The sequence below is a fragment of the Microbacterium barkeri genome, assembly GCF_027921765.1.
GTDB lineage: Bacteria > Actinomycetota > Actinomycetes > Actinomycetales > Microbacteriaceae > Microbacterium > Microbacterium barkeri.
In genome coordinates this window covers 115343-171655 of record NZ_BSEJ01000007.1, presented here as the reverse complement: position 1 = coordinate 171655, position 56313 = coordinate 115343, and the positions used below count along the sequence as shown (strand labels likewise).

Below are 56313 nucleotides of genomic sequence, written 5' to 3'. Positions count from 1 at the left end.
GATGGTTCCGGGCGCGTCTGCAGGCCGAGGACGGGCGCCACGCACGCGCCGTGCCGCTCGAGGAGAAGCATCGCGCGAAGACCCCGGAGCTCATCTGGACGCTCACGAAGGAGGAGTTCGCGGCGCTCGCGATGCTCGCGTTCGCCCCGAAGGCCCTTCCCCATGTCGGGCTGGACCACCTGCACGCGCCGCTCGTGTCCATCCGCGAGCAGGCCGCGATCGTCGTCACGCAGCTGCGCTCCCGCGAGAAGATGAGCTTCCGGGAGCTCGTCGCGGGGGTCGATCAGATCGGCGTCGTCGTGGCGCGGTTCCTCGCGGTCCTCGAGCTCTACCGGCATGCGGCCATCAGCTTCGAGCAGCTCGAGCCGCTCGGCGAGCTCACCCTCACCTGGACATCCGAGCAGTGGTCGGATGAGATGCTGGCGAGTCTGGGGGCCGACTATGACCGCTGAGCGCGGAGCAGGACGGAAGCGGATGGCCGAGGCAGGAGGGCGAGGATGAGCGACGAGCAGACGGAGACGGCGGAGCGCGTCGACGCGCCGGCGGGCGGCACCGTGACGCAGCGTCTCGAGGCCGTGCTGATGATCGCCGACGAGCCGCTCAGCGTCGTGAGCCTCGCGACGGCAGTGGGGGCGCCCGTGCCCGCCGTGCGCCAGGCGATCGAGACGCTCGTCGCGGACTACGACGGCGCAGCGGGCGGCCCTGTGCGCGGATTCGAGCTGCGCGAGGTCGGCGGCGGATGGCGGTTCTACGTGCGCGAGCAGTTCGACGACCTCGTCGCGGACTTCGTCGGAGGCCAGGCGCCGGCGAGGCTCTCCCAGGCCGCGCTCGAGACGCTCGCGGTGATCGCCTACAAGCAGCCCGTGACGCGCTCGCAGGTGGCGTCCATCCGTGCGGTGAACGTCGACTCCGTCGTGCGGACGCTGCTCGCGCGCGGGCTCATCACCGAGCTCTATGCCGACCCGGAGACGGGCGCGGTCAACTACGGCACGACCGACCTGCTGCTGCAGCAGCTCGGGATCAACTCGCTCGACGGGCTGCCGCCGATCTCGCCGCTGCTCGATGACGGCGCCGACGGGTTCGACGAGCTCACCGCATGAGGACGAACGGCCCGCCCCGTCGTCTGTCTCTTCTCCGGCCGGAGACGACACATGTCTCACTTCCCGCCGGAAACGCGGCATGATTCCAGCGGGAAGCGAGACACGGGGCGGCGCACGACGCACTGATGTCTCACGCGTCGCGGGAAAGGCCGGGGTATTTCCGCCGCGCGTGAGACATGCGAAGAGGAAGAAGAGGAACAGCGCATGACAGAGGCTGAGGGCATCCGCCTGCAGAAGGTGCTCGCGAACGCCGGTGTGGCATCCCGCCGTGTCTCGGAGCAGCTCATCGTCGAAGGGCGCGTGCGCGTCAACGGCACCGTCGTCACCGAGCTCGGCACGCGCATCGACCCCGAGAAGGACCTCGTCGACGTCGACGGGACGGCCGTTCAGCTCGACACGACGAAGCGGTACGTCATGCTCAACAAGCCCACGGGCGTCGTGAGCACCATGAAGGACGACCGCGGCCGCACCGACCTGCGCCGCTTCACGCGCGAGTGGGAGGAGCGCCTCTACAACGTCGGCCGGCTCGACGCCGACACGAGCGGCCTGCTCGTCCTGACCAACGACGGCGAGCTCGCCCACGTGCTCGCCCACCCGAGCTTCGGCGTCACGAAGGTCTACATCGCGAAGGTCGAGGGGCGGGTGACGCCGCAGACGATCGCGAAGCTCACGCGCGGCATCGAGCTCGAGGATGGCCCGATCGCCGCCGACAAGGCCCGCCTGCTCGACACCTCGGGCGACTCGAGCCTCGTCGAGCTCACCCTGCACTCGGGGCGCAACCGGATCGTGCGCCGCATGATGGCGGCGGTCGGCCATCCGGTTCTCGAGCTCGTGCGCCGCCAGTTCGGGCCCCTGCACCTGGGAACCCTCCCAGTGGGCCAGACCCGCGAGCTGACTAAAGTGGAGCGTGGCGCGCTGCTGACCCTGTCGCGCCGTGAGACGGATGCTCCGCCCGCCGATGGCGTCGAGAGTCCGGCATCGGAGGAGCAGGAGACCTCGTGAGCGAGAGCGGCATGCCGAGCGGCGTCGTGTCCGACGCCGCTCCGACGACCGTGAGCGGCCGGGCCGCGCGCGTCACGGGCACCGTCCGCGTCGTCGGATCCGGCCTCCTCGGCGCGAGCATCGGGCACGCGCTCACGCAGCACGGCGTCGACGTCGCGCTCGCCGACACCTCGCCGTCGCAGCTGCGGCTCGCGGTGGACTACGGGGCGGGTCGCCCCGCTGCGGATGACGACGACCCCGCGATCGTCGTCGTGTGCGTTCCGCCGGACGTCGTCGCCGACGTCGTCGCGTCGGAGCTCGCGCGCTTCCCGCGCGCGGTCGTCACGGATGTCGCATCGGTCAAGCTCGAGCCGCTGCGGTCCCTGCGCGCCCGCGGCGTCGACCTCACGCACTACATCGGCTCGCATCCCATGGCCGGTCGCGAGCGCGGCGGGGCGATCTCCGCGCGCGCCGACATCTTCACCGGGCGCCCGTGGGTGATCTGCCGCGACGGCGAGACGCCCGCGGCCGACCTCGCGCGCATCGAGGCCCTCGCGCTCGACCTCGGCGCCGTGCCGGTCGAGATGACGCCCGAGGAGCACGACCGCTCGGTGGCGCTCGTGTCGCACGTGCCCCAGGTCGTCGCGTCCCTGCTCGCGGCGCGCTTCGCGGACGCCCCCGACCTCTCGCTGAGCCTCGCCGGGCAGGGCGTGCGCGACACCACGCGCATCGCGCACTCGGCGCCCGAGCTGTGGGTGCAGATCCTCAGCGCGAACGCCGAGCCCGTCGTCGAGGCGCTCGACGCGCTCGCCGCGGATCTCGCGGCGGCCGCGGAGGCCCTCCGCGCCCCTGACGTCCCGGGCGCCCGTCGCGCGATCGCCGAGACCATCCGCCGCGGCAATGTCGGCGTGGAGCGCCTGCCGGGCAAGCACGGCCAGCGCCGACGCTTCGAGTCGCTCGTCGTCATGGTCGACGACGTGGCGGGCCAGCTCGGCCGGCTGTTCGGCGATCTCGGCGAACTCGGCGTGAACGTCGAGGACTTCCGACTCGAGCACTCTCCGGGGGCCCCGCTCGGCCTCGCGGAGATCGCGGTCGACCCGGCCATCCTGAGCGCCGCCGTGGAGGGCCTCGAGTCCCGCGGCTGGCGGATTGCGAGCACCAGTGACTGAACCCTTCTTCATCGGCATCGACGGCCCCGCGGGCGCGGGCAAGTCGAGCGTCTCCAAGGAGAGCGCCCGGCGTCTCGGCTACGGCTACCTCGACACCGGGTCGGTGTACCGCGCCCTCGCATGGCACGTGCTCGCCGCCGGCGCCTCGACCGACGACGCCGACGCGGTCCTCGCGGCGTTCGAGACCTTCGAGCCCGTGGTCTCCCTCGATCCCGATGTGCGGACCATCCGCGTGGGCGAGACCGACGTGACCCAGGCCATCCGCACGCCCGAGACCTCTGCCGCCGTGAGCGGTGTCGCGCGCGTGCTGCCGGTGCGGGAGAAGGTCAACGCGCTCTTCCGCGCGCTCGTGGCGGAGTCGGGGCTCCCAGGCGTCGTCGTCGAGGGGCGCGATATCACGACCGTCGTCGCGCCTGACGCGCCCGTGCGCATCCTGCTCACGGCCCACCCCGACGTGCGCGCGGCACGGAGGTCGGCCGAGCTCGGCGACCCCGACACCGCTGCCGTGGCGGAGGCGATGCGCAAGCGCGACGCGTCAGACAGCAAGGTCGTCGACTTCCTCCACGCCGCGCCCGGGGTGGACGTCGTCGACACGACCGACTTGGATTTCGACCAGAGCGTCGCCGCCGTGCTCGCGGTGATCGACGAGAAGACGGGAGGCCGGGATGGCCGCTGAGAACGAGTACGAGGGCGAGCCGGACCGGCTCGCCGAGAAGCTCGCGGAGCTCGACGAGGAGCTCGTCGAGCGCCGCGCGGAGACCCTGCGCGCGAGCCTCGAGGACTACGAGCTCGACGACGAGGACGCGGCGCTGCTCGCCGGCCTGTACGACGAGGGCGACGGGATCGAGTACCTTCCGGCGCTGCCGGTCATCGCGATCGTCGGCCGCCCGAACGTCGGCAAGTCGGCGCTCGTCAACCGGATCCTCGGCCGCCGCGAGGCCGTCGTCGAGGACACGCCGGGCGTCACGCGCGACCGCGTGACCTACAAGGCCGAATGGCTCGGCCGTCGGTTCTCGCTCGTCGACACGGGCGGATGGGAGCCCGACGCGAAGGGCATCGACCGGTCGGTCGCCCTGCAGTCGGAGGTCGCGATCGAGCTGGCCGACGTCATCCTCTTCGTCGTGGACGCGACGGTGGGCGCGACCTCGACCGACGAGCACGTCGTCCGCCTGCTGCGCAAGACGTCGAAGCCCGTCTTCCTCGTCGCGAACAAGGTCGACGACGCGCGCCACGAGCCCGAGGCCGCCGCCCTGTGGAACCTGGGCCTCGGCGAGCCGCACCCGGTCTCGGCCATCCACGGCCGGGGCGTCGCGGACCTGCTCGACGCCGTGCTCGCGAAGACGCCCGACGTGTCGGCCGTCGCCAAGCACGAGATCGGCGGGCCGCGTCGTGTGGCCATCCTCGGCCGCCCCAACGTCGGCAAGTCGTCGCTGCTCAACAAGGCGGCCGGCGAGGAGCGCGTGGTCGTCAACGACCTGGCGGGCACGACGCGCGACCCCGTGGACGAGGTCGTGGAGCTCGGCGGCAAGCTGTGGCGTCTCGTCGACACCGCGGGCATCCGCCGCCGGGTGCACATGCAGCAGGGCGCGGACTTCTACGCCTCGCTGCGCACCTCGGCCGCGCTCGAGAAGGCGGAGGTCGCGGTCGTCGTGCTCGACGTGACCCAGCCGATCAGCGAGCAGGACGTGCGCATCATCGACCTCGTGCTCGAGTCGGGGCGCGCGCTCGTGCTCGCGTTCAACAAGTGGGACATGCTCGACAGCCCCGAGATGATCAACCAGGATCGCCGCCGTTACCTCGAGCGCGAGATCGAGCAGGACCTCGCGCACGTCGCGTGGGCGCCGCGCGTGAACATCTCGGCGAAGACCGGCCGTCGTCTCGACAAGCTCGTGCCCGCCCTCGAGCAGGCGCTCGAGTCGTGGGACCAGCGCATCCCGACCGGCAAGTTCAACGCGTTCATCACGGAGCTCGTCGCGGAGCACCCGCACCCGCTCCGAGGCGGCAAGCAGCCGCGCATCCTGTTCGGCACGCAGGCGGGCACGCGTCCGCCGACCTTCGTGCTCTTCACGACCGGCTTCCTCGACCCGGGCTACCGCCGCTTCGTGCAGCGACGCCTGCGCGAGCTGTACGGCTTCGAGGGCACGCCGATCGTCATCAACATGCGCGTGCGCGAGAAGCGCCAGCGCCGATAGGCGCCGACCGTCGCAAGGGCGCCCCTCTTCGGAGGGGCGCCCTTCGTGCGTCTGCGGGGTGGCCCGCCGGGGCGGGGTGGGTCGCGGCGCCGGATGGCCGCGGCGCCGGTATGCGGTGTCCGGATTCGGATCGGTGGGGCTGGTGTGCGCGTGTCATGCTCACGGGGCGGCATGTGCACCGCCGGTCCGATTTCAGGAACGGCGGATGGCCGCGGCGCTGGCCGCGGGCGCGTCCGGATTCGGATCGGTCGGGCTGGTGTGCGCGTGTCGTGCTCAGGGGGCGACATGTGCACCGACGGTCCGATTCCAGGAACGGCGGATGGCTGCGGCTCTGGCAGGTGACGGCGGATGGCCGCGCACGCGCGTGATCCGGCTCGCGCGGGCATATGCGAGGCTGGAAGGGTGACGATCGAACCTCCCGCGCCCGGTGAGCCGCGACGGCCTGACGGCCCGCGCGACCCGGGTGACGCGTGGGTGGTCGCGGAGGACGGCACGCGCTACTGGGGCCGCTTCGGCGCTGCCGGGCTCCTCGCCGTCGATCCCGCGCGCGGCGTGCTCTTGCAGCACCGCGTCGGGTGGAGCCACTTCGGCGGAACCTGGGCGCTCCCGGGCGGCGCGCTGCACCAGGGCGAGAGCCCGCTGCGAGGCGCGGTCCGGGAGGCTCAGGAGGAGGCGGGCGTGCCGGATGGTGCGATCGTCCCGCGCTTCACGCATGTGTTCGATGCCCGCATCTGGCGGTACACGACCGTCGTCGCCGATGTCGCCGATCCGTTCGAGCCCGTGATCAGCGACCCTGAGAGCCTCGAGCTCGCGTGGGTGCCGCCCGCGATCGTCGATGCGCTGCCGCTTCATCCGGGGTTCGCTGCCGCGTGGCCCGATCTGCGTGCTCGTCTGGACATCCGCCCGGCGGTGCTCGTCGACGCGGCGAACGTCGTCGGCGCGGTGCCCGACGGATGGTGGCGCGACCGCCAGGGCGCCGCCACACGGCTGCGCGACCGCATCGCCCGCCTGGCCGAGCGCGGTATCGAGGCACCGACGCTGGGGCTCGAGGGCATGCGGTGGTTTCCGCTGTTCGCGATGGTGGTCGAAGGCGCTGCGCGCGGCGTCGAGGACGCGGATGGCGTGCGCGTGTTCTCCGCGGATGGCTCGGGCGATGACGAGATCGTCCGTCGTGCCCAGGCGATGGTCGCGTCGGGGCTGCGGCTCACTGTCGTCACGAGCGATCGAGAGCTGCGTCGGCGGCTGGACGAGGTCGGCGCGGCGGTCGAGGGGACGCGCTGGCTCCTCGAGCAGCTGGACTGATCTCGGTGCTCAGCCGCGTCCGAGCAGCTTGTCGATCTCTCGTCGCTCGCGCTTCGTCGGTCGGCCTGCGCCACGGTCACGTGTGACGATCGGCGCGACGAACTCACGAGGCGGTGGCGGGGGAGTGCGGTCCTCATACGCCTCTGCTGCGAGTGGCGCCGACACGCGCTTCTGGAGCATCCCGCGGACGCCGAGGATCCGATCGAAGCCGTTGATGCGCACGCGCACCTCGTCGCCGACCTTCACGGCGTAGGCCGCTTTCACGTGGTCGCCGTTGACCCGCACGTGTCCGCCGCGGATCGCCGTGGTCGCCGCGGACCGGGTCTTGTAGACGCGCACCGCCCACAGCCAGACGTCGATTCGAACGGACTCGCTCATGATCCGTCCATCGTACGGCGCGCTCGCCGCAGGGCGGTCAGAGGCGCAGAGCGACCACGGCTCGCGATGGGGTCGGGTGCGCGATGACCTCGAACCCCGCATTCGCGAACGTCGAGAGGGTCCCGACGTAGAGGTCGTTGGACCGCGTCTCGCGACGGGAGTCCGTGTCGATGGGGTACGCCTCGAGCACGCGCGCCCCGTTGCTTCGTGCATAGTCGACGGCCGCGTCGAGCAGCGCGCGCGTGATGCCCAGGCCGCGGTGCTCGCGGCGGATGGAGAAGCACGTGATGGCCCAGACGCCGTCGTCTTCCAGAGATTCCTGTGTTCCCGACTTCACGATGCGCGACCGCAGAACGCGCCGCTGCGCCGGTCGCGGGCCCACGCGCACCCAGCCGGCGGCCCGGCCATCCGCGTAGGCGACGAGGCCCGGGGGTGGACCGGCGTCGATCTCGTCGCGCAGCATGCGCTCGCGCTCGTCAACGGACGTGGTCTGCCACTCCTTGTTCGGAAGCACGGGCCACATGCACTGGCAGCTGCGGCCGTCGCCGCCCCCCGTGAGGGCGCTCTGCACGTCGTGCCACTGCGCTGTGGTGGCCGGCGCCGTCGTGATCTCAGCCATGCTCCGACGCTACCCCCGACGGCCGACACACGCGGCGGTCGTGTGGGTTCGCGGCACCTCGTTCGACCCGGTAGACTGTTCGAGTTGTCCGCGTTCACGCGGGCTACGGGCTGTGGCGCAGCTTGGTAGCGCACTTGACTGGGGGTCAAGGGGTCGCAGGTTCAAATCCTGTCAGCCCGACGTAAAAGCCCTGATGAGAGGCAACTTTCACCAGGGCTTTGTCGTTTCTGAACGTGGTCACTGGCTGGGGGTTATCGGCCAGAAAGAGTGGATGGGTCGGGTGTGTCATCCTCGTCCTGCCCAGCCGGATCGGGCCCAGAGGCCTTCGGTGGCGTCGAGGCCTTGCCCGTAGAGGGTGGGGGTGATCTGGTCGTCGTGGCGGGGTTCGGGTCGGGTTTCGGGAGTGATCGGCTGGGCGAGGTCGAGGGCTTGTTCGAGCGGGAGCTCTCGGGTCGCGAGGAACCACTCGACCGCGCGGCGGCGGTGTTCCTCGGTCATGCCGCGGTGGCGGCGCAGGAGATCGCGGATGCGGGCGTTGAGGCTTTCCAGCGCGGAGGTCGTGCGCGGGTTGCCGTAGGTGATGTGGGTGAACAGCACGTCGTTGCGGACGACGAGGCGCACCAGCAGCCAGGCTTTGCGGAGCCGGTCGTGGGTGAATCCGAATCGGCCGTTCTTGAGCAGGGTGCGTTCCCGGGTGAGGTGCCCGAAGGTCTGCCACCACTGCTCGAGCCGCAGCTGCCAGTTGATCGCGGCCTGTTCGTCGAGGATGTCGCTGAGGTCCATGACCAGGCGTCGTAGCGCTCGGCCGGCGTTCGTGCGCGGGTTGCGGGTGAGATGACGGGTGATGTTCATCTGGAGGTGGAACAGGCACCGCTGGTGCTTGGTCTCGGGCCAGGCCTGTCGCAGTGCCGAGGGGAGTCCGGAGCCGCCGTCGGAGACGAGGATCCCCGGGGCGGGGACCTGATCGAGCAGAGCGGTCCATGCGGCGGTGGTCTCGCGGGCGCACCACTGCCAGGCCAGGACGCGTCCGGTGTCGGAGAGCGCGATGAGCAGACACCAGGTGCCGATCCAGATGCCGTCGACGAGGACGGCGTGGTAGATCGTCTCGGCCGGGCCCAGTCGGGGAGACAGATCCCAGCACCAGGCGGTGCGGCGCCGGAACGATCGACCGGAGGCGGTGCCGTCGGCCTCGGCTTGGGTGGCCTTGCCGATCAGCCACGACACGAACTCGCGCAGCTGCTCCCGCCGGGTCACGTCGGGACGCCGACGGGTGCTGGACGCCCCGCAAGACGGACACCGCCAGCGTTGGGTGCCCGAGCGGTGACGGCCGTTCTTGACGAGCTTGATGCCGCATACCAGACAGGTGGTCGAGTTCGTCGCAAGGCCCACGACTAAGGGTCGCGGACCATAGCGATCCCCGTTCTACCGCGAGATTCCGCGGCTAGATCGAGAACCCATCCACTCCTTTTGGCCTATAACCCCTGGCTGGTCCACTCGCCCGATCCGCTCGAGCCGGCCGCCGCCGAAGTGGACCAAGCCCGTTCGCCCTCGACGCCCGTGAAGTGCACCAGAAGGTGCCCGTCGAGTGGACCAGATTCCGGGCAGGACCGTGCTCCAGCCTCCTCTGGGAAGGTCGGAGCGTGGGTCTGTAGGCGATCACAGGCGGGGTCCGTCGCGGCGGGTGGTGTCCATTCTGGTGGGGCTGCGGAGAGGAACTGGGTCGCCTGTCGGGCGGCTTCGGCGAGGTGTCGGTGGTCGAGGTGCAGGTAGCCCTTGGTGGTCTCGATCGACTGGTGTCCGAGGGTCTTTTGGAGGACGTGCAGGGCGATGCCGGCGTCGGCCATCCAGGTCGCTCCGGTGTGCCTCAGCTCGTGCCGGGTGAGATTGCCGAAGCCGAGCTTTGCCACGATGTCGTCCCAGTGGGTCGCGTCGCGGACGGTGGCGGTGGTGAGGACGCCGCCGCGGGGCCCGCGTAGGAGCGGCTCGTCGGGTTCCTTGCTGTCGGTGAGCGTTCGAGGACGGGTTCGAGCGCGTCGAGCATCGGGACGGGGCGGCCTCTGCGGCCCTTGGTCAGCTTGACGACGAGGCCGCCTCTGCCGGGGTAGTGCTGCCGTCTGATCCACACGATGCGGTTGTCCCATTCCACGTCTCCCGCGCGGAGCCCGGCTACTTCGGAGCCGCGGGCCGCGAGGAGGGCGGCGAGCATGACGTGATCGGAGTACGACTGGTGAACCGTCCCACACGCGCTCGCGAGCTTCTGCAACGTCCGAAGGTCGGGCGCGGTGCTTGGCGGGGTTGACGGAGATTTTGTCGTCGCGGACGGCTTCGTCGAGCACCCGAACGAGGGGTGCGATGTAGTTCTTGATCGTGGAGGCGGAGTGCTCGGCTTCCCAGGCGTCGATGGTGCGGTCGATCATCCCTGCGGTGATCTTCGCGACCCGGATGTGCCCGAGCGCGGGCAGAACACGGAGTCGTAGAGCTGAGGCCGCCTCGTCCTCCACTGTAGGACGGTGGCCTGACATCGGGAAGGGCACCGGGCTCACAGCGCGCGGCGGGCCGGCTCTCGTTGTGGACTACGTTGCATGCGAAGCGGCTCCTGCCCGCGACCCCTGAGCGTCCAGCATGTGCAAGATCGACCGGGCGACTGTCGGATGTTCATGTTCTAATGACGCCGTCGCAGACCGACGAGGTTGGGGCGATCGGAGCGGGCGTGGCACCCGAGTCGCCCGATGCGGGGCAGATAGACTCGACAAACAGCCTGCCGTACCGGTCAGGAGGACGCTCGCGTACTTGAAGGGAGGTCAGGCCATGGCGACGAACGACCAACTCAAAGCGTTGGTGAAGAGCCACGCGAACGGCGATGACCCTCAGTTCTACGCGGTCGCGATGCAGGTTGCCGCCAAGGCTGCCCGGACGGGGCAGTCCAAGTTCGCTCAGGATCTGCGCGACCTCGTGGACGAGTTGCGCAAGCGAGACACCGCACCCTCCCGTGTCGCGTCCATCGTCCCGGTCACTCAGCCGAGGGGCGAGCTCGGTTCTCTGCTGAGTGTCACCTACCCGAGTGCTCGTGTGGGTGACCTCGTTCTGTCTGACGAGCTCACAGCGCGACTTCAACATGTTCTGCTCGAACAGCGGCAACGAGACACACTCGCCCGGTACGGATTGCGTCCGGCCCGGCGACTGCTCCTGATCGGCCCTCCGGGCACGGGGAAGACATCAACCGCGCGGGTGATCGCTGGTGAACTTGGGCTGCCACTATTTGCGATCCGGCTCGACACGATCATCACGAAGTTCATGGGCGAAACGGCAGCCAAGCTACGGCTGATCTTCGATGCGCTCGTAGAGACCCGTGGTGTCTATCTCTTTGATGAAGTCGATGCGCTCGCCGGTGACCGCGCCGCAGCGAACGACGTGGGGGAAATTCGTCGGGTGCTGAACTCCTTCCTCCAGTTCCTCGAAGAGGACGCCTCCGAGAGCGTCATCATCGCGGCTACGAACCATCCGCAACTGCTGGACAATGCGCTGTTCCGCCGATTCGATACGGTGATGGACTTCGAGCTCCCTGACGACGAGGGTCTCCGTTTGGTCATCAAGAATCGGCTGGCGTCGTTTCAGATCGGAAACCTGAGCTGGCCGCGCGTGGTTGCGGCGGCCCGTGGGCTTAGCCATGCCGAAGTCGCAACGGCTGCCGAGAACGCCGCGAAGCGTGCCGTGCTCACCGGGCGGACGCGGATACTCACCGACGACGTCATAACAGCCCTCAACGAGCGCCCGCGCTCGAATGCGCATCGTGAGCAGAACGCGTAGGCGGCATGGCTGAACGCGACCGCCCGCACGTCGTCGTGCCGGCCCCGCCGCGCCCCGAACCATTCACACTTGCGTCTTCTGGCGGTGGTGGCGACGGTCAGGGCTTCTCAGGTGATCGGAGGAGCCACGGACGCAGGCTCACCGATGAGTACCAGACGGCGCTGACCGCGGAGCCCGAAGAACCCGACACGGAAGGGACATATATCTCGTTCGTGTCCTTCCCGGACCTCGAGCTCGCGTTGGAGAGCCTCGACGTCCAGCGCTCGGGGGAGCAACCCGAGTTGGTCGCCGTGCGAGAGACCGCGACTGCGGACGGCACCATCCAGATCGCAACGGTCTACATTCCGGACGGTAAGAAGGAGTATTTCCTGCGCCGTCTGAGCGCCTACGTCGAGACCGCCGGAAACGACAGAGCACGCAACGCCGCGCTCGTAGAAGGCATCCGGTCAATCCGTCGAGCAACTATCCGCGAATTGTGGACAGACCCTGACGACCTGTTTCCCAGCGACCCTTCCGAGAACTGCTGGTGGGAAGTCTGGTTGCGCAAACGAGACGGCGGCGAACGGCAGCGGTTTACGACGTTCGCCGCTGAGCATGGGCTTCGTACCAGTGATCACTACCTCGGATTTAGCGACCGCACAGTGGTACTCCTCAACGCGACCGCGGACCAGCTTGCCGACGCATTCCGGTCGCTCGATGACATCGCCGAGCTGCGCCGCCCACACGATGTGGCGAGCTTCCTTACCGAGCTTCCAGCGACGGAGCAGGCCGAATGGGTCGATGACCTGCGCAGACGCCTCCAAGTCGCGCCCAGTGGTGCTCCCGTGGTGTGCGTTCTGGACACAGGTATCCAGGACGGGCATCCACTCCTCACCGACTCGATCGACCAACCTGATCTGCACGTGGCCGACGCGCGCTGGCAGCTCCGGCCGGTCCATCCGCACGGCACCGAAATGGCGGGGCTTGCGCTCTATGGCGACCTCCACGGCGCCGTCCTCGACTCCCAGACGATCCAACTACGCCACCGCTTGGAGTCGGTCAAGTTCCTACCCGACCGAGGCGACAACGACCGTGACCTTTACGGTGCAATCACGGCCCGCTCGGTCGATCGACCGGAGATCCAAGCTCCGACACGCTCCCGCGTATTCATGCTCGCAGTCACGGCGCCCCGCCCAGGCTCGTCTGATGTCGGCTCTGAGCCCGCTGAGCGTCTCGAAGCGGGACGGCCGACCTCCTGGTCCGCATCGATCGACGCGCTCACCTTCGGCCGCGGAATCGACGACACGGACCCGAAGTTCACCTATCTCGATCGTGACGAGCCGCGTCGCCCTCGCCTCTTTGTCGTTTCCGCGGGAAACATCCGGGACGTCACGGCGACAGACCACCATTTGGCCCGGAGCGACCTGGAGCCGGTGGAGGACCCCGCGCAGTCGTGGAACGCGCTGAGCGTCGGGGCTTACTCCGAACAGGACGACATGTCCGGTGCCTTGACCGACTTCGCCGGCTATGTGCCCATTGCGCAGCGCGGCGAGTTGTCTCCCGTGAGTCGCACATCCGTCGTGTTCGATCGCAAGAAGTGGCCGTTCAAGCCTGATGTGGTCGCCAACGGCGGCAACCTTGCCGCATCCCCGGACGGCACCGAAGTCGACACGCCTCCAAACCTCGCCCTACTCTCCACGCGACTTCGACGCCCCGGCGAGGGGTTCTTTACTATGACGCGCGATACCTCAGCGGCGACCGCTCAGGTCGCTGCGATGGCTGCGGACATCTCTGCGGCCTACCCGACCTTGCGCCCCGAAACTGTGCGAGCGCTCATCGTCCACTCCGCACAGTGGACAGATTCCATGCGCGCCCACTTTGACCGCGAGAGTAACAAAACGGCTCTGGTCGGTCTCCTGCGCCGCTATGGCATGGGCGTGCCGGATGCTCAGCGCGCACTTCGCAGCGCAGCAGACGCCCTTACGCTCATCGCGGAGGCGGAGATTCACCCCTACGAGCGGGAGGGCGGAAGCAACACCGGGAAGGTCCGCGAGATGAACCTCCACCAGCTTCCGTGGCCCATCCAGGAGCTCGAAGCGTTGGGCGAAGCCCTCGTGAGGCTGCGGGTCACGTTGTCGTACTTCGTAGAGCCGAATCCCTCAAGTCGAGGATGGACGGGCCGATACCTTTATCCCTCGCACGGGCTCAGGTTCGCCACGCGACGGCCCGAGGAGAACGTCGAGTCCTTCCGTCAGCGGATCAACACGCGCGCCCGCGTCGACGGCGAGCGTCCGCCGAGTCTTGACACGGAGAAGGGCTGGCTTTTCGGTAGCAACCAACAGCAAGCCCCCGGCTCACTCCACACCGATATCTGGACCGGAACAGCCGCTGATCTCGCGAGCAAAGGTGCGATCGCCGTCTACCCAGTCGCTGGGTGGTGGAAGAACCGGCGCGATCACGACCAGAGTGATCAGGGCGTGCACTATTCGCTTGTCGTGAGTATCGAGTCACCTGAGGTAGAAGTTGATCTGTGGACGCCCGTCTACCAACAGGTTCAGCCTACGATCGAGATCACGACGTGAGGTCACGGGGGTTTGGTGCAGGAACTGGTGACGTCGAGCGTGGCTAGCCGAGAGAGGCTGGCCTGGAAGAATGTCAGCAGCAGGAAGCGTCGGTAAGTCGATGTTTCACTGGCTCTGACCTATCCGACGCTCTTCCGGTCGGTCAGAATCCCCAGCTAACCGCAGCGCCAGGTAACAGCCGCAGGGTGACGCGGTTGTTCTCGATACCGCCGCCGAAGTTGAAGCTGACTCCTATGACTTGCCCGACTTCTTCGACGAGTGGATCCGATACGAACACCAGCATGCCGGTCCAGAAGATCGGGACGGTTGGCTGGAAGGTGATCCGATTCTCGCCAAGGAAGTCGAGGCCTGCGGCGCTTCCAATATCCTTGGGGCGACCGTAGGTGACGAGCTGTGGAAGCACGTCGTCAACGGCGAGGTCGACCGTGTCTGCCGCGTCCGTGAACGCCTTCGCGTACGCCGCTGCACAGCCGGTCAGGCGCGCGATGGCCTCCGCCATCTGTTCCTCACGGAACTGATGGCGTTTAAGTGCGAAATGCGGCTCGAACTCATCGACGTGCTCAGATGACAGCGCCGCACGAAGAGCCCGACATTCGGAGTGAAGCTGTTGGTGGTCCGGCCCGGTCAATGCGGCGCGAGTGGTAGCGAGTCGTTGCCATGCATCTGACGCGCGAAGCGCGGAAGCCAGATCTTGCAGCTCATGGCTCGCGTCGATGCGTTCAGACCCCGTGACGAGGGTGGGTGGAGGTGAGAGCTGGAAGCCGCGTCCCATGTCTCTGCGTGCCCAGACTGCTCTCCAACTGAACTCGTCCGTCGTGAATGGGGTGTTTGCGACAAGTTGAGGTACTCGGAGCAACGGGTATCCCGGAAGCTGAGCGCGAAGCCACGCGAGCTGAAGACGGAACGCGGCCTCGACTTCGTATGCCGCGAGAAGCCATGCATCGAAAGTGTCAGGCCTCTTCACGTGCCCAAACATCGGCTGACTTAGCAAATAGTTCAGCTCCGAATTGAGGCGCAGTGCGTGCGCACGCATCGATCTTGCGGGAAACCCGGCAAGCATCTCCGTCAGCGGATCCTTCGATGAGACGCCATCGCGCGGCATCACTGAAATGACCCGCCTCGCGGTCTGCGAGCTTCGCCACTTGTCGGCGAGCTTGTCCACCGCAGTCCAGATTTCTTTCGTCATGCAAGCCATCCTGAGAAGTCTGTAAGTTGTTCAATCGCCTTCTGAACGTCCGTTGCCGCGGCATGTGCCGGGCCGCCATCAAGAAAATGTGAGGCGGATGTCTGGCCGAGCCGCTCGACGGGCGGGTTCGGGAGTAGACAGGTTTCCACGGTCGCGACATAGGACATCGGCCAATCTTTTGCTCCCCAGATCTCTTCGCTCTCGCCGATGAAGAAGGTAAGGCCCAGTGGGCGCAGCTGATCCAATAGGTGGGAGCGCTGAACATCGGGGAAGGTGTCGAGGAGAGTGTCGAGGTCGCGTTGACGCTGTCGCACGAACTTCTTGACCTGGGTTTGAGCTTCCTCGGCGGAGCGTGGACGGGGAGACAGAGCGGGCGGTACTGCACCCAATCGAGCGCGCAGGGCGAGCCGCCAGAGCCGCACGGCTCCGTATAGCGGCCCGCGTTCCTGCTCCACGACCGTTACACCGATGTCGTTGCTGGAAGCATCGGTTGCTCGCAGGACCCAGCGCCCGTCGAGGGCTTCCTTCGCGTGCACGATGCACCCGGCCATCCCCAGAAGCGCGTCCAGCAACGCTGCCACATCATGTGCGTAGCTGCCTTTGCTGGGGAAGTGTCTATCTGCCTGCGCCACGCGCACGGATAAGAATGGCAGGTCCCGTGTGACAGGGGCGGAGACGTCGACACCGAGCTCGCTGGCGAAGACCACCCATTCTGAGTGGGTTGCGCGGAGAACGGGGGGGCAAAGGTGCGAGACCTGCAGCTACTGCAGTCGCTGCGAGGTAGTCAGCGAGGGAGTCGTGGAACGGCGCGACCACACCCATCCCCACTTCGGTAATTAGTCCGGTGTGGAGGGCCACGGCACGCGCACTGGCGCCGTCCGTTGCGGACGAGAGGGAGTCCGCTACCTCGTCTGTGCTGGCGATCCACTCGTACTGGTCCGAGTATCGACGTTGGGCAGTGAGAAGGTGAGCGAAAACGACCCCGAGCAAGGGCAAGTAGGTGCGGGCATCGACGGACGGTGCCCGCGCGGCCAGATGCAAGAGGAACTTCTCGTACACGGCGCTCCGAGTTAGCTCGGCCGAGCCAACTGCGCCCGCTTTCAGGAAGATGGTGAGAAGCATCGGGTTTCGTGCGCCATCTCCGAGGACATGCTCTGCGCGAGCCCGGATCTGCGTCAACTCGGACGCAGTCGGTCCAAGAACCGACTCGATGAGTCGTTCCTGATCCGAATGCGCGAGGGGTGTGACGCCGAACGCTTGGTGTGTGGGGGCTGGACCCATCACACGGCGCAGTACCGCAGGGTCGCGCCCGACCAACACGACCGATGCGAGTCCTGGCCGATTGAGAAGTGGTTTCAGCTCCTGAGCGAGATGCTCAAGTGTGGCCTCGGGGATCTCGGAGACCCCGTCGATGACGACGACAGCGTCGGGATCAGCGAGCACCTTGCGGCCCGCGTAGGTGGGGATCGCCGTTCCTACGCTGAAGCCGAGCGCATCCGCAACGAGGGCCGCGATGTGCCCGGGTATGTAAGTCTCGGCCCGGCAGACTACAACTGCACGTCCAGTGGCTGCGGCTGACGACTGAAGCACTTGTATGACGCTGGACTTGCCGGTTCCGGTCGGCCCCGACACCGACGCCGCGCTCAGCTGGAGGAGGGACTGGGCGTCGACAGCAGGCTCGCCTCCAGGCAGCGGGGTCAGAGTGAGGGCCACGAGCGCGGGTGGGGTGTTCGCCACCGCCGCGATGTAGGAGTCTTTCAGTGCGCCACCCCACTGGTACTCACCCCGTTCCCCATGTTCACCGCCGATCAGCGCCCGGAGCTCAGCTGCCGTGAATAGTCGCTCGGCGGGGTGATTGTGCGCCGCTCGCTCCATGAGCACCCTGACCAGGCGGTCGACACATTGCACTGCTTCTTCTTCCCTGTCGCGTAGGAGCGGGTCGAGCCGTGCAGCAATGCGCCGTTCGGCAGCCTCAAGCAGAGCGCCTACAGAGGATAGATCGACGCGGATGCGCGCGAACGTCAGACGTTCCGCGAGCGCTTCGGAGACGCCCAGCTCTGTCGCCAGCCGATCCGTCCGATTGGGCTCAGAGCTTGCGAGGATGTCGCTGAGGGTCTGCGCGCCAGGTCCCAGCTCTCCGTTCGTGACGAATGTGAATGTGGCGCCTGGCTCGTTGAGATCGGCCCAGCGCCGCATGACATCGGCAATCGGCTTGGGCGTCCATGGCGCACCCGAGTGGCTCTTGATCTGATGGGCACCGACCAGACGGCCATCCGCATCAAGCACCTCGATGTCCACCACATCGTCCGTGCCCTCGACGCGAAGCTGATGCTCGGGATACTGTTCGACGATTTCGATGGCAAGGTGGATAGCATGCGCCTGCTGGTATGCGATTCCGCGAATCGTATCGGTGCCTGCCACGTGTCCTCCTGGTCACGACCGTAGCGGACGCCTCCGACAACGAAGCGGGTTAGCTGCTGGCGAAGACATCGCGTAGATCAAGTTTCGGGTTTCTGCTGTTGCGTCATCGTGTTGTGGTGGCGCCGATGACAGTGGAGCTGGTGCTCGTCGAGGTGGCGCACAGGGTCCTTGGGGGAGGGCCCCGAGACCACTAAGCAAGTGGACCAATTAGGTGACCAACCGCCTGCAAATCCTGCAAAACGCGCCGTGCGGAGCGCATTGCTGAAACACGAAAATCTTGGTCAAGTGTGCAATGAGCCTTCTTCCTGGCACTTGGGGGTCAAGGGGTCGCAGGTTCAAATCCTGTCAGCCCGACGTAAAAGCCCTGATGAGAAAATGTTCTCATCAGGGCTTCGTCATGTTCAGAGGCGGGTTTTCGTCGGTCCCCCTCTGGTCCCTCGCCGAGGAGCCCGTGCGTCTCCCGGCGCTCCGGGCGGCTGCTTCGCGCGTCCGGACGGTCTCGCCTGTGGATAAGGGGACCAATAGGGGACCAGAGCGCCCGATCGTGACTCCGGGCCCCGCGTCACAGGGACCTCGACGCGTCGCGTCGGGTCGGCCTGCTGGCCTTGGCGGATCGGGCGAGAAGGTGTTGGCCTGCTCGGCGGCTGATGCGAGGGTGGCGGTCGTCGGGGTGGAGGTATCCGCGGGTGGGCTCGACGGAGGCGAGGCCAAGGATGTCCTGGAGGGCGTGGATCGGCATTCCTGCGTCGGCCATCCAGGTGGCTCCGGTGTGCCGGAGGCCGTGCCGGGTGAGATCGGGCAGCCCGAGGTCCTTGACGATCTGGTCCCAGTTCGTCGCGTCTCTGACGGTCGCGGTCGTGAGGGCGCCGCCTTTCGGGCCGACCAGAAGCCCGTCCTCTGGCTCCTTGCCTTCCGCGAGACGTTCCAGGATCGGCCGGAGCGGGTCAAGGATCGGGACCAGGCGCTCCCTGCGGCCCTTGGTCTGCTTCGTGATGAGTCCGCCCTTGCCGGGGTAGGTCTGCCGGGCGATGACGACGATGTTCTTGTCGAACCGGACGTCGCTGGCCTGAAGACCCGAGACCTCGGAAGAGCGCGCGGCGAGGAGCGCGGCAAGCATGACGAAGTCCGAGTAGGACTGGTGGATCTTCCCGCAGGCGTCCGCGAGCTTGGTCAGGGTGCCGATGGTGGGGATGGCGTGCGCGCGGGGCGAGGCTTGCTCGGCGGGCTGGGTTCGGAAGGCGTTGCGGTTTATGCTGCGCTTGGCGCGGTTCTTCGCGGGGTTGATCGGGATGAGCCCGTCGCGCACTGCTTCGTCGAGGACGCGGACGAGAGGGGCGATCGAGTTCTTGATCGTGGACGCCCCGTGGCGTCCTCCGAGACGTCGACGGTGCGGTTGATCACGCCGGTGTTGCGACTGCTGCTGCTGCGCTCGCCGTGCTCGCGGCGGGTGTGGCTCATGCGTGTGCGGGGCGTTGGAGCTCGGCGATGGAGGCCCCGTCATCGTCGCCGTGTCCCTGCGCGATGGCCTGGTCGAGCACTGTGCGCAGGGCTTCTCCGAAGAGAAGGGTGAGTCCTCCGGTCCGTGCGGCATCCAGGGCGAGATGTACGTCCTTGCGTCCCAGGCGGGTGGTGAAGCCGCCGGGCTAGTACCGGCGTTCGGCGATCAGAGCGCCGTAGGAGGTGTAGACGGCGCCGGGAAACAGGGTCGTGGTGAGCAGGTCAACGGGCTGGTCTGTAGAGACGCCGACCTGCTCGGCCATGTGCGCGACGGTCTTCACTGTGCCACCACCTCTCGTGCGGCGGTGAAGACGTTTGCGGCGCGGATGACCGCATCGAGCGTGGCGGTGAGGGTGGAGCGATTGCGTCCGGCGGTCCAGGCGGAGCCCTCGGGTGTGCGGTATTCGATGAGGGTCAGGGCTTCGGCATCCGCGCCCGACCGCATCGAGCTCTGGTGCAGCGAGAGGATTTCCAGCGTGATCCCCTGGGCGTCGAGAGCGTCGACGAGGGCTTCGGCCGGGCCTGTGCCGTCGTGGGCGGAGCGGTGCTCGACGCCGTCGATGTGGACGGTGACCTCGGTTCTGGCAGTGGCCTCGTCGACGCGCAATGCGCTCAGTCGCACGGCGACGTCGGGGTTCTCGGGCAGGTACACGGAGGTGAAGATGTTCCAGAGGTCGTCGGCGGTGACCTCGTCGCCGGTGGCATCAGTGTGCCGCTGCACGTGGCGGGAGAGGTCGATCTGGAGGCGTCGGGGCAGCTCGATGCCGTACTCGGTCTCCAGGAGGTAGGCGATGCCGCCCTTGCCGGACTGGGAGTTCACGCGGATGACGGCGTCGTAGCTGCGGCCGATGTCTGCCGGGTCGATCGGCAGGTAGGGGACCCGCCAGGCGATCTCGCTCTCGTCGCGTCCTTCGGCCGCAGCGCGGGCGCGATGCTCGGCGAAGCCCTTCTTGATGGCGTCCTGATGAGTCCCGCTGAACGCGGTGTGCACGAGATCGCCGACGTAGGGGTGCCGAGGGTGGACGTCGATGCGGTTGCAGTACTCGACGGTGCGGCGGATCTCGTCGATGTCGGAGAAGTCGATCATCGGGTCGACGCCCTGCGCGTGCAGGTTGAGGGCGAGGGTGGCGATGTCGACGTTGCCGGTGCGTTCGCCGTTGCCGAAGATGCAGCCCTCGACGCGCTGGGCGCCGGCGAGGACGGCAAGCTCGGCGCAGGCGATTCCCGTTCCCCGGTCGTTGTGGGGGTGAACGGACAGGATGACGCCGCCGCGGCGCGCGAGGTGGGTGTGCATGTACTCGATCTGGTCGGCGTACACGTTGGGGGTGGCGATCTCGACGGTGGCGGGGAGGTTCAGGATGACGGGGCGCTCGGGCCTCGCATCCCACAGCTCGGTCATCGCGTCGCAGATCCCGATGACATAGTCGGGCTCGGTGAGGTTGAACACCTCAGGGCTGAATTCGAACCGCACGTTCGGCAGGTCCCCGGCGAACTCCAGCACGTCCCTTCCACCGGCGAGGATCATTTCCCGCAGCTCGTCGCGGTCCTTGCCGAGGACGGTGTCGCGCCAAGTCGGAGCAGTCGCGGTGTACATGTGGATCACGACCTCGTTGCGGATGCCGCGGATCGACTCGACAGTGCGCTCAATGAGGTCGCGGCGCGCAGGGGTGAACACGACGATCGTGACGTCGTCGGGGGCGATGTCGGTCTCGGCGATGAGCCGGACGAAGTCATAGTCGGTCTGGGACGCCGAGGGGTACCCGACTTCGATCTCGGTGTAGCCCATCCGCACCATCAGCTCGAAGAACCGGCGCTTGCGGTCGGGGTCCATCGGCTCCGCGAGGGCCTGGTTGCCGTCGCGCAGATCGACCGGGACCCACAGCGGCGCCTGGGTGAGCCGTCGGTTCGGCCATTGCCGGTCGGCTCCGAGGGGCACCTCGACGCGGGAGTAGGCGTCGGCGTAGCGGTGCGAGGGCATGCCGGAGGGGCGCTGCCGGTTCCAAGAGGGGGCGATCGTGGTGGTCATGTCACGCAGTCCTTCAGGGTCTTCGGGATGTAGACCGGCGCAGCGTTCGGCTCCACGGCGGGGAGCCGGTCTGGCTACGCCCCGCCGTGGCGGCGAAGAAGGAGAGTGAAGGTGAGCACGGGTAGACTGTAACACAAGTCCTCAGACAAGTAGAGGAGATGAGATGGCTCAACTCAGACGCGTCCCCTTGGCGGATCAGGCGGCCGATGCCCTGTTCGCGCGCATCCGCGCGGGGGAGTGGGCGCTGGGCGCAAAGCTCCCCGGCGAGACGACGCTGGCGCCGCAGCTCGGGGTGGGACGGTCCACTGTGCGTGAGGCGATCCGCCAGCTCGCCGGTCGCGGCATCCTCGATTCCCGTCAGGGGTCGGGCGTGTACGTGACGGCGCTGGAGGCACCCGAGGACTGGGAGCAGGTGCTGCGCCGCGCCGACATCGTCACCGTGATCGAGGCGCGTACCGCGATCGAGGTCGAAGCCGCATCCCTCGCCGCCACCCGCCGGACTCCGCCCGATCTGCGCATGATACGGCGGGCGCTGGCACTGCGCACGAGCCCGGGTCAGAGCGTGGAGGAGCATGTGGATGCCGATATGGCCTTGCACCGCACGATCGTGGTCGCCGCGCATAACGAGGTGCTGACCGAGCTGTTCGACGGGTTCGTGCCGCGGGTGCGGCGCGCGATGGTCGACATGCTCCGCATCCGCCCCGTGCACGACGCGAGCGCGGATCAGGATGCGCATGCCGTCGTGGTGGACGCGATCGCCGACCGGATGCCGGATGCCGCCGCCCGCGCCAGCCGCGCCCACCTCGATGCCCTCAAGGCAGGCTTCGCGTGAGCGCCGAGCCGGTCGTAGTGCTTGACGAGGTGACGTTCCGGAGGGCTGGGAGAGACATCCTGAACCGCGTGTCGCTGCGGATCAATCCCGGGGAGCACTGGGTGCTGATCGGCCCGAACGGGGCGGGCAAGAGCACGGTCCTCGGTCTCTGCGGCGCCCGCACGTTCCCCACCAGCGGCACCGTCGACCTTCTGGGTCATCGGGTGGGTCGTATCGAACTGCTCGCGCTGCGTCGCCGCATCGGCCACGTCGACCCGCGGCATCCGCTCGAATCCCCGCTCACCATCACCGACGTCGTTCTCACCGGGGTCACCGGCACCACCGAGCTCATGATGCGCTGGCAGCCCACTACCGCCGACCGCCGCCGCGCGGCCGAGCTGATCGACCTGCTCGGCCTCGACGGGAAAGCCGAAGAGCGATGGCCGACCCTCTCCCAAGGTGAACGGGGGCGGGCGCTCATCGCCCGCGCGCTGATGAGCGATCCATCGCTCCTGCTGCTCGACGAGCCCTCGACCGGCCTCGATGTCGCCGCGAGAGAGCAGCTGCTGGAGACGATCGACCGGCTCGCCGCGAGCCATCCTGATCTCGCGTCCGTGCTCGTGACTCACCATCTCGAAGAGATCCCGGAAGCGGCCACGCACGCTCTCCTTCTTGCCCATGGCAGTGTGGTCGGCGCTGGTCCCGTGTACGACACGCTCACGACCCACCTCGTGAGCCAGGCGTTTGAGCACCCCATCGTCGTCGACCACAGCGAGGGGCGATGGCGCGCCCGCAGCCTCCGCTCCGTCCGCAGCGCCTGAGCATCCTCAGTCTTCGGCGACGCGCAGAGGAGTGCCGTCGGTGACCGCGCCGAGCTGCCGTGCAAGGTCGTCGGTGTCGACGCGATGCCGGCCGCTGGTCATCACCAGCACCGGTTCGTCGTCGGCGAGGAAGAGCAGGCTGCTCGTGATCGCTTCCACCTCGCAGCCGAGCGCGGAGGCGGCATCCCGCCGCGGTGCGGGTGGAATCCGGCCCGGACCATGGCGCGTGGCTTCCTTGTGCGCGATGGCGCTCGCGGTAGCCGTCAATCTCTTAGACCGCCTGTACGAGGCGATCCAGCACCTCCCGCTCGGCGTGGCGGCCGGGTGAGAGTTCTCTCGCCCGGGCTTCGTCGTCGATGCCGGTCAGGTCGGTGTCCGTGGTCCGAACGACGCTCGCCGCATGGCTCGGCAGCGGACCTATACGGATCAGCAGCTCGAACGTCTGAGGTGCACGGCGTCACGGCCGCGCCCTTCCACGCCGCGAATGACGCTTCCGGCCCGCGTCTCGTCGGTCTCTCGCCGGACGGCGCCCCTGTCGCCCCGATCGAATTCGATCCCACGCCGAGCTCGTGACCGCGTCGCCTAGGCTTCTTCTGTTCACGGCCCGCAGGAGCAGCGCATGACGGATTCCCGACCCGCAGTCGTTCTGATGCACGGCTGGCCGGTCACTCGTCTGCACTGGCGACGGCTCGCGCCAGCGCTCGCCGACGCGGGGTTCGCGGTCGTCGAGCTCGACCTCCCAGGACTCGGCGCGCCGGTGCCGCCGGAGCTGCCGGACCTCGCGAAGCAGTCGCTGGCCGAGTGGATGCACGACGCCCTGCGGCGGCGCGGGCTCGCGCGGTACGCGGTGATCGGCCACGACTGGGGCGGCACCGTGGGCACCCTCCTCGCGGCGACGGGTCCGGACACGGTGAACGCCCTCGTCATCGAGGAGGAGATCCTCCCGGGCGTGGATGTCGCCATCCCGGCCCCCGGCAGCGATCACTATCCGAGCTGGCACGGGCCGTTCAACCGGGCAGCCGGACTCGCCGAGAGCCTCGTGCCCGGTCGCGAGCGGGCTTACTACGGCGGGTTCCTCGCGCAGAGCGCGGGGCCGCACCCCCTCGATCCCCAGATCGTCGACGAGTACGTCGCCGCGTACGTCGGCGAGGAGCGACTCGCCGCAAGCCTCTCCTATTACCGCACTGCGGAAGTGGACGCGCGTGCCGTTCGTCGAATCGCCGACGACCCGATCCGCACGCCGGTGCTCGCGCTCGGCGGGGAGTTCGGCATGGGCAGCGCCGTCGAGGAGGGGATGAGGGGCCTCGCGAACCACGTCACCGGCCGTGTCCTCCCTGGAGCGGGCCACTATCCGGCCGAGCAGAATCCCGACGCCGTCATCGACACGGTCATTCCGTTCCTGCGCGCCCACGCGGACTGATCTGCGGGACAGGCGCCCAGCGAGACCAGGTTGGGCTTCGGGCGTGTGCGTCGGCTCTCCTGACCGCCATCGGCGCCCGGCCCGGATAGGGTGACGACGTGCCAGCCCCCGTCTCGCCGATTCCCGCTGCGGCGCCGGTTCCCCGCCCCGGCGCCGTGTACTTCATCGGCCGCGTCATCCTTCGTCCTCTGTTCTGGCTGCTCTACCGCCCGCGCGTCGTCGGCCGAGAGAATGTGCCCGCGAGCGGCCCGGTGCTCCTCGCGAGCAACCACCTCGCGTCGCTCGATACGGTCATCATCCCGACCTCCGCGACGCGGCCCGTGCAGTTCCTCATCAAGTCGGCGTACTTCACCGGCCCCGGTGCTCTCGGCCGCGCCAAGCGCTGGTTCTTCACCTCGATCGGCGGGGTTCCCGTCCAGCGCGCCACCGGGCGCGACGCCCGTGCCGCGCTCGACGCGGGAAGCAGCATCCTCCGGGCCGGCAGCGTCTTCGCCGTCTTCCCCGAGGGCAGCCGCTCGCGTGACGGCAAGCTGCACGACGGCCACGGCGGCGCGGCATGGATGGCCCGCGACACCGGCGCGGCCGTCGTGCCCGTCGGCCTCATCGGAACCGGGACCGTCGCGCCGTTCAGCCATCTCCTCCCCGGGAGGCGGCGACTCGAGGTGCGCTTCGGTGAGCCGCTCGACCTCACCGACCTCGAAGGCATGCCTGACAGCAAGGCGCGCCGTGAGATCACCGAGCGCATGATGGCTGCCATCGCCGCACTCAGCGGACAGGAGCGCTCGGGAAGCGTCAACGCGTCGTCGCGGGACTGACGCGCGGCGCGAGGTGGCGCGCGCAGCGACCTCGAGGCCGCAGCGCGGCTCAGCTCACGAGCTCCCGCAGCGAGGAGATCGTGTAGTCGTACGCGTCCGACGCCGCGGGCGCGTCGGCATGCGGCCGTGGGTAGTACGCCGTCTGGAACCCGAACCCCTTCGCAGCGTCGAGATCCCACGGATGCGCAGCCACGAAGACGCACTCCTCGGGGATGAGTCCGAGGGCGTCGATCGCGAAGCGATACGCCTCGGGCTGCGGCTTGAAAGCCCGGACGAGGTCGGCCGAGAGCAGAGCGTGCCACCGCAGCCCTGCCGTTGCCGAGAACGCGGATGCCGCCGGGAGCGTGCTGTTCGTCAGCCCGACGACGCGTGCGGACTCCGCGAGCGCGGTGAGCTCGTCGGCGGCACCCGGGAAGGCGGCCAGGGAGCAGCCGACCCGCCGCAGCGCCTTGAGCTGTGCGCGCCCCGGCCGCTGCTGCCGCTCCTGCAGCACGCCGCTCAGGGCCTCCGACCGCAGCGACTCGTAGTCGGCCCAGTCACGCTCGCCGCGGACGACGGCGTCGACCTCGGACCCGAGCCTCGCCTGCCATTCACGCGCGAAGGCGAGCGAATCGGCGTCGGAGAGGCGGAGCACCTCCGCGACGACCCTCTGCACCGTGCCCACTTCGTCGGTCAGCGTCCCGACGATGTCGAACACGAACGTGCGGGGGCGTGCGGACGACTCGACGACGTTCCGGTGCGCGCGGCTCACCCGGCCACGCTAACCCCGAAAGCCGCCCTCCGTCCTCGCTCGACAGGAAACACCCAGAGGATCGCTCACCTCACGTCCGCGATGACCCCGGGGAACCGTGGCGCGAGCTCTCCGGCGAGGAAGCCCACGCCATCCGTGCCGCGTGCGAGCTCGTCGCCCGCGGTCGCGTGCACGTAGGTCGCCCACACGGCGGCCCGAGCGGGGGAGACCCCGCGGGCGGCGAACCCCGCGACGGCGCCCGCGAGGACGTCGCCGCTTCCTGAGGTGCCCAGGCCCGCTCCGCCCGCGCGGATGGCCCAGGCGCTGCCATCCGCATCGGCCACGAGCGACTGCGTCGCGACCGCCGCTCCGTACCGGCGGGCCGTCTCGCGGGCCGCTCGCCGGATCTCGCGCGCATCAGAGGCATCCACCTCGTCTTCGTCGAGCAGCAGGCCGAGCTCGGTCGGGCTCGGCGTGAGGATGAGGCGCCCGCGAACGGCGGAGGCGAGGTCGGGATCGGCCGCGAGCGCACCGAGAGCGAACGCGTCGACGACGAACACGACCGACTCCGGCGCCTCGGCCGCGAGCGACGCGAGCAGGCGCCCCGCGACCTCGATGTCGTCGAGTCCCGACCCGATGAGCACGGCCTGCACGCGGTCGAGCTCCGGAACGAGAAGGGCCCTCGCCTCCGCACGGACGGAACCCTGGTCCGTCTCCGGCAGCGCGACGATGCCCGACTCGGGAACCGCTGCGCCCACGGACGGTGCGACGGAGCGCGCCACGGCGAGCGTGATCCGACCGGCGCCGACCCGGAGGGCGGCCGTTCCGGCCAGGATGGCGGCGCCTGGGCTGCGCAGCGCCCCGCCGACCACGAGCACGGTGCCGCGCGAGTACTTCGAGTCGCCAGGGTCGGGAAGCCCCCAGCCGCGCAGCAGCCGGGGCGTGACCCGCTCACTCCGCAGAGACACGCGATTCCTCCCCCGCGTCGTCGGGATGCCCGGGATCGATCTCGCCCCCGCTGGGCAGCGCGTCCCGGCGCCCGGTGTGCAGCGTCGCCTCGACGCCCGCCTCGATCAGATGGCCGACGTCGCCGATGCGTGCAGCGCGCCAGCGTCCGTCCGCCTGCTCGAGCACCGTCGCCGATGCGTTCGGCACGGGCTCCTCGATCGCCGCGGCGAGGACGCGGCGCTCATCCCACCCCTCGAGCACGTACCGGATCAGGTGGACGACCGCCTCGTGCACGAACACGACGCCGGTCGCGGCTGCCGCCTCTGCTGCGTCGGAGAGGAACGAGCGCAGTCGCAGTGCGACGTCCGCCCACGACTCGCCGCCCGGCGGACGATAGAAGAACTTGCCCAGATGGTCGCGTCGCTCGGCCTCCGACGGATACCGCGCGACGACGCCGTGCGAGGTCAGGTGATCGAGCACGCCCAGCTCGCGGTCGCGGAGGCGCTCGTCGGCGACCGCGGGCGCGCCGAGCTCCGCGAGAGCGTGCTCGGCCGTCTGCGCCGCGCGTCGATACGGAGACGTCCAGGCGATCGCATCCCCCGCGCCGAGCGTGCGCAGCGCCGAGCGGAGCGCGGCCGCCTGCGCCTCGCCGGTCGGGGAGAGCGGTGTGTCCGCGTCGCGGTACGGAAGGTCGATGACCTCCTCGCCCGCACGCTCGGCGGCGCTCGCCGCCTCGTTGCCGACGCTCTCGCCGTGGCGGATGAGGATGAGCCGCTGGAGTGCCATCGTCCGAGGCTAGCGAGCGGCCCCCGCCGGTCGGCAACCCCTTGCGCGCCTATGCGCTGCGGGTGTGATCCTCGACGTCGGGCTCGGCCCGCAGCACGTCGGCGATCTCCTCCTCGGGTCGGGGCGCGACGGTCTCGTCGTCCTCCAGCTCGGGCACGCTCGGCTCGCCCGGCGCGGGGACGTGATGCTCTTCCTGTCGAGACATGGCGGCTCCTTCGCTCGCGTCGTGCACAGCGTAACGCGGTCGTCCGCGACACTGGGGGCATGGCACTTCTCGACCATCTCGGAATCACCGTGGAAGACCTCGCGCGGGCCAAGGAGCAGTACCACCCCATCCTCGAGGCGCTCGGCTACACGTGCGGATTCGACGACGGCGGCTCCGTCTCCTGGCAGCGCGGCGACGACACGGAGTTCATCATCTATCCGCCCCGCGAGCCCGACAGCGGGCCCCACCGTCACGGGCGGGTCGGATGGCAGCACCTCGCGTTCGCGGTCGACTCGCGCGAGGAGGTGGACCGGATGCACGCGATCGCGCTCGCCGCAGGGTGGACGCCCGTGCGCGACCCCAAGGAGTACCCGCGCTACACCGACCGGTACTACGCGTCGTTCGTCGAGGATGACAGCGGCATCCGTCTCGAGTTCATGCACAATCCGCCGGCCGACGCGTCCTGACGAGGGCACAGTCGCCGGCGATCCGGTGGATCAGCGCCGCCGCTGCGTTCGGGCCGCGCACGCGACGCACGTGCGTGAAGCGGGCCTGGCGAGCAGTCGTTCGCGGGCGATCGGCTGACCGCAGCTCTCGCAGACGCCGTACGCTCCTTCGCCGATGCGCGTGAGGGCGAGGTCGACGTCGGCGAGGTGAGCGCGCGTCGAGACGAGCAGGGCGCTCGTCTGCGAGCGCTCGAGTGCGATCGTCGATCCCTCGGGGTCGTGCTCGTCGTCGGTCGCCGTGTGGTCGGCGGCGCCCACGATGTCGTCGAACGCGCCCGTGAGGGACGCGATCTGCGCGCGGGCGCGTCGGCTCTCGGCGACGAGCAGCTCGCGGAGCTCCGCGAGGTCGCCCGGCGTGAGCGCGGCCGCCTCCTCGGGACCTGCCATGCCCTCTCCTCCCGTCGTTCCCGCCAGCCTTCCACGCAGCACCGACATCGACCATCCGCGGCCGCATGCCGACATCGGCGAGAACGCGCAACCCCGTGACATGCCGGGGGCTGACGCGCTATACCGAAGTGACCCGCAACGAGAAGGAGCGTGTCATGACCCATCGGATCGGCTACCTCGTCGGCAGCCTCTCGCAGGATTCCATCAACCGCGTGCTCGCGAAGGCGCTCATCCGCGTCGCGCCCGACAGCCTCGAGCTCACCGAGATCCCCATCCGAGACCTCCCGCTGTACAACCGCGACGACGAGATGGACCCGGTGCCCGCGGTGACCGAGTTCAAGGCCGCCGTCGAGGGGTCGGATGGGCTGCTGTTCGTCTCGCCCGAGTACAACCGCTCGATCCCGGCGCCGCTGAAGAACGCGATCGACTGGGGATCGCGGCCGTGGGGTCAGAACTCCTTCGCCCGCAAGCCCACCGGCATCATCGGCGCATCGGTCGGAGCGATCGGCACCGCCGTCATGCAGTCGTCGATGCGCAGCGTGCTGAGCTTCCTCGACGCACCGCAGCTGAACGCGCCCGAGGCCTACATCACGTTCAAGCCCGAGGTCTACGGCGACGACGGCGAGGTCGCCGACGAGGGCACGGAGAAGTTCCTCCGCCACTACATGGACGAGTACGCGGCGTTCGTCGAGCGCGTGCTCTCGGTGACGCTGCCGGGCCACATGGGCGACTCCGACCCCGACACGATGCACTGACGCGCGAGACGAAGGAGGGAACGACATGCAGGCACCCAAGATCGTGAACGACCTCGTCGAGCGCATCGGGAAGGCGAAGGAGCTCGACGGCATCGTCGAGAAGGTGAGCGGATGGGTCGCGGCCGTCACGAAGGCCGCTCCCGTCAAGAACGCGCTGTCGGGCTCGTGGCTCGGCCACCAGCTGCATCCCGTCCTGACAGACCTGCCGATCGGCGCATGGGGCGCGGCGACGGCCCTCGACCTCCTCGGGGGCGAGGACAGCGCGGAGGCCTCGCGCAAGCTCGTCGGACTCGGCCTGGTCGCCTCGGCGCCGACGGCGCTCGCCGGCGCGGCGGACTGGTCCGACACGTACGGACCCGACAAGCGGGTCGGCCTCGTGCACGCGGCGACGAACGGCACGGCCTCCGTGCTGCAGGCGGCATCGTGGTTGGCGCGCCGACGCGGCCACCGGGGCGTCGGCGTCGCGCTGAGTCTCGTCGCGGTGAGCGTCACGCTGGCGTCGGCCTACCTCGGCGGGCACCTGTCCTACGTCAAGGGCATCGGCGTCAACCACACCGCGTTCCAGAAGACGACCCGGAAGTGGAACGACGTCGCGGCCGACGACGAGATCCGCGAGGGCGAGCTCAACAGGGTGACGGTCGGCGACACGCCGCTTCTCCTCGTGCGCCAGCGCGGCGAGCTCCACGCGCTCTCGGCCACCTGCACGCACGCGGGCGGGCCGCTCGACGAGGGCAAGCTCGACCCGAGCGGCTGCGTCACGTGCCCGTGGCACGGAAGCCGCTTCCGTCTCGATGACGGCAGCGTCGATCGCGGCCCCGCGAGCGTGCCGCAGCCGCGCTGGGAGGTGCGGGTCGACGACGGCCGCGTGCTCGTGCGCGCGGCCTGATCGGACGGATGGCGATGGCCGACATCGATCGCCCCGGCGCCGGGGAGTGGGTTCCCGAGGGGGCAGATCTGGACGGCCTTCGGCAGGCTGCCGAGACGTGCCGCGGCTGCGAGCTGTGGGAGGACGCGACGCAGGTCGTGTTCTCGCGCGGCTCGCCCGCGGCGCGTCTCATGCTCGTGGGGGAGCAGCCGGGTGACCGCGAGGACCTCGAGGGGGAGCCCTTCGTCGGCCCGGCGGGCCGCGTCCTCGCGGACGCCCTCGACGCCGCGAGCGTGCCGGATGAGGATGTCTACCGCACGAACGCGGTCAAGCACTTCCGCTTCGAGCGACGCGGCAAGCGGCGCATCCACGAGAAGCCCGCCGTCGGCCATCTCACCGCCTGCCGACCGTGGCTCGAGGCCGAGATCGCCCTCGTTCGGCCATCCGCCATCGTGGCGCTCGGCGCGACCGCCGCGCGGTCGGTTCTCGGCGCCCCCGTGAAGATCGGCGAGGCACGCGGCACGGTGCTCGAGTCGGCGGACGCCTCGGCGACGCCGACGATCGTGACCGCGCACCCGTCGAGCCTGCTGCGCATCCGCGAGGCGACGGATCGGCAGACGGCCTTCGATCACCTCGTCGACGATCTGCGGACCGCTGCCCGGATCGCTCACGGATGACCCTTCCCCGATCGCTCTCGACGACATATCGTTGAGTATCGTTCGAGATGAAGGAGACGATCATGAGCGGTTCGTTCCCGGCCGGCGGCTTCGGCGGCGGCAACCCCCTCGAGGGCATGTGGCAGATGATGGAGCAGCTGCGCTCGTCGTTCGACAAGCGCGGCGGCACGCGGATGGGGCGCGGCGACGTGCGCGCGGCCGTGCTCGTGCTCCTCGCTGAGCAGCCGATGCACGGCTACCAGATCATCCGCGAGATCGAGGAGCGCACGGGCGGCAGCTGGAAGCCCAGCGCCGGCTCGGTGTATCCCACCCTGCAGCTCCTCGCCGACGAGGGACTCGTGCGCGCCGAGGAGTCGGGCGGCCGCAAGACGTACGTGATGACCGACGCCGGCCGCGAGGAGGCCGCGCGCGCCTCCGTCCCGTGGGGGTCGCCGTCCGAGGGCGCGGAGCGCCCGGCGTTCACGGCGCTGCCGAAGGCCGGTCTCGAGCTCGCGCAGGCCGCGGCCCAGGTCGGCCGCACCGGCACGCCCGAGCAGGTGCAGCAGGCGGTGGACGTGCTCGACGAGGCACGGCGCCGGCTGTACGCGATCCTGGCGCAGGACTGAGCGGGGTGGCGGCCGCCGGCGCGTCGGGTGCGCCCGTGGACGACGTCTCCCGAGCGCGCTACCGTCGCATCCTTCGCTTCGCGGCGCGGAACCTCGCGATCGAGTGGTGGTACGAGCTCGTGCTGCCGCGCATCGGCCTCGCGGGCGTCGCCGAGCGCACGAGGACGCAGCGTCTCACGCGCTTCGCGCGGCGCTTCCACGCGCTCGCCGTCGAGCTCGGCGGGCTCATGATCAAGGTGGGGCAGTTCATGTCGTCGCGCCTCGATGTGCTCCCGCCCGAGATCACCTCCGAGCTCGAGGGCCTGCAGGACGAGGTGCCGCCCGTGGCCTTCGCCGACGTCCGCGCGCTCGCGGAAGCCGAGCTGGGCATCCCGCTCGACCGTGCGTTCGCGGCTGTGGACGAGACCCCGATCGCGGCCGCGTCGCTCGGACAGGCGCACCGCGCGCGCCCTGCCGCGGCCGACGCGGCCGAGACGGGCATCCACGGCGTCGTCCTCAAGGTGCAGCGCCCCGGCATCGATGCTGTCGTCGACACCGACCTCGCGGCGCTCCGGCGGGTCGCGGGATGGCTGCGCCGCGTCCGCGTCGTCCGCGAGCGGGTCGACATGCCCGCGCTCATCGAGGAGTTCGCCCAGACGTGCCGCGAGGAGATCGACTATCTCCACGAGGCCGCCGCCTCCGAGCGCTTCGCCGAGGACCTCGCGGGCGACGCCCGCGTGGCGGTGCCGGCCGTGCTCTGGGAGCGCACGACGCGCCGCGTCCTCGCCCTGGAGGACGTCACCGCGATCAAGATCACCGACGCCGACGGACTGCGCGCGGCGGGCATCGACCCGGCCGAGGTCGCGCCCGTGTTCGCCTCGGTCATGTTCGACCAGCTCTTCGTGCACGGGTACTTCCACGCCGATCCGCACCCCGGCAACATCTTCGTGACGCCGACGGGCGGCGGCTCGTGGCGGCTCACCTTCATCGACTTCGGGATGATGGGCGAGGTCCCGCCGAGCACCCGCGCGGGGCTGCGCAAGGCGCTCATCGCCGCGGCGGCTCGCGACGGCCGCGGTCTCGTCGACGCGATCCGGTCGGTCGGCGCCCTCCTGCCCTCCGCGGATGTCGCCGAGCTCGAGCGCGCGCTCGCTGCGCTCTTCGCCCGCTTCGGCGGGATGGGGTTCGCCGAGCTGCGCGAGGTGGATCCGCGTGAGTTTCGCGACTTCGCGGCGGAGTTCGGCGATCTCGCCCGTGCGATGCCGTTCCAGCTGCCAGAGAACTTCCTGCTCGTCGTGCGCGCCATGTCGCTGACCTCCGGGGTGTGCAGCGCGCTCGACCCGCGCTTCAACCTGTGGGACTCGGTCGAGCCGTACGCCGCGCAGCTGCTGCGCGACGAGGGCGGCAACGTCGTGCAGGATGTCGCCAAGGAGGCGCTCGACGCCGCAGGCCTCGCGCTGCGCCTGCCGAAGCGGCTCGACGGCCTCATCGGGAGGATCGAGGACGGCTCCGTCGAGGTGTCGACCCCGCGGCTGGATCGGCGCCTGTCGCGGCTCGAGAACCTCGCGCGGCGGCTGGGCTCCGCGATCGTGTTCAGCGCGCTTCTCATCGCCGGGGCGATCCTGCACGCGGGCGACGCGGCGCTCGGCGGCTGGCTCATGGCGGCCTCCGCGCTCCCGCTCCTGCACGCCGTGTTCGCGCGCGGGCGCTGAGTCGGCATCCAGACGGGTTCCTAGACTGGGTCCGTGCCGATCACCTCGACGATCCTCGATGTCGCGTCGCGGCATCCCGAGCGGACGGCGATCGCGGGGGAGGGCGAGCGGCTCTCGTACGCCGAGCTCGTCGAGGACTCGCGGCGCGTGTTCGCGGTCGTCGACGCGCTCCACGGCGCCCAGGACCATCCGCCCGCCCCGGCGCGCGAGACGGAGGGCATCCCGATCACGGCCGTCAGCGTCACCTCGGCCTTCCACACGGCGCGCCTCGTCGCGGGGCTCGCGGGGCACCGATCCGTCTCCGCCGTCATCGACCCGCGCTGGCCGCTCGCGCATCGCGTGCGCGTCGTCGTCGCGACCGGGATCGGCGTCGTCGTGAGCGACGATCCCGCGCTCGCCGCCGCGCTCGCGGAGGCCGGCTGGAGAGGCGTCGTCCTCTCGCTCGACGACGTCCGGCGCCGAGAGGCGGAGACGCGGCCGGCCGCGCCGCCCGCCGTGCGCGACGCGGACGAGCCGTTCCTCATGCTCTTCTCCTCAGGCACGACGAGCGACCCGAAGGCGTTCCTCAAGACCCGCCGGCAGTATCGCGAGAACGTCGCCGTGTCGAGCGCCCATCTCGAGCCGCTGCCCGGCGTCGCGACGCTCGCGCCGGGCCCCGTCTCGTACAGCCTCACGCTCTACGCCGTGATCGAGTGCCTGGCGACGGGCGGCAGCGTGCACCTCGCCGACGCGTTCGACCCCCTCGACGCGACCCGGCGCATCCGCGACGAGCACATCACGCGCGTCGTCGCGGTCCCTGCGGTCGTCGAGGCGCTCACCGCCGCGGCTCGGCGGGATCCCGACCGACTCGCGTCGCTCGACCTCGTCGTGACCGGGGGCGCGAACCTGCCGGCGCGCATCCGCGCGGGCCTCGCCTCGGCGCTCCCGCACGTGCGCCTGATCAGCTACTACGGCGCGGCGGAGATCGGCTTCATCGGCGACAGCCGCGGCGGCGACGGCACGCTCATCGACGTCTACGACGGGATCGCCGTGCGGGTCCGCGGCGCCGACGGCGTCGACCTGCCCGACGGCGAGCCCGGCACCCTGTGGGTGCGCGCCGCCGCGTGCTCCGACGGCTACGTCTCGGGCACGACCGACGCCGTGCTGCGCGATGCGTCGGGGTGGGCCACGGTCCACGATCAGGCGCGGATCATCGGCGGCCGTCTCGAGCTCATCGGGCGCGCCGGAGACATCGCGGTGACCGGGGGCCACAAGGTCGCGCTGCCCGACGTCGAGCGGGCGTTCGACGGGATGGCCGGGGTCGGGGCGACCTGTGCGGTCGCCCTGCCCGACGGGCGCCTCGGGACGGCCGTCGCCCTCATCCTCGAGGGCGACGCACCCGACAAGGCGGCGCTCCTGGCGCACGCGCGCTCGCACCTCGCCCCCCAGTTCGTGCCGCGCCGCTGGTACCGGGTCGCTCGCCTGCCGCGGACCGTCGGCGGCAAGATCCGGCGTGCCGAGGCGACGGAGCTCGTCGTGCGCGGAGAGGCGGAGCGCCTGTGAGCCGCCGCGTCGTGATCACGGGAGCCGGCGCCGTCACGCCGAGCGGCATCGGCGTCCCCGCGATGTGGCGGGCGGTCGCCGACGGCCGCAGCGCCATCCGCGTGCTCGACGGGCCGGAGTTCGCCGAGCTCCCCGTCCGCATCGGGGGCCAGGTGCGCGACTTCGATGCATCCGACCTCCTCGAGCCCGGCCTCGCGCGGCGCCTCAGCGCCGTGCTCCAGTGGGCTGTCGCCGCAGGAGACGAGGCGATCGACGACGCGGATGCGCGCGGCATGCTCGGCGGCCGCGTCGATGTCATCGCCGCGACCGGCTCGGGGCCGGTCGACGCCATGCAGCGCGCGACGAGAGCGCTGGATGCCCGCGGGCCGCGGGCGGTCCCGCTCGCTCTCGCGATGCACGGCGCGCCCGACGCGGCGGCCGCTCTGCTCAGCCAGAGGCACGGCCTCACCGGAGCCGCCTCGGGGGTCTCGGCCACGTGCGCGAGCGGCGCCGTCGCGATCGGCGAGGGCATGCGCCGCATCCGGCACGGGTACGCCGACGCCGTGCTCGTCGTGGGGATGGAGGACTGCCTCGGACCCGTGAACCTCGCCTCGAACGCCAACCTGCGCGCGCTCGCGACGGGATACGAGGACGACCCGTCGGCGGCATCGCGGCCGTTCGACCGCGGGCGAACGGGCTTCGTCATGTCGCAGGGCGCCGCGGCCGTGCTGCTCGAGTCGGCCCACGGCGCGCGGGCTCGCGGTGCCCGTGCGATCGCCGAGGTCGCGGGATTCGGCGCATCGAGCGATGCGCACCATCCCACCGCCCCGCGCCCCGACGGCGCAGGCGCGGCGGCCGCGATCCGCGCCTGCCTCGATGACGCAGGCGCGACAGCCGAGCGGGTGCAGCACGTGAACGCGCACGGCACGGGCACACCCGCGGGCGACGCGGCCGAGCTCGCGGCGCTCGAGGCCGCCCTCGGCGCCCGCGCCCGCGCCATCCCCATCAGCGCGACGAAGTCGTCGACCGGGCATCTGCTCGGCGCGGCGGGCGTCGTGGAGGCGATCATCGCGGCGCTGAGCATCCGCGACGGCATCCTGCCGCCCACGCTCAATCTCGACGACCCCGAGCCCGGATGGGACGTGGTCGCCGGCACGGCGCGGCGCGCTGACGTCGCCGCCGTGCTGTCGACGTCGTTCGGCTTCGGCGGGCACAACGGCGCGCTGCTCATCGCGCGCGGAGAGGAGACACATGGACCGGGAACGCAGGCATGCTGAGCTCGCCGAGCGGTACCTCCCCGACGATCTGCTCGAGCGGTTCCGGGAGCGCGCCGCCGTGTACGACCGGGAGAACCGCTTCTTCGACGAGGACCTCGAGGAGCTGCGCGCAGTCGGCTATCTGACGCTGTTCGTCCCCGAGGAGCTCGGCGGGGCCGGCCTCGGCCTCGGCGACGTCTCCCGGCTGCAGCAGCGTCTCGCCGGGGCGGCTCCGGCCACGGCGCTCGCGATCAACATGCACCTCATGTGCACGGGCGTCGTCCAGGCGCTGCTCGCGCGCGGCGACCGGTCGCTGGCGTGGGTGCTCGAGGAGGCCATGGCGGGCGAGATCTTCGCGTTCGGCATCAGCGAGCCGTCGAACGACTGGGTGCTTCAGGGGTCGAACACCGTCGCAGAGCCCGACGGCGACGGCGGGTACCGCCTCACGGGCGTCAAGATCTTCACGTCGCTCTCGCCCGTGTGGACGCGCCTCATCGTGCACGGACGCGACGGCTCCGTTCCCGACGACCCCGTGCTCGTGTACGGCTTCGTCGACCGCGACGCGCCCGGCATCACGGTCTCCGACCAGTGGGACGTGCTCGGCATGCGCGCGTCGCAGAGCCGTGCGACCATCCTCGACGGCGTGCCGCTCCGCGCCGACCGGGTGGCTCGCCGGATCCCGGCGGGACGCCATCCCGACCTCCTCGTGTTCGCGATCACGAGCACGTTCCAGCTGCTCGTCGGGTCGGTCTACGCGGGCATCGCACGCCGCGCGCTCGAGCTGGGGGCCGAAGCGCTGAAGCGGCGGCGCTCGGCGAAGACCGGCACGACGTTCGCCGAGGTGCCCGAGGCGCGCGTGCGCCTCGCCGATGCGCACATGGCGTACCTCGCGGTGCCCGCGCAGCTCGAGGCCTACACGCGCGACTTCGACGAGCTCGTCGAGCACGGCGCCGGATGGCCGCTGCGGCTCGTGAGCGCGCGGCTCAACGCGTCGCACGCGGCGCGCAGGGCCGCGGAGACCGCCCTCCTGTGCGCGGGCGGCAGCGGCTTCGACAACGGCAGCGAGCTCAGCCGCCTGTACCGCGACGCGACGGCGGGCCTCTTCCATCCGCCGAGCGCGGATGCCGCGCGGCCCATGTACGCGGCCGCCCTCCTCGACGACGACTGAGCATCACGCGCGCCTATGATCGGCAGAGGAACGGCATCGAGCGCGGGGGAGACAGCCATGCGGCGGACGACGGTCGAGAGCGAGCCCCGTGGGCCGATCGAGGCGAGGCTCGTGGGCTGGCGCATCCGCCCGTTCACCTTCGGTCTCTTCGGGGCGCTCGGCGTGCTCGTCGCGCTGCTCATCGGGTCGCTCGTGGACAAGCTCGCCACGGTCCTCGTGTACATCGGGATCGCGCTGTTCCTCGCGCTCGGTCTCGATCCGGTCGTCCGCGCGATCGAGCGGCGGCTCCCGCGCCCGGCCGCGGTCGCGATCGTCGTGGCCGGCGTGCTGCTCGCGTTCGCCGGCATCGTGCTCGCGATCGTCCCCGTGCTCGTGCAGCAGGTGACGAACCTCATCGACAACGGGCCGCAGATGGTGAGCGACGTCATGGCCAGCGACTGGTACCGGCAGCTGAGCGCGCAGTTCGGGTCGTCGTTCGAGGACGCGGCAGGGCAGGCGCTGAGCTTCCTCCAGGATCCGGCCAACCTCACCCAGATCGGCGGAGGCATCGTCGCGGTCGGAGCCGGCATCGCGGGCGGCGTCACGGGCATGACGATCGTGCTCATCCTCACGCTCTACTTCATGGCATCGCTGCGCGGCATGAAGCGCCTCGCGGCGCGCTTCGTTCCCGCCTACCAGCGGGCGCGCTTCACCGAGGTGCTCGAGGAGATCTCGAGTGCGGTCGGCCGCTACGTGATCGGCCAGGCGAGCCTCGCGCTCATCAACGGCGTGCTCAGCCTCATCGTGCTGAGCATCATCGGGGCGCCCATGCCGGCGCTCCTCGCGCTCATCGCGTTCATCGGCTCGCTCATCCCGCTCGTCGGAACGCTCAGCGCGTCGATCGTCAACTCGCTCATCTGCCTGATCGCCTCGCCGGTGACGGCGCTCATCGCGTTCGGGTACTACCTCGTCTACATGCAGATCGAGGCGTACGTGCTGAGTCCGCGCATCATGAGCAAGGCTGTCGCCGTGCCGGGCGCGATCGTCGTCATCGCCGCCGTCGCGGGCGGTGCCCTCGGCGGCGTGCTGGGCGCGCTCGTCGCGATCCCGGTGGCGGCGAGCATCATCATCATCGTGCAGAAGGTGATCTTCCCGTCGCAGGACGCCAAGCGGCTCCCGCCGGCGAAGGTCTGACGAGGGCCCGCGATAACGCGCGCGCGGTCGCGGATCAAGCCCCTCGGCGCGGACCGCGTCGTCGCGCAGAGTGGACGGGTACCGACACCCGGCTCCGACAGGAGGACCCCATGGACGCGAACGACAGCCGCCTGACCGACGACCCCGACGCCATCCGCCCTGTCCGGGATGCGGAGGCGACCGCGTACGCGGACCCGTCCGCCGATCCTGCGCAGGCGGAGTGGGAGCAGACCGAGGCGCGCGATGCGGGGGAGGGCGCGAGCGAGGAGACGGCGACCGGCCGTGACCCCGACGAGATCCCGGCGGACGACGACGAGATCCCGGCGGCCGACCTCCCCGTGAGCGACGTGCAGCCGGAGACGCAGGACGAGGATCCGGTCGTCGCCGAGCTCGGCGAGGACGGGGAGGGCGATCTCGCCGCCGAAGACCTCTGAATCGGCGCGCCGCCTCCGCTCCCGAGAATCGGGGGAATGGCGATCGGCGGGTGCAGAACTCCAGCGTCCGGTGCGCTGAACATGACACTCGTGCGGATATCGCCGGAGCTGCCCGAGATTCCTTCTCCTGAGGCCCGCAAGCGCTGGATTTCCGCGCTTGCGGGCCCATCCTCTGCGTGCGTAGGATCCAGGCGATCCCGCACTGGAGGACCCGCCATGACCGAACCCATCGGACCCGTCGACGCATCCGTCGTCCCCCGCTTCGCGGGCATCGCCACCTTCGCGCGCCTCCCGCGCATCGACGAAGTGGACCGAGCCGACATCGCCGTCGTGGGCGTTCCGTTCGACAGCGGTGTGAGCTACCGCCCCGGCGCCCGGTTCGGTCCCGCTCACGTCCGCGAGGCGTCCCGTCTGCTGCGGCCGTTCAATCCCGCGCAGGGCGTCTCGCCGTTCGCCGCTCAGCAGGTCGCCGACGCGGGCGACATCGCGGCGAACCCGTTCGACATCGACGACGCGGTCCGCGCGATCGACGAAGCAGCGACGGCGCTGCGCGCAGGAGGAACGCGCCTCGTGACGATCGGCGGCGACCACACGATCGCGCTTCCGCTTCTGCGCTCCGTCGCGCGCGACCACGGACCGGTCGCGGTGCTGCACTTCGACGCCCACCTCGACACGTGGGACACCTACTTCGGCGCGCCCGTCACGCACGGCACGCCCTTCCGTCGCGCGAGCGAGGAGGGGCTCATCGACCAGACCGCGAGCATGCACGTCGGAACGCGCGGCCCCCTGTACGGGCAGTCCGACCTCGTCGACGACGAGCGCCTCGGCTTCGCGATCGTGACGAGCGAGCAGATCGAGGAGGACGGCGTCGAGCGCGCGATCGAGCGGATCCGCACCCGGATCGGCGACGCGCCGCTCTACATCTCGATCGACATCGACGTGCTCGATCCCGCGCATGCCCCGGGCACGGGGACGCCCGAGGCCGGCGGCCTCACCTCGCGCGAGCTCCTGCGCATCCTGCGCGCCCTCGCCGACAAGCGCATCGTCGGAGCCGACGTCGTCGAGGTCGCGCCGGCCTACGACCACGCGCAGCTCACGGCCGTCGCGGCGTCGCACGTCGCGTACGAGCTCATCAGCGCGATGGCGCCCCGGGTCGAGCGATGAGCGTCCGCACGCCCGGCGAGGACGAGGTCGCGGCGGCGGCCGCCGCCATCGTCGACGCGTTCGCCGCGACCGACACCCGGCGCTACTTCGCGCGCTTCGCACCCGACGCCTCGTTCGTGTTCCACACCGAGGCCGCGCGGCTCGACGACCGGGCGTCGTACGAGATCCTGTGGAGGTCGTGGACCGAATCGGGATGGCGCGTGCTGTCGTGCGCGTCGTCGGACGCGCTCGTGCAGACCTACCCCGGCGGTGCGGTCTTCAGCCACACGGTGGCGACCCGGGTCGACACCGGCGCCGGCGAGGAGGCGTACCGCGAGCGCGAGAGCATCGTCTTCCGCGTCGACGGCGATCGCCTCGTCGCGATCCACGAGCACCTGTCACCCCTTCCTCCCGGCCACTGAGCCGCACCCCGAGGAGACGCCGATGTCATCCGAACGCCGTCGAGAGACCCCCGCCGACGCGACCGGCCCCGTCACGGGCACGCTCGCGGTCCGGCGTGTCGGGATGATCTGGCTCGCCGCCAACCTCGTCGTGACGACTCTTCTGACAGGCACGCTGTTCGTGCCAGGGATCGACTACGGCGGCGCGCTTCTCATGATCGTGATCGGCACGCTCGCGGGCGTGGCCGTGCTCGCGGCCGTCGGCAACATCGGCACACGCACCGGCCTGCCGACGATGGCGCTGACACGCGGCGCGTTCGGCACCCGCGGCAGCCTGCTGCCGCTCGCGGCGAACGTGTTCGTGCTCATGGGATGGAGCTGGGTGCAGGCCATGCTCGCGGGGGTGACGGTCGACGCGCTCGTCGCGCAGCTCACGGGCTTCTCGAACCCGGTCCTGTTCTCGGTGCTGTGCCAGGCGATCGTCGTCGTCCTCGCGATCTTCGGCCACGAGGGCATCGCCCGGGTCGAGCCGTGGCTCGCGGTGCTCATGCTCATCGTCATCGGGTGGATGTTCGCGCAGGCGTTCACGGCGTTCCCTCCGGCGGACTACTTCGCGCTCGAGCCGACCGGCGAGCTCACCCACGTGTTCGTGCTCGACATGGTCATCGCGACGGCGATCTCGTGGACCGTGCTGTCGGCCGATGTGAACCGGCTCGCGCGGACCTCGCGTGCGGGCGTCGTCGGCTCGGTCGCGGGCTACGCGACCTCGACGATCGTGTCGATGTCGCTCGGAGCGACCGCATTCGCGTACATCCTCCTGTCGGGTGGCGACGGGGCGCCGTTCGACCCGACCGCGCTCGTGACGGCGTTCGGGGCGCCGATCGCGGTGGTGATCTTCATCTCGGTCATGGCGACGAACACGATGGTCGTGTACGGGATGACGACGTCGGTCATGAACTCCCTGCCCGGCTGGCAGCCGCGCTTCCTCCCCACCGCGCTCATCCTCGGCGCGTTCTCGATCGCGGGCTCGACGTGGCTCGCGCTGCTCGACCAGTTCACGACGTTCCTCACGGTCATCGGCGCGTTCTTCGTGCCGGTGTTCGCGATCATGATCGTGGACTACTACGTCATCCGGCGCGGGTCGTACAACGCCGACATCCTCCGCAGCTCGGGCGGCCGCTACTGGTTCGCGAAGGGGGTGAACCCGATCGCGATCATCGCCTGGGTCGTCGGCGCGCTCGTGTCCTACCTCCTCACCTATGTCTGGCCGAGTCCGATCGGCGCGACCGCCGCCGCGTTCGCCGTGACATTCGCGGTGTACCTCGTCCCGATGCTCCCCGTCCGGCGTCGCGCGCGTGCCGAGCGCAGCGTGCACCTCGCCGAGCAGTCGCTGGAGGGCTGAGGCCTCAGCGCGCGGCGGGCCGCAGCGTCCGCGCGTAGTCCTCCTTGAGCACCGCGAGGTGCAGCCACGACTCCATCCGCGCGACGCCAGGGAGCGTGCGGAGTCGTTCGAGGCTCGCGTACAGCGCGCCCGCCGTCGGCTCCACGAGCGTCGCGACCGCGTCGAAGCGGCCCAGCGTGCGAGCGGCGAAGTCGACGCCGCGCCACTCGCGCAGCGCGTCGATCACGGCGTCGTCCTCCCCGGAGAGGTTGAGCCCGACCCCCATCGACAGCTGCCGGTGCGCAAGGCCCCGCGCCTCGACGGCGCTGATCTTGATGACACCGCCCGCGATGAGGCGCTGCACGCGCGTCGTGACCGCGGAGGGGGAGAGGCGGACCGCCTCGCCGAGTGCGCGATAGCTCATGCGGCCGTCGCGCTGCAGCATCTCGATCAGGGACATGTCGATGTCGTCGATCACGAGGTCGCCCTGATAGTCCGAGACGAAGAAGCCCTTCACGACCGTCGAGTAGATCAGGGTGCTGATGTCCACGACGCCGCTGAGCCCGCGGATGCGCGCGAGCAGCTCGTGGAGGGTCGCCATGGAGCCGACCCGCACCTCGGTGACGAGATCGTGCGAGCCGCCCACGGCTGAGACGAGCACGGTCTCGGGGAGCCCGCGCAGATGCTCGGCGATGGGCTGCACGGAGCCATCGGCCCGCACCGAGACGTGCGCGAGCACGTGCTGACCGAGGAAGGCGGGATCGACCGCGGCGACGACGCGCACGGTGCCGTCGGCGAGCATCGCGCGGAGCCGTGTCGAGACGGCCGCGCGGGACTGCCCGAGCCTCAGCGCGAGGGAGTGGATGCTCGCACGCCCGTCCTCCTGCAGCGCCCGAACGAGGTCGGCTTCGAAGTCCATCCCGTCTCCGATCCGCGAGATTCCGTGGAACGCGCGTCGACGCGCGCAGAAGTGAAGTCTACTCGCGATTCAAGGAGACACCGCGAGCGGATCTGCGCGTTCCTCGAATCGGAACATCGGCGACAGCGAGATTCTCCTGGAGTTCTGGCCTTGCTCCGCCTGCCGGCCGCTCGTAGCATCCGATGCAACCCGATACCCCCGCAAAGGAGCGGCCACCATGACTTCCACGCACAGCAGAGCGCGGCGCGCCGGCTTCGCCGCGTTCGTCGGCACCACGATCGAGTGGTACGACTTCTACGTCTACGCGACCGCCGCCGCCCTCGTCTTCGGACCGCTGTTCTTCCCAAGCGACGACCCGCTCGCCGAGACAGCGGCCGCCTTCGCGACGTTCGCCGTCGCCTTCCTCGTCCGTCCGCTGGGCGGCATCGTCTTCGGCCACATCGGAGACAAGCTGGGCCGCCGTGTCTCCCTCGTGATCACCCTCCTCCTCATGGGCGTCGCGACCGTGCTCGTCGGCTGCCTGCCGACGTACGCCGACATCGGCATCGCCGCGCCGATCCTCCTCATCGCCCTGCGCGCGCTGCAGGGGCTGGCCGTCGGCGGCGAGTGGGGCGGCGCCGTCCTGATGAGCGTCGAGCACGCGCCCGAGAAGTCGAAGACCTTCTACGGGGGCTTCACGCAGCTCGGCAACCCCGCCGGTGCGCTGCTCGCGTCCGGCGTCTTCGCGATCATGTCGCGCGGTGGCGAGACCTTCATCATCGACGGCGGATGGCGCATCCCGTTCATCGCGTCGATCGTGCTCATCGGGGTGGGGCTGTGGGTCCGCTACCGCGTCGAGGAGTCGCCGGTCTTCGCCTCGAAGGTCGAGGGGCGCAAGCAGTCCATGCCGCTCGCGTTCGCGCTGCGTGCCAACTGGCTGCCGATCCTCCTCGGCATCGGCCTGCTGCCGATCTCGACCGGCGGCTACTACCTCGCGACGACGTTCGCCACGGCATACGCGACCGGCGAGACGGTCGCGCTCAGCGAGCAGCTGATCCTCGACGCGATGACCGTGGCGTCGTTCGTCGAGTTCCTCGTGACGCTCCCCATCGCGTGGCTGGGCGACCGCTGGGGGCGCAAGAACATCATGTACATCGGCCTGGTCACCTCCGTGCTCACGTTCGCGCCCTTCCTGCTCGTCATGCCGGGGCGGATCGAGCCGGCCGTCTTCCTCCTGGCCTCGCTCGTGCGCGTCGCGATGAGCGCGACGTACGCTCCGATCGCCGCGATCCTCGCGCAGATGTTCCGCCCTCAGGCGCGCTACACGTCGATCGCGCTCGCCTATGGCGTGGGCGCGGCGGTCTGGGCAGGGTTCTCGCCCTGGTTCGCGACGCAGCTCATCGCGTGGACCGGCAGCGTCTGGTCGGTGATCGCGATGTTCACCGGGATGGCCGTGCTCGCGGGCATCTGCACGCGGCTCGCTCCCCAGCACTCCGACGAGGCGCCGGTCACGGCGTCCTTCACGCCCCGCACCGACACGAGGACGAACCGACTCCCATGAGGAAGCTGACCCCCTTCGACCGACCCGCTCAGACCGCGCCGCGGATGATCGTCGCGCGTGCGATCCACACGGTCGACGCCCGCGACACGACCGCGACGGCGATGCTCATCGATCGCGGCCGGATCCTCGCCGTCGGCGACCGCGAGACTTGCGCGGCGGCCGCGCACGCGCTCGGCCTCGATCCGGAGACCGTCGACCTCGGCGACGGCGTCGTCGTGCCGGGCTTCGTCGACGCGCACGCGCATCCGCTCATGTACGGGCAGATGATGACGTGGGTGGACTGCGGGCCCGAGAAGGCGGGCAGCATCCCCGAGATCGTCGCGCTGCTCCGCGCCGCGGCGGAGGGCCTCCCCGAGGGGCGTCCCGTCCGCGGCTACGGGTACGAGCACCGCAACCTCGCCGAGCGCCGTCACCCGACCCGCTTCGAGCTCGACGAGGTGTCGACCGAGCGCGAGGTCTACCTCATGAACGCCTCGGGCCACGGCGGCGTCGTCAACAGCGTGACGCTCGAGCGCGCGGGCGTCGACCGCGGCACGCCCGACCCCGAGGGCGGCGTGTTCTTCCGCGACGCAGACGGCGAGCTCACGGGCGAGCTGTCCGACGCGGCCTGCAACATCCTCACCGGGGTGCACGGCGTGAAGATCGGCCATCACGGACCGAACTTCCACCTCGCCGACGAGCCGGAGGAGCACCTGCGCCAGCTCGATGTCGCGACCCGCCGGTTCCTCGAGGGCGGTGTGACCGCGATCGGCGACGCCCAGGTCTCGCGTCGCGAGTTCGACATGTACCTGCGCCTCGCCGAGGCCGGGCGGCTCGAGCTGCGCGTGTCGATGTACCTGCTCTCGCACCTCCTCGACGAGGCACTCGAGATGGGGCTCGTCGGCGCGTTCGGCAACGCGCACCTGAGCTTCGCCGGCATCAAGCTCTACGCCGACGGCACGCTCGGCGGATGGACGGCGTACTTCCCCGACGGGTACGTGGGCGACCCGTGCCGCACGGGCCAGCTCTACCACGAGCCCGCCGAGTACGCAGAGCTCATCCGCCGCGCACACGCCGCGGGCCTGCAGACCGCCACGCATGCGCAGTCGCCGACCGCGATCGAGATGGTCGTGTCGGCGATCGAGGCGGCGCTCGCCGAGCGCCCCGATCCCGACGCCCGCCATCGGATCGAGCACTGCGGCCTGCCGACGGCCGACCAGATCCGCCGGATGGCTGCAGCGGGCATCCGGCCGGTGAACCAGACGCAGCACTACTACAACTGGGGTGAGGGCGTCGAGGAGGCCATCGGAACCCCGGGGGAGCGGTTCAACCCGCTGGGCGAGTTCGAGGCCGCCGGCGTGCCGATCACGATCTCGTCGGATGCGCCGGTCGCCGAGCCGATCCCGCTCGAGGCGATCCAGACGGCCGTGACGCGGGTGACGCGGCGCGGGTGCCGTCTCGGCCCCGACGACCTGTGCGTGTCCGCGCGCGCGGCGCTGCGCGCCCACACCTACGAAGGTGCGGTGTCGCTCGGGCGGGAGGACGATCTCGGCTCGCTCGAGGTCGGGAAGTGCGCGGACTTCGCCGTGCTGAGCGAAGACCCGCTCGCGGTCGAGCCCGAGCGCATCGCCGCCATCCGGGTCAGGGAGACGTGGATCGGCGGCGAGCGCCGTCACCGCGCGGAGGTCGGCTCGTGACCGGGGCGCACGGCGCGGACACCGCGGGGCGTGCGGTGCTCGAGACGATCCGCGCCTACGGCGTCACGGCCGTCTTCGGCATCCCCGGCACGCACAACCTCGAGCTCTACCGCCCGCTGGCCGATCTCGGCATCCGCGTCGTCACGAATCGCCATGAGCAGGGCTCGGGCTACGGGGCGGACGGCTGGGCGCAGCTGACGGGGATGCCGGGCGTCGTCATCACGACCTCGGGGCCCGGTCTGCAGAACGCCATGAGCGCGATCGGCACGGCGTTCTGCGAGTCCCGCCCGCTGCTCGTGCTGTCGCCCGGGGTCGCGCGCGGAGACGAGTTCCGCGACGTCGGCACGCTCCACGAGACCAAGGATGCGAGCGCCATGGTCGGTGCGATCGCGGAGTGGTCGCGCCGCGTCGAGAGCGCGGCTGAGGCCGTGGACGCCGTGCACGACGCCTTCGCGCTCTTCCGCACGGCGCGGCCGCGCCCCGTGCACATCGAGATCCCGCTCGACGTGCTCGAGGCGCCGGCCGAGGTGCCGGTCGCCGCACGGGCGCCGCGCGAGCTCCGCCCGGCGGCACGGCCGGACGCGACCGCCGTCGCCCGTGCTGTCGCGCTTCTCGAGGGCGCCCGGCGCCCCGTGATCGTCGCCGGCGGGGGCGCCACGCGCGCCGCGACGCAGGTGACGGCGCTCGCCGAGCGCCTCGGCGCTCCGGTGCTGACGACCCTCAACGGCAAGGGGACGGTCGACGAGCACCACCCCCTGTCGCTCGGCTCGAACCTGCGACTCGCGTCGGCGCGCGCGGTCGCGGAGGACGCAGACGTGCTCGTCGTGCTCGGCTCGAAGCTCGGCGAGGCCGAGCTGTGGGCTCCCGCACTCGCCGCACGCGGCCGGGTCATCCGCATCGACATCTCGGCCGCGCAGGTGCACAAGAACCTCGAGGCGACGGTCGGGATCGTGGGCGACTGCCGGGCCGTCCTCGACGCGCTGCTCGCCGAGCTCGCGATCCGGACGCGCCCCGCGCCGGACCTCGCCGACGCGCGCGCGGCCATCCTCGCGGAGACGCGTGAGGCCCTCCCGGAGACCGTCGCGCTCGCCGAGGCCATCGCGCGAGCCCTGCCCCACGACGCGGTCGTCGCAGGCGACTCGTCGCAGATCGTCTACATGGCGCTCGCGAACGTGCTCCGCCAGGCGCGCCCGCATTCGCTGCTCTACACGCCGACCTACGCGACGCTCGGATACGGACTCCCGGCCGCGATCGGCGCCCGGGTCGCCCAGACCGAGCGGCCCGTCGTCGCCGTCCTGGGCGACGGCGCGCTCATGTTCTGCGTCAACGAGCTCATGACCGCGGTCGAGCAGCGGCTCGACCTCGTCGTCGTGTGCGTCGACAACGGCGGCTACGCGGAGATCCGGCAGAACGAGATCGACCGGGGCATCGCGCCGATCGGCGTCGATCTCGTCCAGCCGGACTGGGCTGCGCTCGCGGATGCCTTCGGCGCGCGGGGCGTGCGCGTCGAGCGACGGGGCGACATCGGCACCGCGATCGGCGAGGCGGTCGAGGCCGGAGGCGTCCGGCTCGTCCACATCCCACAGGGTGCGATGGCGATCGGATGAGTCCTCAGCGCGCTCGGTCGTAGACGAGCGCGAGCTCCCCGTGGTCGCCGGCCTCGTGCAGCACCAGGCGCCAGGACGACGACGGGAGCCCGTCCTCAAGCAGCCGCTCGCCGCCGCCGGAGATCTCGGGGCAGACGATGAGGTAGAGCCGGTCGATGAGGTCCGCAGCGAGGAGCGGGCGGATGAGGCTCGGGCTGGTGTTGACGAGGATGTCGCCCTCGCCGGACGCGCGCAGCTGCGCCACGACGTCGGCGACGGGGGCCGAGACGATGCGCGTGCGCTCCCACGGCGCCTCCGAGAGCGAGGACGAGAGGACCACCTTCTCGACATCGCGGAACCAGGCGGCGTAGCCGCGGTCGCGCGGGTCTGCGGAGGGGTCGTCGGCGACGGAAGGCCAGAAGCCGAGGAACCCCTGCGCGTTGCCGCGACCGAGCACGGCCGTCGTCGCGTTCTCGTGCATGCGGTGCATCTGGTCGCGTGCGACATCGGTCACCGCGTACGGGACGATCGCCGCGAGGTCGCCGGGCCCACCGGGGCCGTTGAAGCGTCCATCGAGGGTGAGGCTGAGGTTCGCCGTGACCCTGCGAGGTGCGTGAGCGTTCATGAGAGGGGTTCCTTCCGATCAGGCCGCGGGTCCGCGGCGACGCGTGCGACGAGGTTGTCGAGCACCTGGTTCCAGCCGGTCTCGATGCCGGCGATGAACGGAGCGGAGGCGACGGCGGTGGCGTCGAGGTGCAGCTCCGCCACGAGACGGGTTCCCCGGGGAGCCTCGTCGAGCGATACCGCGTAGTGGGCCGTGAAAGCCACACCGCCCTCGCTGTCGCGCACCGACAGGTCGAACTCGAGGCGCTCCGGAGCCTCGGCGACCCGGACCCGCCCGTCCGACCGGTAGTGAGCGCCGTCCGGATCGCGGTAGGCGAGCACGACCGCCCCCTCCGGGTGCGGTGCGATCGTGCTCTCGACGACCTCGAAAGACGGCGGCGCCCACCACGTGGCGAGGAGTGCGGCGTCGGTCCAGTGACGCCACACCGTCTCGCGCGGGGCGGCGAGGTGGCGCTCGAAGGCGAACGAGCGACCATCCGCCCATCCAGGGGAGTCCGCGGCGGCACGCTCCGCGCTGATGGCGGCGCGATAGCGATCGAGCACCTCGCGCTCGTCGGCGTGCGCATCGGCCTGCTGCAGGAGGTTCGCGAGGCGGTTCGCCGCAGCCCGGAGGGGCGACGTCTCGAGCGCGTACACCCTCCGCTGGCCGAGGGGATGCACGCTGACGACGCCCGCGCGCGCGAGCGTCTGCAGGTGCTTGGTGGTCTGCGGCTGGCGCAGGCCGAGGAGCTCCGCCAGCTCGCCCACGGCTCGGGGGCGGAGGGCGAGCAGCTCGATCATCCGCCATCGGGCGGGATCGGCGAGAGCGGCGAGCAGCGGGTCCATGACTGAAGTATTCACTGCGACGAATATTCATGTCAAGGAAAATCTTCGGCACGGTGTACCGTCGGCGCATGCGCGATCTCAGCCATCCCATCCGCACCGGCATGACCGTGTATCCCGGCGACCCCGCGGTGCGCATCGAGCCGGCTCTCGAGATCGCGCGCGACGGCGTCGCGGTCGCCGCCCTGCACCTCGGCTCGCACACGGGAACGCACCTCGACGCGCCGTCCCACGTCATCGCGGGCGGGCGCACGACCGGTGCGATCCCGCTCGACGAGCTCGTGGGCGAGGCAATCGTCCTGCACCTCGGCGAGGTCGCCGCCGGCGCGGTCATCACGCTCGACGACCTGCGTCGGGCGTCGGCCGACCTCGAAGCCGATCTGCGGCCGGTCGTCGTGCTGGACACCGGATGGGCGGAGCGATTCGGGTCGGCGGACGCGACCGCGCATCCGCACCTCGACCGGGCGGCGGCCGCCTGGCTCGTCGCGCACGGAATGCGCGTGCTCGCGGTCGACCTGCTGAGCCCCGACCCGACGGGCGGGGAGGGGTTCCCCGTGCACGAGATCGTGCTCGGCGCCGACGCGCTCATCGTCGAGAACCTTCGCGGCCTGGCGGGCCTCGAGCGGCATCCGCGGATCGGCGTCTTCCCGCTCGCGATCGATGCGGATGGAGCGCCGGCGCGCGTCGTCGCCCTCTGATCTCCCCGCGGTTCCAGTTTACGGCCGGGGTGGGGGCTTGCCGCAAGGCCCCCGGTACGGGGCAGAATCGTCTCCTTCCCTCCGGCCGGCACCCGCGCGCAGCGGGTGTCCGCCGTGCCGTCGCGATCGTCGGAGCCGCCCGCATGACCACCGCCCTCAGCCCGTTCGCCCTTCCCGACAGCCGCGCCGCCAAGGCCGACGCCGCGCTCATCGCACGCGACGAGGCGCAGTTCGCCGCGATCGCCGCGAGCCTCGCTCGCCAGATCGCCGACGCATCCGACCGCCTCGAGGCGCAGCGCCGCGCGCCGGCCGGCCAGGGGCAGAAGGCCCTCGACCGCGACCTCGAGATCCACCGCCTGACGGCCCGCCTGCGCCTGCTGCGGCGCTTCGGCCTCGATCTCTGCCTCGGCCGCATGGTGCCCGCCGAGGGCGGCGACCCCGTCTACATCGGCCGCATCGGCCTCTCCGATGCCGATGGCGAGCCGCTCCTCGTCGACTGGAGGGCGCGCGCGGCCGAGCCCTTCTTCGGCGCGACGCACGCCGATCCGATGGGGCTGAGCAGCCGACGGCGCTACCGGTGGAGCGGCGGCCGCATCGTGGACTACTGGGACGAGGTGTTCACGGCCGACGCCCTCGAGAGCGGCGCGGCGCTCGACGACCAGTCCGCCTTCATCGCGAGTCTCGGCGCGAGCCGCTCTCCGCACATGCGCGATGTGCTCGCGACCATCCAGGCCGATCAGGACGCGATCATCCGCGCGCCCTCGACCGGCGCGCTCGTCGTCGACGGCGGCCCGGGAACGGGCAAGACGGTCGTCGCGCTCCACCGCGCGGCCTACCTGCTGCACGCCGAGCCGCGGATGGCACGCGGTGGCGGCGGCGTGCTCGTCGTCGGGCCGTCGCGCGCGTATCTCGACTACGTGTCGGATGTGCTGCCGAGTCTTGGAGAGGAGGGCGTGCGCGTGTGCACGGTCGACGACCTCGTGGTCGAGGGCGCCATCGCCCGCGCGGAACCCGACCCCCGGGTCGCGTCTCTCAAGGCGGACGGGCGGATGGTGCAGGCGATCGAACCGGCCGTGCGCCTCTACGAGGAGCCGCCCGTCGACGAGGTGCTCGTCGAGACGCCATGGACGGACGTCGTCGTGACGGCGGATGACTGGGCCGACGCGTTCGCGTCTCCCGAGCCGGGGACGCCGCACAACGAGGCGCGCGACCAGGTCTGGGAGACGCTGCTCGGGCTCATCGCCGACCGGCACGACGACGAGGAGGTGCCGGCGGACCTCCTGCGCCGCGCGCTCGCGCAGGACAGGGACCTCGCGACGGCCTTCACGCGCGCGTGGCCGCGGCTCGAGGCAGCGGATCTCGTGAGCGACCTGTGGACCGTGCCGGCGTACCTGCGGCGCTGCGCGCCGTGGCTCGCGGACGACGAGGTGCGGCTGCTGACGCGGGCGGATGGCGTGGCCTGGACGAGCGCGGATCTCCCGCTTCTCGATGCAGCCCGGATGCGACTGGGCGATCCCGGGACGGCGCGCCGCGCGCGGGAGCGCGAGGCGGCGCTGTCCGCGCAGCGGGCCTACCGGGAGGACATCGCCGACTACCTCATCGCGAACGACGACAGCGAGATGGGCGTCGCGATGATCCTGCGCGGGGACGACGCGCGGGAGAGCCTCGTCGACGAGGCGGGCGTTCCGGCGCCCGAGCCCGACGCGCTGATCGGGCCCTTCGCCCACATCGTCGTCGACGAGGCGCAGGAGCTCACCGACGCGCAGTGGCAGATGCTGCTGCGCCGCTGTCCCTCCCGCAGCCTGACGGTCGTCGGCGACCGAGCGCAGGCACGGCACGGCTTCCTCGGCTCGTGGGAGGAGCGGCTCGCGCGCGCGGGTCTGCGCGACGTGCGCGTCGCCTCGCTCACGGTCAACTACCGGACGCCGTCGGAGATCATGGCGGTCGCCGAGCCGGTCATCCGCGCCGCCCTGCCCGACGCGAACGTCCCGGTGTCCGTACGCAGCTCGGGCATCCCCGTGCGGAGGGCGCGGGCGGGTGAGCGCGACGCGATTCTCGAGCGGTGGCTCGCCGAGCACGTCGAGGGCACGGCATGCGTGATCGGAGACCCCGGCTTCCGCCCGCACGGGCGCGCCCGCTCGGCGACGCCGGAGGACGCGAAGGGACTCGAGTTCGACCTCGTGCTCCTCGCCGGCGCCGATGCGCCGGGCGAGGGGATCGAGGCCGCGGTCGACCGCTACGTCGCGATGACGCGTGCGACGCGCGAGCTCGTCCTCCTCGATGCGGAGCCGGGGGAGACGGATGTCCGACGACCTCGCTAGCGTGTGGGTCATGTCCGCTCTCGATGCGCTCCGCGGCCGCCTCTCCGGCCTCCTCCGCCTGCCCGACGACGTCGCCTTCGACGAGGCGCGCCGACCGTGGAACCTCTCCGTCGAGCAGCGGCCCGCGGCGGTCGCTGAGCCGGCCGGTGTCGACGACCTCGTCGCCCTCGTCGCCTTCGCGCGCGAGGAGGGCGTGGCGCTCGCCGTCCAGCCGTGCGGGCACGGCGCGGCCTCGGCTCTCGAGGGAGCAGTGCTCGTTCGGCCCCGTGCGTTCGATGCGCTCGAGATCGACCAGGAGGCCCGCATCGCGCGCATCGGCGCCGGCGTGGCGTGGGGCGCGGTCATCGACGCCCTCGACGGCACGGGACTGGTCGCGCCCGCCGGCACGAGCCGCGTCGTGAGCGCGACGGGCTACACCCTCGGCGGGGGACACTCGTGGTTCAGCCGATCGGCGGGCCTCGGGTCCGACGCGCTGCGCGCGGCCTGGATCGTCCGGCCCGACGGGACGCACGAGCGTGTGGATGACGCGAGCGACCCCGACACCATGTGGGCGCTGCGCGGCGCGGGCGGCATCGCGGGGATCGTGACCGAGATCGAGATCGACCTCGTCGCGGCCCCCGTGCTCGTGGGCGGCAGCATCGTCTTCGACTCGGCGCACTCGGCCGACGCGCTGCGAGCCGTGCGCGACCTCGCCGCTGTCGCCCCGCCGTCGCTCAATCTCTTCGCGACGTCGATGCGCATGCCCGACGTCCCTCAGCTGCCCGAGGCGATCAGGGCGCGCAGCTTCCTCACGGTCGATGTGCTCGCGATCGACGAGGCCGCGGCGGAGTTCCTCGAGCCGATTCGCGCGGCGGCCCCCGTCGAGCGCGAGGACTTCGGTCACGCGACACCGGCGCTCATGGCCTCCCGATCGGCGGAGCCCACCGATCCCACGCCCACACGCGGTGTGTCCTCCGCACTGCGGTCTCTCGACGACGCCCTGCTCGACGACCTCCTCACGTTCCGCGCGCTTCCCGAGCAGGCGCCCCTCGTCGGACTCGGGCTCCGCATGCTCGGCGGCGCACTCGACTCGCCACGCCGCGAGGGGTTCGCGTCCCTGTCCGACGCCGCATGGCTCGTGCACGGGCTCGCCCCGGTCGCGCCCGGTGCGCCGCGCGAGCCGGGTGACGCGAGCCTCGCTGGCCTGCGCGAGATCCTCGGTCGCGCGGACGAGGCGCCGCTCGTGCCGACGTTCCTCGCGCCCGAGGAGACGCTCGAGCGCGCGGGGACCCGCGCCGATCTCGATCGACTCCGCGCCATCCGCGAGCGCGTCGATCCCGACGCCGTGCTGCACGAGGGGCGCCTGCCGCGATGACGGCGGCGGGGCGGACCGAGGAGCGCGCCGGGTGACGACGCGCCTGGTTCTGCTCGCCGACACACATGTGCCTGTGCGCGCCCGGCGGCTGCCGGATGACGTGTGGCGCGCGATCGACGCCGCCGACGTGGTCGTGCACGCGGGCGACTGGGTCGACGTCGAGACGCTCGACGCTCTCGAGATGCGCTCCCGGCGCCTCATCGGCGTGCACGGCAACAACGACGGGCCCGCGCTGCGTGCGCGTCTGCCCGAGCTCGCACGGGTGCGCATCGAGGGCATCGACCTCGCCGTGATCCACGAGACAGGGGCGGCCCGAGGTCGCGAGGAGCGTGTCGACGGTCTGGCCGAGGAGCGGCCCGACGTGCTCGTCTTCGGGCACAGCCACATCCCCTGGGACTCGACGACGCCCGCGGGCACCCGGCTGCTGAACCCGGGCTCGCCCACCGACCGTCGACGCCAGCCCGCGTGCACGCTCATGACGTGTGCCATCGACGGCGACGTGCTCCGCGACGTCGCGCTCGTGCCGGTCGTCCGCAGCTGACGACGCCGAACGGCCCGGCCGCGCGAACGCAGCCGGGCCGTCGGGGACCTCGCGTCAGCTCGAGCGGTGCGCGCGGTAGTACGCGAGCAGCGCCTTCGTCGACGGGTCCTGGGCCTCGAGCGCGGCCTTGTCGCCCTCGATGGCGGGCGCGATCTGGAGGGCGAGCTGCTTGCCGAGCTCGACGCCCCACTGGTCGAAGGAGTTGATGCCCCACACGACGCCCTGCGTGAAGACGATGTGCTCGTACAGCGCGATCAGCTGGCCGAGCACCGCCGGCGTGAGGGCGGGAGCGAAGATCGACGTCGTCGGGCGGTTGCCCGCGAACGTGCGGGCCGCGACGAGCGGACCCGTCGTGCCCTCGGCCTCCACCTCATCCGCGGTCTTGCCGAACGCGAGCGCCTTCGTCTGCGCGAGGAAGTTCGCGAGGAACAGCCCGTGCACGTCCCGGCCGCCGTCCTGGAGGGGGTATGCGGGGTTCGCGAACGCGATGAAGTCGGCGGGGATGAGCCGCGTGCCCTGGTGGATCAGCTGGTAGAACGCATGCTGGCCGTTCGTGCCCGGCTCGCCCCAGAACACCTCGCCCGTGTCGGTCGTCACCGGCGTGCCGTCCCAGCGCACCGACTTGCCGTTGGACTCCATGGTGAGCTGCTGGAGGTAGGCCGCGAAGCGGTGCAGCTGCTGCGCGTAGGGGAGCACCGCGTGCGACTGGGCGCCGAGGAAGTTCGTGTACCAGACGTTGAGGAGCCCCATGAGCACGGGCACGTTGCGCGTGAGCGGCGTCGTGCGCACGTGCTCGTCCACCGCGTGGAATCCCTCGAGCAGCTCGCGGAAGACCGCCGGTCCGAGCACGATCGCGAGCGACGTGCCGATCGCCGAGTCCACCGAGTAGCGGCCGCCGACCCAGTCCCAGAACCCGAAGGCGTTCTCGGGGTCGATGCCGAAGTCGGCGACCTTGTCGAGGGCCGTCGACACGGCGACGAAGTGGTGCGCGACGGCGTCGGTGCGCGCCGCGTCGTCGTCGGCGATCGCGCCCTTGCCGGCGAGCTGCGACCACAGCCAGTCGCGTGCGAGGCGCGCGTTCGTGAGCGTCTCGAGCGTCGTGAACGTCTTCGATGCGACGATGAACAGGGTCGTCTCGGCGTCGAGGTCGGCGACCTTCTGCGCGAGGTCCGTGGGGTCGATGTTCGAGATGAAGCGCGCCTCGATGCCCGCGTCAGCGTAGGGCTTGAGCGCCTCGTAGACCATCACCGGCCCGAGGTCGGATCCGCCGATGCCGATGTTCACGACGTGCGTCACGCGCTTGCCGGTGACGCCCCGCCAGTCGCCGCCTCGCACGCGCTCCGCGAAGGCGGAGACCTTGTCGAGCACGGCGTGCACGTCGGCGTCGACATCCTGCCCGTCGACCGCGAGCGCGGGCGTCGCGCCGGCCGGGCGACGCAGCGCGGTGTGCAGGACCGCGCGGTTCTCGGTCGTGTTGATGTGCGTGCCCTCGAGCATCGCCGCGAAGCGCTCGGCGACTCCGGTCTGCTCGGCGAGTCGCACGAGCGAGGCGAGGATGTCGTCGGTCACGAGGTTCTTCGAGAGGTCCACGTGGAGGTCGGCGAGCGGAAGGCTGAGACGCTCGGCCCGATCGGGGTCGGCGGCGAACCAGCCGCGCAGGTCGGGGGAGAAGCTCGCGCGGTGCGCCTCGAGCTCCGCCCAGGCCGAGGTGGACGTGGGGTCGACGGGAGCGGTCATGCTGCAACCGTACCGAGTGCCGCCCTCACGCGCCCACCGGGCGTCATGTGAGGGCAGGCTCCGCATGTCAAGCCCGTGCCGCGGTCAGGGGCTGCGTCTAGCGTGAGCACCAGGCACCGAGAGCCGGAGGCGACCATGTCGATCAACGTCCGCGAGATCCGCTGCACCCCCGAGGAGATCTTCCGCGTCCTCGGCGACGGATGGCTCTACCCGGTCTGGGTCGTGGGGGCGTCGCGCATGCGCGAGGTCGACGACGACTGGCCGCGCCCCGGCGCCGAGCTCCACCACTCGGTGGGCAGCTGGCCGCTGCTCCTCGACGACACGACCGAGTGCGTCGAGTGGGATCCTCCGCGCCGGATGGTGCTGCAGGCGCGCGGATGGCCGATCGGCGAGGCGCGCGTGACGATCGAGGTCAAGCCGCGCGGCGCCGGATCGCTCGTGCGGATCTCGGAGGCCGCCGTCGAGGGTCCCGGGTCGCTCGTTCCCCGGTTCCTCGTCGATCCGCCGCTGCATGCGCGCAATGCCGAGACGCTGCGGCGTCTGGCGTTCCTCGCCGAGGGACACGCGGCCCGCGACCGTGCGGCGGGCTCCTGAGCGTCAGTCCGTCGGCTCGCCCGAGGCGACGCGCTCGCGCGGCATCGCGATCGCGGCGGCGAGCATGAGCGCCGCCGTGACGGCGACGCCGACGAAGACCCAGGTGGAGGCCGCGACGATCGTGTCGTAGTCGTGCTCGCCCTCGCCAGCGGCGATGATGCCG

55 protein-coding genes, 1 tRNA gene and 1 pseudogene (2 of these 57 only partly in view) are annotated in these 56313 nt (G+C 70.7%); 36 read left to right on the top strand and 21 right to left on the bottom strand.

Annotation, left to right across the window (positions count from 1 at the left end):
• From PKE79_RS09110 to PKE79_RS09080, 7 genes are all read left to right on the top strand, one after another.
• Positions 1-452, top strand: partial view of a segregation and condensation protein A gene (locus PKE79_RS09110; RefSeq protein ID WP_271173378.1) — the 3' portion only. It extends 424 nt beyond the left edge of the window; 452 of the gene's 876 nt are visible here — the last part of the coding sequence; its start codon lies off the left edge, out of view; the stop codon is at positions 450-452.
• A gap of 45 nt (positions 453-497) precedes the next feature.
• Complete coding sequence (gene scpB, locus PKE79_RS09105; protein WP_271173377.1) at positions 498-1100, top strand: SMC-Scp complex subunit ScpB; 603 nt, start codon at positions 498-500, stop codon at positions 1098-1100.
• A gap of 204 nt (positions 1101-1304) precedes the next feature.
• Entirely contained in the window at positions 1305-2102 is a 798-nt protein-coding gene (locus tag PKE79_RS09100; protein WP_271173376.1) for a pseudouridine synthase, read from the top strand.
• Between the two features lie 11 nt (positions 2103-2113).
• Positions 2114-3250, top strand: a complete 1137-nt coding sequence (locus PKE79_RS09095) for a prephenate dehydrogenase (protein WP_271173397.1) — start codon at positions 2114-2116, stop codon at positions 3248-3250.
• Positions 3243-3926 (top strand): (d)CMP kinase, encoded by a 684-nt coding sequence (cmk, locus tag PKE79_RS09090; RefSeq protein ID WP_271173375.1) that lies wholly within the window; start codon positions 3243-3245, stop codon positions 3924-3926. The genes PKE79_RS09095 and cmk overlap by 8 nt, the downstream gene beginning before the upstream one ends.
• Positions 3916-5442, top strand: a complete 1527-nt coding sequence (gene der / locus PKE79_RS09085) for a ribosome biogenesis GTPase Der (RefSeq protein ID WP_271173374.1) — start codon at positions 3916-3918, stop codon at positions 5440-5442. Before cmk ends, der begins: the two co-directional genes overlap by 11 nt.
• Before the next feature lie 402 nt (positions 5443-5844).
• On the top strand, positions 5845-6744 hold the full coding sequence (locus PKE79_RS09080) for an NUDIX hydrolase (RefSeq protein WP_271173373.1): 900 nt from the start codon (positions 5845-5847) through the stop codon (positions 6742-6744).
• A gap of 9 nt (positions 6745-6753) precedes the next feature.
• On the opposite strand, the gene PKE79_RS09075 is transcribed toward PKE79_RS09080, so the two are convergent.
• A complete protein-coding gene (locus PKE79_RS09075) occupies positions 6754-7122 on the bottom strand; it encodes an RNA-binding S4 domain-containing protein (RefSeq protein WP_271173372.1) in 369 nt (122 codons plus the stop codon).
• A gap of 37 nt (positions 7123-7159) precedes the next feature.
• Complete coding sequence (locus PKE79_RS09070) at positions 7160-7741, bottom strand: GNAT family N-acetyltransferase (protein WP_271173371.1); 582 nt, start codon at positions 7739-7741, stop codon at positions 7160-7162.
• 106 nt (positions 7742-7847) lie between these two features.
• On the opposite strand from PKE79_RS09070, the gene PKE79_RS09065 reads away from it, so the two are divergent.
• Positions 7848-7921: transfer RNA gene (locus PKE79_RS09065), tRNA-Pro, on the top strand.
• Between the two features lie 105 nt (positions 7922-8026).
• On the opposite strand, the gene PKE79_RS09060 is transcribed toward PKE79_RS09065, so the two are convergent.
• Together PKE79_RS09060 and PKE79_RS09055 are read right to left on the bottom strand one after the other, a co-directional pair.
• Entirely contained in the window at positions 8027-9130 is a 1104-nt protein-coding gene (locus PKE79_RS09060; protein WP_271173370.1) for an IS1249 family transposase, read from the bottom strand.
• An 83-nt stretch (positions 9131-9213) separates the two neighbouring features.
• Positions 9214-9648: a tyrosine-type recombinase/integrase gene (locus PKE79_RS09055; protein WP_271173369.1), complete on the bottom strand. Its 435-nt coding sequence runs from the start codon at positions 9646-9648 to the stop codon at positions 9214-9216.
• A gap of 901 nt (positions 9649-10549) precedes the next feature.
• On the opposite strand from PKE79_RS09055, the gene PKE79_RS09050 reads away from it, so the two are divergent.
• Positions 10550-11548, top strand: coding sequence for an AAA family ATPase (locus PKE79_RS09050; protein WP_271173368.1), 999 nt, complete (start codon positions 10550-10552; stop codon positions 11546-11548).
• A 5-nt stretch (positions 11549-11553) separates the two neighbouring features.
• A complete protein-coding gene (locus tag PKE79_RS09045; protein WP_271173367.1) occupies positions 11554-14109 on the top strand; it encodes a S8 family peptidase in 2556 nt (851 codons plus the stop codon).
• A 142-nt stretch (positions 14110-14251) separates the two neighbouring features.
• Here the strand turns inward: PKE79_RS09045 and PKE79_RS09040 are convergent, their stop codons facing one another.
• The 6 genes and pseudogenes from PKE79_RS09040 to PKE79_RS09020 all read right to left on the bottom strand — a co-directional run bounded on the left by PKE79_RS09040 (position 14252) and on the right by PKE79_RS09020 (position 21239).
• On the bottom strand, positions 14252-15295 hold the full coding sequence (locus PKE79_RS09040; protein WP_271173366.1) for a hypothetical protein: 1044 nt from the start codon (positions 15293-15295) through the stop codon (positions 14252-14254).
• A complete protein-coding gene (locus tag PKE79_RS09035; protein WP_271173365.1) occupies positions 15292-15876 on the bottom strand; it encodes a hypothetical protein in 585 nt (194 codons plus the stop codon). Before PKE79_RS09035 ends, PKE79_RS09040 begins: the two co-directional genes overlap by 4 nt.
• 34 nt (positions 15877-15910) lie before the next feature.
• Positions 15911-17716 carry an NACHT domain-containing protein gene (locus PKE79_RS09030; RefSeq protein WP_271173364.1) on the bottom strand — a complete coding sequence of 602 codons (1806 nt, stop codon included), beginning with the start codon at positions 17714-17716 and terminating at the stop codon, positions 15911-15913.
• Positions 17717-18278: 562 nt separating this feature from the next.
• Complete coding sequence (locus PKE79_RS09025) at positions 18279-19022, bottom strand: tyrosine-type recombinase/integrase (RefSeq protein ID WP_271173363.1); 744 nt, start codon at positions 19020-19022, stop codon at positions 18279-18281.
• Between the two features lie 148 nt (positions 19023-19170).
• Positions 19171-19344 (bottom strand): annotated as a pseudogene (locus PKE79_RS16680) (hypothetical protein); the annotation flags it as partial.
• A 146-nt stretch (positions 19345-19490) separates the two neighbouring features.
• Entirely contained in the window at positions 19491-21239 is a 1749-nt protein-coding gene (locus PKE79_RS09020; RefSeq protein ID WP_271173362.1) for a 2-isopropylmalate synthase, read from the bottom strand.
• A 163-nt stretch (positions 21240-21402) separates the two neighbouring features.
• On the opposite strand from PKE79_RS09020, the gene PKE79_RS09015 reads away from it, so the two are divergent.
• Complete coding sequence (locus tag PKE79_RS09015; protein ID WP_271173361.1) at positions 21403-22071, top strand: FadR/GntR family transcriptional regulator; 669 nt, start codon at positions 21403-21405, stop codon at positions 22069-22071.
• Positions 22068-22871 (top strand): ABC transporter ATP-binding protein, encoded by an 804-nt coding sequence (locus PKE79_RS09010; protein WP_271173360.1) that lies wholly within the window; start codon positions 22068-22070, stop codon positions 22869-22871. Before PKE79_RS09015 ends, PKE79_RS09010 begins: the two co-directional genes overlap by 4 nt.
• Positions 22872-22877: 6 nt before the next feature.
• On the opposite strand, the gene PKE79_RS09005 is transcribed toward PKE79_RS09010, so the two are convergent.
• A complete protein-coding gene (locus PKE79_RS09005; RefSeq protein WP_271173359.1) occupies positions 22878-23030 on the bottom strand; it encodes a YbaK/EbsC family protein in 153 nt (50 codons plus the stop codon).
• Between the two features lie 460 nt (positions 23031-23490).
• On the opposite strand from PKE79_RS09005, the gene PKE79_RS09000 reads away from it, so the two are divergent.
• Both PKE79_RS09000 and PKE79_RS08995 read left to right on the top strand, forming a co-directional pair.
• The gene (locus tag PKE79_RS09000; RefSeq protein ID WP_271173358.1) at positions 23491-24291 is read left to right on the top strand and encodes an alpha/beta fold hydrolase; all 801 of its coding nucleotides are present in this window, start codon (positions 23491-23493) and stop codon (positions 24289-24291) included.
• A gap of 98 nt (positions 24292-24389) precedes the next feature.
• On the top strand, positions 24390-25106 hold the full coding sequence (locus tag PKE79_RS08995) for a lysophospholipid acyltransferase family protein (RefSeq protein WP_271173357.1): 717 nt from the start codon (positions 24390-24392) through the stop codon (positions 25104-25106).
• A gap of 49 nt (positions 25107-25155) precedes the next feature.
• Here the strand turns inward: PKE79_RS08995 and PKE79_RS08990 are convergent, their stop codons facing one another.
• The 4 genes from PKE79_RS08990 to PKE79_RS08975 all read right to left on the bottom strand — a co-directional run bounded on the left by PKE79_RS08990 (position 25156) and on the right by PKE79_RS08975 (position 27775).
• Complete coding sequence (locus PKE79_RS08990; RefSeq protein WP_271173356.1) at positions 25156-25857, bottom strand: haloacid dehalogenase type II; 702 nt, start codon at positions 25855-25857, stop codon at positions 25156-25158.
• Between the two features lie 65 nt (positions 25858-25922).
• Positions 25923-26804: an ADP-dependent NAD(P)H-hydrate dehydratase gene (locus tag PKE79_RS08985; protein WP_271173355.1), complete on the bottom strand. Its 882-nt coding sequence runs from the start codon at positions 26802-26804 to the stop codon at positions 25923-25925.
• Positions 26788-27570, bottom strand: a complete 783-nt coding sequence (locus PKE79_RS08980; protein WP_271173354.1) for a histidine phosphatase family protein — start codon at positions 27568-27570, stop codon at positions 26788-26790. Before PKE79_RS08980 ends, PKE79_RS08985 begins: the two co-directional genes overlap by 17 nt.
• A gap of 49 nt (positions 27571-27619) precedes the next feature.
• Positions 27620-27775: a hypothetical protein gene (locus tag PKE79_RS08975; RefSeq protein WP_271173353.1), complete on the bottom strand. Its 156-nt coding sequence runs from the start codon at positions 27773-27775 to the stop codon at positions 27620-27622.
• A gap of 59 nt (positions 27776-27834) precedes the next feature.
• Between PKE79_RS08975 and PKE79_RS08970 the strand changes: the two genes are divergently transcribed.
• Positions 27835-28242, top strand: coding sequence for a VOC family protein (locus tag PKE79_RS08970; RefSeq protein ID WP_271173352.1), 408 nt, complete (start codon positions 27835-27837; stop codon positions 28240-28242).
• Positions 28243-28272: 30 nt separating this feature from the next.
• Here PKE79_RS08970 and PKE79_RS08965 read toward each other — a convergent pair whose 3' ends face one another.
• Positions 28273-28668, bottom strand: a complete 396-nt coding sequence (locus PKE79_RS08965) for a TraR/DksA family transcriptional regulator (RefSeq protein ID WP_271173351.1) — start codon at positions 28666-28668, stop codon at positions 28273-28275.
• A 155-nt stretch (positions 28669-28823) separates the two neighbouring features.
• Here PKE79_RS08965 and PKE79_RS08960 point away from each other — a divergent pair, with 155 nt between their 5' ends.
• From PKE79_RS08960 to PKE79_RS08900, 13 genes are all read left to right on the top strand, one after another.
• The gene (locus PKE79_RS08960) at positions 28824-29423 is read left to right on the top strand and encodes an NADPH-dependent FMN reductase (protein WP_271173350.1); all 600 of its coding nucleotides are present in this window, start codon (positions 28824-28826) and stop codon (positions 29421-29423) included.
• Positions 29424-29448: 25 nt separating this feature from the next.
• Positions 29449-30309, top strand: a complete 861-nt coding sequence (locus PKE79_RS08955) for a Rieske (2Fe-2S) protein (protein WP_271173349.1) — start codon at positions 29449-29451, stop codon at positions 30307-30309.
• A 14-nt stretch (positions 30310-30323) separates the two neighbouring features.
• The gene (locus tag PKE79_RS08950) at positions 30324-30965 is read left to right on the top strand and encodes a UdgX family uracil-DNA binding protein (RefSeq protein WP_271173348.1); all 642 of its coding nucleotides are present in this window, start codon (positions 30324-30326) and stop codon (positions 30963-30965) included.
• A 62-nt stretch (positions 30966-31027) separates the two neighbouring features.
• Complete coding sequence (locus tag PKE79_RS08945; protein ID WP_271173347.1) at positions 31028-31570, top strand: PadR family transcriptional regulator; 543 nt, start codon at positions 31028-31030, stop codon at positions 31568-31570.
• Between the two features lie 35 nt (positions 31571-31605).
• A complete protein-coding gene (locus tag PKE79_RS08940; RefSeq protein ID WP_271173346.1) occupies positions 31606-33261 on the top strand; it encodes an ABC1 kinase family protein in 1656 nt (551 codons plus the stop codon).
• A 33-nt stretch (positions 33262-33294) separates the two neighbouring features.
• Positions 33295-34803 (top strand): class I adenylate-forming enzyme family protein, encoded by a 1509-nt coding sequence (locus PKE79_RS08935; protein ID WP_271173345.1) that lies wholly within the window; start codon positions 33295-33297, stop codon positions 34801-34803.
• Positions 34800-36059 carry a beta-ketoacyl-[acyl-carrier-protein] synthase family protein gene (locus tag PKE79_RS08930; RefSeq protein WP_271173344.1) on the top strand — a complete coding sequence of 420 codons (1260 nt, stop codon included), beginning with the start codon at positions 34800-34802 and terminating at the stop codon, positions 36057-36059. The genes PKE79_RS08935 and PKE79_RS08930 overlap by 4 nt, the downstream gene beginning before the upstream one ends.
• On the top strand, positions 36034-37206 hold the full coding sequence (locus PKE79_RS08925) for an acyl-CoA dehydrogenase family protein (RefSeq protein ID WP_271173343.1): 1173 nt from the start codon (positions 36034-36036) through the stop codon (positions 37204-37206). The genes PKE79_RS08930 and PKE79_RS08925 overlap by 26 nt, the downstream gene beginning before the upstream one ends.
• Positions 37207-37263: 57 nt before the next feature.
• Positions 37264-38379, top strand: coding sequence for an AI-2E family transporter (locus tag PKE79_RS08920; RefSeq protein WP_271173342.1), 1116 nt, complete (start codon positions 37264-37266; stop codon positions 38377-38379).
• A gap of 110 nt (positions 38380-38489) precedes the next feature.
• Positions 38490-38813 carry a sugar ABC transporter ATPase gene (locus PKE79_RS08915; RefSeq protein WP_271173341.1) on the top strand — a complete coding sequence of 108 codons (324 nt, stop codon included), beginning with the start codon at positions 38490-38492 and terminating at the stop codon, positions 38811-38813.
• 216 nt (positions 38814-39029) lie between these two features.
• Positions 39030-39977, top strand: coding sequence for an agmatinase (gene speB, locus PKE79_RS08910; RefSeq protein WP_271173340.1), 948 nt, complete (start codon positions 39030-39032; stop codon positions 39975-39977).
• On the top strand, positions 39974-40378 hold the full coding sequence (locus tag PKE79_RS08905) for a nuclear transport factor 2 family protein (RefSeq protein ID WP_271173339.1): 405 nt from the start codon (positions 39974-39976) through the stop codon (positions 40376-40378). The genes speB and PKE79_RS08905 overlap by 4 nt, the downstream gene beginning before the upstream one ends.
• Positions 40379-40400: 22 nt before the next feature.
• The gene (locus tag PKE79_RS08900; RefSeq protein ID WP_271173338.1) at positions 40401-41759 is read left to right on the top strand and encodes a purine-cytosine permease family protein; all 1359 of its coding nucleotides are present in this window, start codon (positions 40401-40403) and stop codon (positions 41757-41759) included.
• Between the two features lie 4 nt (positions 41760-41763).
• Here the strand turns inward: PKE79_RS08900 and PKE79_RS08895 are convergent, their stop codons facing one another.
• On the bottom strand, positions 41764-42657 hold the full coding sequence (locus tag PKE79_RS08895; RefSeq protein ID WP_271173337.1) for an Lrp/AsnC family transcriptional regulator: 894 nt from the start codon (positions 42655-42657) through the stop codon (positions 41764-41766).
• A 217-nt stretch (positions 42658-42874) separates the two neighbouring features.
• Between PKE79_RS08895 and PKE79_RS08890 the strand changes: the two genes are divergently transcribed.
• The 3 genes from PKE79_RS08890 to PKE79_RS08880 are packed head-to-tail and all read left to right on the top strand — an operon-like array spanning position 42875 to position 47480.
• Positions 42875-44197, top strand: coding sequence for an MFS transporter (locus tag PKE79_RS08890; protein WP_271173336.1), 1323 nt, complete (start codon positions 42875-42877; stop codon positions 44195-44197).
• Positions 44194-45873, top strand: coding sequence for an amidohydrolase (locus tag PKE79_RS08885; protein ID WP_271173335.1), 1680 nt, complete (start codon positions 44194-44196; stop codon positions 45871-45873). Before PKE79_RS08890 ends, PKE79_RS08885 begins: the two co-directional genes overlap by 4 nt.
• Positions 45870-47480, top strand: coding sequence for a thiamine pyrophosphate-binding protein (locus PKE79_RS08880; RefSeq protein WP_271173334.1), 1611 nt, complete (start codon positions 45870-45872; stop codon positions 47478-47480). Before PKE79_RS08885 ends, PKE79_RS08880 begins: the two co-directional genes overlap by 4 nt.
• 4 nt (positions 47481-47484) lie before the next feature.
• Here the strand turns inward: PKE79_RS08880 and PKE79_RS08875 are convergent, their stop codons facing one another.
• Together PKE79_RS08875 and PKE79_RS08870 are read right to left on the bottom strand one after the other, a co-directional pair.
• Positions 47485-48084 carry a dihydrofolate reductase family protein gene (locus tag PKE79_RS08875; RefSeq protein WP_271173333.1) on the bottom strand — a complete coding sequence of 200 codons (600 nt, stop codon included), beginning with the start codon at positions 48082-48084 and terminating at the stop codon, positions 47485-47487.
• A complete protein-coding gene (locus PKE79_RS08870) occupies positions 48081-48908 on the bottom strand; it encodes a metalloregulator ArsR/SmtB family transcription factor (RefSeq protein ID WP_271173332.1) in 828 nt (275 codons plus the stop codon). Before PKE79_RS08870 ends, PKE79_RS08875 begins: the two co-directional genes overlap by 4 nt.
• A gap of 29 nt (positions 48909-48937) precedes the next feature.
• On the opposite strand from PKE79_RS08870, the gene PKE79_RS08865 reads away from it, so the two are divergent.
• The 4 genes from PKE79_RS08865 (at position 48938) to PKE79_RS08850 (ending at position 53819) form a co-directional block, all read left to right on the top strand.
• Positions 48938-49603 (top strand): cyclase family protein, encoded by a 666-nt coding sequence (locus tag PKE79_RS08865; RefSeq protein ID WP_271173331.1) that lies wholly within the window; start codon positions 48938-48940, stop codon positions 49601-49603.
• A gap of 143 nt (positions 49604-49746) precedes the next feature.
• A complete protein-coding gene (gene helR, locus PKE79_RS08860; RefSeq protein ID WP_271173330.1) occupies positions 49747-51924 on the top strand; it encodes an RNA polymerase recycling motor ATPase HelR in 2178 nt (725 codons plus the stop codon).
• 10 nt (positions 51925-51934) lie between these two features.
• On the top strand, positions 51935-53278 hold the full coding sequence (locus PKE79_RS08855; RefSeq protein ID WP_271173329.1) for an FAD-binding oxidoreductase: 1344 nt from the start codon (positions 51935-51937) through the stop codon (positions 53276-53278).
• 31 nt (positions 53279-53309) lie between these two features.
• Complete coding sequence (locus PKE79_RS08850) at positions 53310-53819, top strand: metallophosphoesterase family protein (protein ID WP_271173328.1); 510 nt, start codon at positions 53310-53312, stop codon at positions 53817-53819.
• A gap of 54 nt (positions 53820-53873) precedes the next feature.
• On the opposite strand, the gene pgi is transcribed toward PKE79_RS08850, so the two are convergent.
• Complete coding sequence (pgi, locus tag PKE79_RS08845; RefSeq protein WP_271173327.1) at positions 53874-55556, bottom strand: glucose-6-phosphate isomerase; 1683 nt, start codon at positions 55554-55556, stop codon at positions 53874-53876.
• A 135-nt stretch (positions 55557-55691) separates the two neighbouring features.
• On the opposite strand from pgi, the gene PKE79_RS08840 reads away from it, so the two are divergent.
• Positions 55692-56150, top strand: coding sequence for an SRPBCC family protein (locus tag PKE79_RS08840; RefSeq protein ID WP_271173396.1), 459 nt, complete (start codon positions 55692-55694; stop codon positions 56148-56150).
• A 3-nt stretch (positions 56151-56153) separates the two neighbouring features.
• Here the strand turns inward: PKE79_RS08840 and PKE79_RS08835 are convergent, their stop codons facing one another.
• Positions 56154-56313, bottom strand: partial view of an MFS transporter gene (locus PKE79_RS08835; RefSeq protein ID WP_271173395.1) — the end only. Its footprint extends 1199 nt past the window's final position; the window shows 160 of its 1359 coding nt (coding positions 1200-1359); the start codon falls outside the window, past its right edge; its stop codon occupies positions 56154-56156.

Bases quoted from the DNA above. Each gene is read 5' to 3' on its own strand.
- PKE79_RS08885 (WP_271173335.1), top strand. From the start codon at position 44,194: ATGAGGAAGCTGACCCCCTTCGACCGACCCGCTCAGACCGCGCCGCGG.
- PKE79_RS09040 (WP_271173366.1), bottom strand. From the start codon at position 15,295: ATGACGAAAGAAATCTGGACTGCGGTGGACAAGCTCGCCGACAAGTGG.
- PKE79_RS08870 (WP_271173332.1), bottom strand. From the start codon at position 48,908: ATGGACCCGCTGCTCGCCGCTCTCGCCGATCCCGCCCGATGGCGGATG.
- PKE79_RS08855 (WP_271173329.1), top strand. From the start codon at position 51,935: ATGTCCGCTCTCGATGCGCTCCGCGGCCGCCTCTCCGGCCTCCTCCGC.
- PKE79_RS08960 (WP_271173350.1), top strand. From the start codon at position 28,824: ATGACCCATCGGATCGGCTACCTCGTCGGCAGCCTCTCGCAGGATTCC.
- pgi (WP_271173327.1), bottom strand. From the start codon at position 55,556: ATGACCGCTCCCGTCGACCCCACGTCCACCTCGGCCTGGGCGGAGCTC.
- PKE79_RS08925 (WP_271173343.1), top strand. From the start codon at position 36,034: ATGGACCGGGAACGCAGGCATGCTGAGCTCGCCGAGCGGTACCTCCCC.
- PKE79_RS08840 (WP_271173396.1), top strand. From the start codon at position 55,692: ATGTCGATCAACGTCCGCGAGATCCGCTGCACCCCCGAGGAGATCTTC.
- PKE79_RS09075 (WP_271173372.1), bottom strand. From the start codon at position 7,122: ATGAGCGAGTCCGTTCGAATCGACGTCTGGCTGTGGGCGGTGCGCGTC.
- scpB (WP_271173377.1), top strand. From the start codon at position 498: ATGAGCGACGAGCAGACGGAGACGGCGGAGCGCGTCGACGCGCCGGCG.
- PKE79_RS09100 (WP_271173376.1), top strand. From the start codon at position 1,305: ATGACAGAGGCTGAGGGCATCCGCCTGCAGAAGGTGCTCGCGAACGCC.
- PKE79_RS09095 (WP_271173397.1), top strand. From the start codon at position 2,114: ATGCCGAGCGGCGTCGTGTCCGACGCCGCTCCGACGACCGTGAGCGGC.
- PKE79_RS08955 (WP_271173349.1), top strand. From the start codon at position 29,449: ATGCAGGCACCCAAGATCGTGAACGACCTCGTCGAGCGCATCGGGAAG.
- PKE79_RS09020 (WP_271173362.1), bottom strand. From the start codon at position 21,239: ATGACCACCACGATCGCCCCCTCTTGGAACCGGCAGCGCCCCTCCGGC.
- der (WP_271173374.1), top strand. From the start codon at position 3,916: ATGGCCGCTGAGAACGAGTACGAGGGCGAGCCGGACCGGCTCGCCGAG.
- PKE79_RS09015 (WP_271173361.1), top strand. From the start codon at position 21,403: ATGGCTCAACTCAGACGCGTCCCCTTGGCGGATCAGGCGGCCGATGCC.
- PKE79_RS08895 (WP_271173337.1), bottom strand. From the start codon at position 42,657: ATGGACTTCGAAGCCGACCTCGTTCGGGCGCTGCAGGAGGACGGGCGT.
- PKE79_RS08970 (WP_271173352.1), top strand. From the start codon at position 27,835: ATGGCACTTCTCGACCATCTCGGAATCACCGTGGAAGACCTCGCGCGG.
- PKE79_RS08945 (WP_271173347.1), top strand. From the start codon at position 31,028: ATGAGCGGTTCGTTCCCGGCCGGCGGCTTCGGCGGCGGCAACCCCCTC.
- PKE79_RS09070 (WP_271173371.1), bottom strand. From the start codon at position 7,741: ATGGCTGAGATCACGACGGCGCCGGCCACCACAGCGCAGTGGCACGAC.
- PKE79_RS09045 (WP_271173367.1), top strand. From the start codon at position 11,554: ATGGCTGAACGCGACCGCCCGCACGTCGTCGTGCCGGCCCCGCCGCGC.
- PKE79_RS08915 (WP_271173341.1), top strand. From the start codon at position 38,490: ATGGACGCGAACGACAGCCGCCTGACCGACGACCCCGACGCCATCCGC.
- PKE79_RS08975 (WP_271173353.1), bottom strand. From the start codon at position 27,775: ATGTCTCGACAGGAAGAGCATCACGTCCCCGCGCCGGGCGAGCCGAGC.
- speB (WP_271173340.1), top strand. From the start codon at position 39,030: ATGACCGAACCCATCGGACCCGTCGACGCATCCGTCGTCCCCCGCTTC.
- helR (WP_271173330.1), top strand. From the start codon at position 49,747: ATGACCACCGCCCTCAGCCCGTTCGCCCTTCCCGACAGCCGCGCCGCC.
- PKE79_RS08905 (WP_271173339.1), top strand. From the start codon at position 39,974: ATGAGCGTCCGCACGCCCGGCGAGGACGAGGTCGCGGCGGCGGCCGCC.
- PKE79_RS08875 (WP_271173333.1), bottom strand. From the start codon at position 48,084: ATGAACGCTCACGCACCTCGCAGGGTCACGGCGAACCTCAGCCTCACC.
- PKE79_RS08980 (WP_271173354.1), bottom strand. From the start codon at position 27,570: ATGGCACTCCAGCGGCTCATCCTCATCCGCCACGGCGAGAGCGTCGGC.
- PKE79_RS08900 (WP_271173338.1), top strand. From the start codon at position 40,401: ATGTCATCCGAACGCCGTCGAGAGACCCCCGCCGACGCGACCGGCCCC.
- PKE79_RS09050 (WP_271173368.1), top strand. From the start codon at position 10,550: ATGGCGACGAACGACCAACTCAAAGCGTTGGTGAAGAGCCACGCGAAC.
- PKE79_RS08920 (WP_271173342.1), top strand. From the start codon at position 37,264: ATGCGGCGGACGACGGTCGAGAGCGAGCCCCGTGGGCCGATCGAGGCG.
- PKE79_RS08950 (WP_271173348.1), top strand. From the start codon at position 30,324: ATGGCCGACATCGATCGCCCCGGCGCCGGGGAGTGGGTTCCCGAGGGG.
- PKE79_RS09000 (WP_271173358.1), top strand. From the start codon at position 23,491: ATGACGGATTCCCGACCCGCAGTCGTTCTGATGCACGGCTGGCCGGTC.
- PKE79_RS08965 (WP_271173351.1), bottom strand. From the start codon at position 28,668: ATGGCAGGTCCCGAGGAGGCGGCCGCGCTCACGCCGGGCGACCTCGCG.
- PKE79_RS08865 (WP_271173331.1), top strand. From the start codon at position 48,938: ATGTCAAGGAAAATCTTCGGCACGGTGTACCGTCGGCGCATGCGCGAT.
- PKE79_RS08890 (WP_271173336.1), top strand. From the start codon at position 42,875: ATGACTTCCACGCACAGCAGAGCGCGGCGCGCCGGCTTCGCCGCGTTC.